44 protein-coding genes and 2 pseudogenes (1 of these 46 only partly in view) are annotated in these 42519 nt (G+C 66.3%); 20 read left to right on the plus strand and 26 right to left on the minus strand.

Annotation, left to right across the window (positions count from 1 at the left end):
- Positions 1–369 carry the 3' portion of an inorganic diphosphatase gene (ppa, locus tag KVT39_RS20230; protein WP_034178734.1) on the plus strand. The gene continues 159 nt to the left of window position 1, outside the view, so 369 of the gene's 528 nt are visible here — the last part of the coding sequence; the start codon falls outside the window, past its left edge; the stop codon is at positions 367–369.
- Positions 370–424: 55 nt separating this feature from the next.
- Here the strand turns inward: ppa and KVT39_RS20235 are convergent, their stop codons facing one another.
- Together KVT39_RS20235 and KVT39_RS20240 are read right to left on the minus strand one after the other, a co-directional pair.
- Positions 425–1348 carry a GIY-YIG nuclease family protein gene (locus KVT39_RS20235; protein ID WP_217590054.1) on the minus strand — a complete coding sequence of 308 codons (924 nt, stop codon included), beginning with the start codon at positions 1346–1348 and terminating at the stop codon, positions 425–427.
- A gap of 49 nt (positions 1349–1397) precedes the next feature.
- Entirely contained in the window at positions 1398–2432 is a 1035-nt protein-coding gene (locus tag KVT39_RS20240) for an AraC family transcriptional regulator (protein ID WP_217590055.1), read from the minus strand.
- 151 nt (positions 2433–2583) lie between these two features.
- Here KVT39_RS20240 and KVT39_RS20245 point away from each other — a divergent pair, with 151 nt between their 5' ends.
- Complete coding sequence (locus tag KVT39_RS20245; RefSeq protein ID WP_217590056.1) at positions 2584–4842, plus strand: glycoside hydrolase family 3 C-terminal domain-containing protein; 2259 nt, start codon at positions 2584–2586, stop codon at positions 4840–4842.
- 99 nt (positions 4843–4941) lie between these two features.
- Here KVT39_RS20245 and KVT39_RS20250 read toward each other — a convergent pair whose 3' ends face one another.
- Positions 4942–6120: a GNAT family N-acetyltransferase gene (locus KVT39_RS20250; RefSeq protein WP_034184762.1), complete on the minus strand. Its 1179-nt coding sequence runs from the start codon at positions 6118–6120 to the stop codon at positions 4942–4944.
- A 109-nt stretch (positions 6121–6229) separates the two neighbouring features.
- On the opposite strand from KVT39_RS20250, the gene KVT39_RS20255 reads away from it, so the two are divergent.
- Entirely contained in the window at positions 6230–7936 is a 1707-nt protein-coding gene (locus KVT39_RS20255) for an NAD+ synthase (protein ID WP_217590057.1), read from the plus strand.
- 77 nt (positions 7937–8013) lie between these two features.
- A complete protein-coding gene (locus KVT39_RS20260) occupies positions 8014–8352 on the plus strand; it encodes a P-II family nitrogen regulator (RefSeq protein ID WP_006398637.1) in 339 nt (112 codons plus the stop codon).
- Between the two features lie 140 nt (positions 8353–8492).
- Here the strand turns inward: KVT39_RS20260 and KVT39_RS20265 are convergent, their stop codons facing one another.
- Both KVT39_RS20265 and KVT39_RS20270 read right to left on the minus strand, forming a co-directional pair.
- The gene (locus tag KVT39_RS20265) at positions 8493–9578 is read right to left on the minus strand and encodes a porin (RefSeq protein WP_105392929.1); all 1086 of its coding nucleotides are present in this window, start codon (positions 9576–9578) and stop codon (positions 8493–8495) included.
- Between the two features lie 557 nt (positions 9579–10135).
- Positions 10136–11062 carry a LysR family transcriptional regulator gene (locus KVT39_RS20270; RefSeq protein WP_034184915.1) on the minus strand — a complete coding sequence of 309 codons (927 nt, stop codon included), beginning with the start codon at positions 11060–11062 and terminating at the stop codon, positions 10136–10138.
- 133 nt (positions 11063–11195) lie between these two features.
- Here KVT39_RS20270 and KVT39_RS20275 point away from each other — a divergent pair, with 133 nt between their 5' ends.
- Positions 11196–11693 (plus strand): GNAT family N-acetyltransferase, encoded by a 498-nt coding sequence (locus tag KVT39_RS20275; RefSeq protein ID WP_034184763.1) that lies wholly within the window; start codon positions 11196–11198, stop codon positions 11691–11693.
- Positions 11694–11747: 54 nt separating this feature from the next.
- On the opposite strand, the gene KVT39_RS20280 is transcribed toward KVT39_RS20275, so the two are convergent.
- From KVT39_RS20280 to KVT39_RS20295, 4 genes are all read right to left on the minus strand, one after another.
- On the minus strand, positions 11748–12527 hold the full coding sequence (locus KVT39_RS20280; protein WP_034184764.1) for an ABC transporter ATP-binding protein: 780 nt from the start codon (positions 12525–12527) through the stop codon (positions 11748–11750).
- Positions 12528–12545: 18 nt separating this feature from the next.
- Entirely contained in the window at positions 12546–13259 is a 714-nt protein-coding gene (locus KVT39_RS20285) for an ABC transporter permease (protein WP_034184765.1), read from the minus strand.
- The gene (locus KVT39_RS20290; protein WP_217590058.1) at positions 13256–13945 is read right to left on the minus strand and encodes an ABC transporter permease; all 690 of its coding nucleotides are present in this window, start codon (positions 13943–13945) and stop codon (positions 13256–13258) included. The genes KVT39_RS20285 and KVT39_RS20290 overlap by 4 nt, the downstream gene beginning before the upstream one ends.
- Before the next feature lie 229 nt (positions 13946–14174).
- Entirely contained in the window at positions 14175–14957 is a 783-nt protein-coding gene (locus tag KVT39_RS20295; protein WP_034184916.1) for an ABC transporter substrate-binding protein, read from the minus strand.
- A 372-nt stretch (positions 14958–15329) separates the two neighbouring features.
- Between KVT39_RS20295 and KVT39_RS20300 the strand changes: the two genes are divergently transcribed.
- Positions 15330–16025, plus strand: coding sequence for a pirin family protein (locus tag KVT39_RS20300; RefSeq protein ID WP_217590059.1), 696 nt, complete (start codon positions 15330–15332; stop codon positions 16023–16025).
- A gap of 70 nt (positions 16026–16095) precedes the next feature.
- On the opposite strand, the gene KVT39_RS20305 is transcribed toward KVT39_RS20300, so the two are convergent.
- Complete coding sequence (locus KVT39_RS20305) at positions 16096–16650, minus strand: Spy/CpxP family protein refolding chaperone (RefSeq protein ID WP_175749799.1); 555 nt, start codon at positions 16648–16650, stop codon at positions 16096–16098.
- A gap of 224 nt (positions 16651–16874) precedes the next feature.
- Here KVT39_RS20305 and KVT39_RS20310 point away from each other — a divergent pair, with 224 nt between their 5' ends.
- Together KVT39_RS20310 and KVT39_RS20315 are read left to right on the plus strand one after the other, a co-directional pair.
- Positions 16875–17600 carry a response regulator gene (locus tag KVT39_RS20310; protein WP_009693256.1) on the plus strand — a complete coding sequence of 242 codons (726 nt, stop codon included), beginning with the start codon at positions 16875–16877 and terminating at the stop codon, positions 17598–17600.
- Positions 17584–18900 (plus strand): ATP-binding protein, encoded by a 1317-nt coding sequence (locus tag KVT39_RS20315; protein WP_105392925.1) that lies wholly within the window; start codon positions 17584–17586, stop codon positions 18898–18900. The genes KVT39_RS20310 and KVT39_RS20315 overlap by 17 nt, the downstream gene beginning before the upstream one ends.
- Positions 18901–18942: 42 nt before the next feature.
- Here KVT39_RS20315 and KVT39_RS20320 read toward each other — a convergent pair whose 3' ends face one another.
- Positions 18943–19209: a hypothetical protein gene (locus KVT39_RS20320; protein ID WP_011545926.1), complete on the minus strand. Its 267-nt coding sequence runs from the start codon at positions 19207–19209 to the stop codon at positions 18943–18945.
- A 531-nt stretch (positions 19210–19740) separates the two neighbouring features.
- Between KVT39_RS20320 and KVT39_RS20325 the strand changes: the two genes are divergently transcribed.
- A complete protein-coding gene (locus KVT39_RS20325) occupies positions 19741–21498 on the plus strand; it encodes an ABC transporter permease subunit (RefSeq protein WP_034184770.1) in 1758 nt (585 codons plus the stop codon).
- 22 nt (positions 21499–21520) lie between these two features.
- On the plus strand, positions 21521–22858 hold the full coding sequence (locus KVT39_RS20330; RefSeq protein WP_034184771.1) for an AAA-associated domain-containing protein: 1338 nt from the start codon (positions 21521–21523) through the stop codon (positions 22856–22858).
- A gap of 75 nt (positions 22859–22933) precedes the next feature.
- On the opposite strand, the gene KVT39_RS20335 is transcribed toward KVT39_RS20330, so the two are convergent.
- Complete coding sequence (locus KVT39_RS20335; RefSeq protein ID WP_175749798.1) at positions 22934–23428, minus strand: hypothetical protein; 495 nt, start codon at positions 23426–23428, stop codon at positions 22934–22936.
- The gene (locus KVT39_RS20340) at positions 23425–23976 is read right to left on the minus strand and encodes a hypothetical protein (protein ID WP_051983857.1); all 552 of its coding nucleotides are present in this window, start codon (positions 23974–23976) and stop codon (positions 23425–23427) included. The genes KVT39_RS20335 and KVT39_RS20340 overlap by 4 nt, the downstream gene beginning before the upstream one ends.
- 285 nt (positions 23977–24261) lie before the next feature.
- On the opposite strand from KVT39_RS20340, the gene KVT39_RS20345 reads away from it, so the two are divergent.
- The 3 genes from KVT39_RS20345 to KVT39_RS20355 all read left to right on the plus strand — a co-directional run bounded on the left by KVT39_RS20345 (position 24262) and on the right by KVT39_RS20355 (position 26605).
- The gene (locus tag KVT39_RS20345; protein WP_105393780.1) at positions 24262–24459 is read left to right on the plus strand and encodes a hypothetical protein; all 198 of its coding nucleotides are present in this window, start codon (positions 24262–24264) and stop codon (positions 24457–24459) included.
- A gap of 135 nt (positions 24460–24594) precedes the next feature.
- On the plus strand, positions 24595–26016 hold the full coding sequence (otsA, locus tag KVT39_RS20350; RefSeq protein WP_175749797.1) for an alpha,alpha-trehalose-phosphate synthase (UDP-forming): 1422 nt from the start codon (positions 24595–24597) through the stop codon (positions 26014–26016).
- Entirely contained in the window at positions 26009–26605 is a 597-nt protein-coding gene (locus tag KVT39_RS20355) for an AAA family ATPase (RefSeq protein ID WP_034184776.1), read from the plus strand. Before otsA ends, KVT39_RS20355 begins: the two co-directional genes overlap by 8 nt.
- Positions 26606–26642: 37 nt before the next feature.
- Here KVT39_RS20355 and KVT39_RS20360 read toward each other — a convergent pair whose 3' ends face one another.
- Positions 26643–28010: an MFS transporter gene (locus tag KVT39_RS20360; protein ID WP_034184777.1), complete on the minus strand. Its 1368-nt coding sequence runs from the start codon at positions 28008–28010 to the stop codon at positions 26643–26645.
- Between the two features lie 185 nt (positions 28011–28195).
- Positions 28196–28576, minus strand: a complete 381-nt coding sequence (locus tag KVT39_RS20365) for a DUF5594 family protein (protein WP_034184778.1) — start codon at positions 28574–28576, stop codon at positions 28196–28198.
- A 117-nt stretch (positions 28577–28693) separates the two neighbouring features.
- On the opposite strand from KVT39_RS20365, the gene KVT39_RS20370 reads away from it, so the two are divergent.
- A complete protein-coding gene (locus KVT39_RS20370) occupies positions 28694–29095 on the plus strand; it encodes a hypothetical protein (protein ID WP_034184779.1) in 402 nt (133 codons plus the stop codon).
- Between the two features lie 182 nt (positions 29096–29277).
- Here the strand turns inward: KVT39_RS20370 and KVT39_RS20375 are convergent, their stop codons facing one another.
- On the minus strand, positions 29278–29652 hold the full coding sequence (locus KVT39_RS20375; RefSeq protein ID WP_034184780.1) for a hypothetical protein: 375 nt from the start codon (positions 29650–29652) through the stop codon (positions 29278–29280).
- A gap of 143 nt (positions 29653–29795) precedes the next feature.
- On the opposite strand from KVT39_RS20375, the gene eco reads away from it, so the two are divergent.
- A complete protein-coding gene (gene eco, locus KVT39_RS20380) occupies positions 29796–30296 on the plus strand; it encodes a serine protease inhibitor ecotin (RefSeq protein ID WP_034184781.1) in 501 nt (166 codons plus the stop codon).
- A 33-nt stretch (positions 30297–30329) separates the two neighbouring features.
- On the opposite strand, the gene KVT39_RS20385 is transcribed toward eco, so the two are convergent.
- The gene (locus tag KVT39_RS20385; protein ID WP_217590060.1) at positions 30330–30944 is read right to left on the minus strand and encodes a TetR/AcrR family transcriptional regulator; all 615 of its coding nucleotides are present in this window, start codon (positions 30942–30944) and stop codon (positions 30330–30332) included.
- 115 nt (positions 30945–31059) lie between these two features.
- Between KVT39_RS20385 and KVT39_RS20390 the strand changes: the two genes are divergently transcribed.
- Entirely contained in the window at positions 31060–31800 is a 741-nt protein-coding gene (locus KVT39_RS20390; protein WP_217590061.1) for an SDR family NAD(P)-dependent oxidoreductase, read from the plus strand.
- 43 nt (positions 31801–31843) lie between these two features.
- Here the strand turns inward: KVT39_RS20390 and KVT39_RS20395 are convergent, their stop codons facing one another.
- A complete protein-coding gene (locus KVT39_RS20395) occupies positions 31844–32371 on the minus strand; it encodes a hypothetical protein (RefSeq protein WP_254640565.1) in 528 nt (175 codons plus the stop codon).
- 306 nt (positions 32372–32677) lie between these two features.
- Between KVT39_RS20395 and KVT39_RS20400 the strand changes: the two genes are divergently transcribed.
- Positions 32678–33793 (plus strand): right-handed parallel beta-helix repeat-containing protein, encoded by a 1116-nt coding sequence (locus KVT39_RS20400; RefSeq protein ID WP_217590062.1) that lies wholly within the window; start codon positions 32678–32680, stop codon positions 33791–33793.
- A 320-nt stretch (positions 33794–34113) separates the two neighbouring features.
- On the opposite strand, the gene KVT39_RS20405 is transcribed toward KVT39_RS20400, so the two are convergent.
- Positions 34114–34572 (minus strand): hypothetical protein, encoded by a 459-nt coding sequence (locus KVT39_RS20405; protein WP_217590063.1) that lies wholly within the window; start codon positions 34570–34572, stop codon positions 34114–34116.
- Positions 34573–34624: 52 nt separating this feature from the next.
- Positions 34625–35047, minus strand: a complete 423-nt coding sequence (locus tag KVT39_RS20410; protein WP_217590064.1) for a hypothetical protein — start codon at positions 35045–35047, stop codon at positions 34625–34627.
- 119 nt (positions 35048–35166) lie between these two features.
- Here KVT39_RS20410 and KVT39_RS20415 point away from each other — a divergent pair, with 119 nt between their 5' ends.
- Entirely contained in the window at positions 35167–35541 is a 375-nt protein-coding gene (locus KVT39_RS20415) for a helix-turn-helix domain-containing protein (RefSeq protein ID WP_254640566.1), read from the plus strand.
- Positions 35542–36499: 958 nt separating this feature from the next.
- On the opposite strand, the pseudogene KVT39_RS20420 reads toward KVT39_RS20415, so the two are convergent.
- The 6 genes and pseudogenes from KVT39_RS20420 to KVT39_RS20445 all read right to left on the minus strand — a co-directional run.
- Positions 36500–36948 (minus strand): annotated as a pseudogene (locus tag KVT39_RS20420) (IS5 family transposase); the annotation flags it as partial.
- A gap of 446 nt (positions 36949–37394) precedes the next feature.
- Positions 37395–37691, minus strand: a complete 297-nt coding sequence (locus KVT39_RS20425; protein ID WP_217590065.1) for a fimbria/pilus outer membrane usher protein — start codon at positions 37689–37691, stop codon at positions 37395–37397.
- Positions 37692–37728: 37 nt separating this feature from the next.
- Complete coding sequence (locus tag KVT39_RS20430; RefSeq protein ID WP_217590066.1) at positions 37729–38376, minus strand: hypothetical protein; 648 nt, start codon at positions 38374–38376, stop codon at positions 37729–37731.
- A gap of 10 nt (positions 38377–38386) precedes the next feature.
- Positions 38387–38908, minus strand: a pseudogene (locus tag KVT39_RS20435) (molecular chaperone); the annotation flags it as partial.
- A gap of 33 nt (positions 38909–38941) precedes the next feature.
- Complete coding sequence (locus tag KVT39_RS20440; RefSeq protein ID WP_217590068.1) at positions 38942–39103, minus strand: hypothetical protein; 162 nt, start codon at positions 39101–39103, stop codon at positions 38942–38944.
- Positions 39104–39122: 19 nt separating this feature from the next.
- Entirely contained in the window at positions 39123–39701 is a 579-nt protein-coding gene (locus tag KVT39_RS20445) for a spore coat U domain-containing protein (protein ID WP_217590069.1), read from the minus strand.
- Between the two features lie 579 nt (positions 39702–40280).
- On the opposite strand from KVT39_RS20445, the gene KVT39_RS20450 reads away from it, so the two are divergent.
- Entirely contained in the window at positions 40281–41252 is a 972-nt protein-coding gene (locus tag KVT39_RS20450) for a threonine/serine dehydratase (RefSeq protein ID WP_368858931.1), read from the plus strand.
- Positions 41249–42193 carry an ornithine cyclodeaminase family protein gene (locus KVT39_RS20455; protein WP_217590071.1) on the plus strand — a complete coding sequence of 315 codons (945 nt, stop codon included), beginning with the start codon at positions 41249–41251 and terminating at the stop codon, positions 42191–42193. The genes KVT39_RS20450 and KVT39_RS20455 overlap by 4 nt, the downstream gene beginning before the upstream one ends.
- Positions 42194–42519 lie beyond the last annotated feature (326 nt).

Below are 42519 nucleotides of genomic sequence, written 5' to 3' on the forward strand. Positions count from 1 at the left end.
GTGAACTACGGCTACATCCCGCAGACGCTGTCGGGCGACGGCGATCCGGTCGACGTGCTGGTGATCACGCCGTTCCCGCTGCTGGCCGGCTCGATCGTGCGTTCGCGCGTGCTCGGCATGCTGCAGATGACCGACGAGTCGGGCGTCGACGCGAAGCTGGTCGCGGTGCCGCACGACAAGATCTGCCCGATGACGGCGAACCTGAAGTCGATCGACGACGTGCCCGAGTACCTGAAGGACCAGATCAAGCACTTCTTCGAGCAATACAAGGCGCTCGAGAAGGGCAAGTGGGTGAAGGTCGAAGGCTGGGCCGGCATCGAAGCCGCGCACAAGGAAATCACCGACGGCGCCGCGAACTACAAGAAGTAAGCGGCGCGCCGGCCGACGGCCGGTTCGTGTGAAACGCAAAACCGCGCGTGTCTCCTCAGGAGGCCGCGCGGTTTTGTTTTGCGCGCGCGGTTTTCTTGCGTGCGGAAGGGGAGGCGGGCGGGGCGGTGGTCAACGCGTCCTTCGCGCCCGTCGTGCGTTTGGCGCGTCGAGGCGCAACGGAGACCACGGTGGCTTCTTCGGCGGATTTCGTGGCCGACGGACGGCGGCGAACCGGTGCGGGGCCGGTGGTGTCGCGTCCGTTCGTGACGGGCTTGCCGTTGGTTGCCGGAGCTTTTCTTTTCGACGATGAGGACGCGGCCTGTTGGCCTTTTTTCGACGACGTGCCGCGCGACGAGGTCTTTTTCACGACCGCATCGCCGTCGGTCTTCGCGTTCTTCGCGACCGGCGCGGCTTTTGCCGCCTTTGGAGCATTGGCGGCTTGTCGGGTCTTCGCGGTTTTCGCAGACTTGATGGCTTTCTCGGCTTTCTCGGCTTTCTCGGCTTTCTCGGCTTTCTCGGCTTTCTCGGCTTTCTCGGCTTTCTCGGCTTTTCCGGCTTTTCCGTTTTTTCCGGTCTTCGCGGCAGGCCGCTCAATTTCAGCCGTCTTCGTCGCGCTATCGACGGTCTCCGCTTTTGCCTTCACCTTCTTCCGCCCGCGCGCACCCGCCTTCAACCCGGCAGCCTCACCATTTCCGTCGACCGTCACACCAACCGGCAGCACCGATTCCAGCGTCCGCAACCCGGCCGCCAGCTCGCGCTTCTGCGTGGGCGTGAGCCGCTTCACCCAGTATTCGGCGCGCGACGCGCTCGACCGGTCGGGCAGCGGAAACGACGCGAGCACCGCGCGCGGCTTGCGCGAGCGCGTGTAGCGCGCGCCCTTGCCGGCGGCATGCTCGTCGAAGCGCGCGGCGACGTCGGTCGTGATGCCCGTGTAGACGCTGTCGTCGGCGCATTCGATCAGATACAGAAACCAGGACATGGCGGGGCGGCGGGATGCGAAGCCGCCAGTGTCTCAGAAAAGTTGCGCGTCATCGCAGTCCGTCGCCGTGCCCGTCGCGAAAGCGGCTCGGCGCCGCGCCGAGTTCGCGCGTGAAGAAGCGCGTGAACGCGCTCGTCGAACGGAAGCCGACGCGCACGCCGATCTCGCCGATCGGCAATTGCGTATTCAGCAGCAGGTCGCGCGCCTCGCAGAGCCGTGCCTGCGCGACGAGCGCGTGGAAGCCGACGGCTTCGCGATGCAGCCGCCGGCGCAGCGTCCAGCGCGACATCGCGAAGCGCGTGCACACGTGCTGCATCAGCGTGTCGGCCGGCACGTCGGCGTCGTCGGAGGTACGCAGCCAGTCGCGCACGCATTGCTCGACGGACGAGCCGAACGTCGAGCGCACGCGAACCCGGTCGCGCGCGGCGTCGGCCGCATGACGCTGGATGCCGGCGAGCGGCGCATTGTAGCGCTCGAACGGCGTGTCGAAGTGCGCAGAGCGCAGCACGATGCGGTTGTGCGCGGCGTCGAACGACACCGGCGCGCCGAGCATGTCGCGCAGCGCGGCCGCGGGCGCGAACGCACGGCCGGCGAATTCCGCGTCGTCGACGCGCACGTGCGGATCGTACAGGCGCGCGAGCGCCGCGAGGATCGCGAGGTTCGCGAGCGCACTGCCCGCGTGCCGGCCGTCTCCTTCGTTCACGTATTCGAGCGCGATCGCATCGCCGTTCTCGTGCGCGAAGACCCAGTCGACGTTGCCGATCAGCTCGCGATAGTGCAGGTAACCGTGCAGCGCGTCGCGCAGCGTCGCCGCATTGCACGTGACGCCCGCGAGCTCCGGGAACGGCACGAGCCACGGCACGGCCTGAGGCGGCGAGCGGTGCCAGGACAGCGGCCATCCGCTCGTCAGCCGCATCGCGGCGACGTGCCGGTCGCCCGCGATGCGGCGCGTGTCGTCGGCGAGTTCGGCCGGCCCGATGCCGAGCGCCTCGTAAAGCGGAGCAACGTCGATGCCGTTCGCGCGCGCGTCTTCGCACAGCCAGCGGTAGATCCGGATGGATACCGATTTCTGTCGCAACTCCATGTCTGTCTCCCTGTCGTCATGCCGTTCGGGTTTGTCCCCGCTGCGAGAGGTCAACGCATGCTCCTGCCGGTCAAGCGTGGTGACCGGTCGATTTTTAGACTCGGACGCTGGAGTGTGGCGACAAGTACAACAGATCGATTCAGGAGGATCAATGAAAACTTCGCTGTTCCGGTGTTCGACGATCGCGTCCGCGTGCGCGCTCACGGTGCTGCTCGCGTCGTGCGGCGGCGACGACATTCAGCCGGGCCCCGTCGCGCCGGCCGACCCCGATGCCGCTGCCGACCAGCGCGCGGCCTCGCTCGTCGCGCAACTGACGACCGACGAGAAGCTGCAGCTCGTGCACGGCACGGGCCTGCCCGCACTCGACCTGGGCGGGCCGTTTCCGGCCGATGCGCTGAACGGCGCGAGCTACATCCCGGGCGTGCCGCGGCTCGGCATCCCGGGCGTCAGCAGCGCCGATTCGGCGGGCGGCGTGAACGTGAAGAATGCGCGCGTGACCGCGCTGCCCGCGCCGGTCGCGCTCGCGGCGACATGGGATCCGGCGCTCGCGGGCACCTACGGCACGCGCATCGCGCTCGAACTGCGCGCGCTCGGTTTCGCGGAAGGGCTCGGCGGCGGCGTGAACCTCGCGCGCGAGCCGCGCAACGGCCGCACGTTCGAATACATGGGCGAGGATCCGGTGCTCGCGGGCACGCTGAGCGCCGCGCGCACGAACGCGACGCAGGCGCAGAAGGTGATCGCGACGATCAAGCACTTCGCGTTCAACGACCAGGAAACCAACCGGATGACGATCGATTCGGTCGTCGACGAGCGGACCATGCGCGAGGCCGAGCTGCTCGCGTTCGAGATCGGCGTGAAGGACGGCCAGCCGGGCAACGTCATGTGCTCGTACAACAAGCTGAACGGCGTGTATGCGTGCGAGAACCCGTATCTGCTGACGACGGTGCTGAAGAACGAGTGGGGCTTCAAGGGCGTCGTGCAGTCGGACTGGGGCGCGACGCATTCGACGGTCGCGGCCGTACAGGCGGGGCTCGACGAGGAACAGCCGGGCGCGGCCGACGACAACAACGCGCCGCTCGGCTCGTTCTTCAACACGAAGCTGCGTGCGGCGCTGCAGGCCGGCAGCGTATCGGTCGCGCGCCTGAACGACATGGTGCAGCGCAAGCTGCGCACGCTGATCCGCATCGGCGTGATGGACGCGCCGCCGAAGCCGGGCGGTGCGATCGACGAAGCCGCCGGCAACGCCGATGCGCTCGCGATCGCGCGACAGTCCGCGGTGCTGCTGAAGAATGCGGCCGTGCCCGGCGATGCGCAGCCCGTGCTGCCGCTGGCGGCCGGCGTGCTCAAGTCGGTCGTCGTGATCGGCGGCCATGCGGACGCGGGCGTGCTGTCGGGCGGCGGCTCGGGCGCGGTGCCGGCGATCGACGGCAATGCGGTGACGACCTGCCAGCAGCCGGCCGACACGCTGTTCGGAGGCTGTGCGACCTGGTACAAGTCCGCGCCGCTCGCGGCGATCCGCGCGAAGGCGCCGAACGCGTCGGTCAGCTATCTCGACGGGACCGATGCGAACGCCGCCGCGAACGCGGCCGCGCAGGCCGATGTCGCGATCGTGTTCGCGACGCAATGGCAGACGGAAGGGCTCGACCTGGCGAGCCTGTCGCTGCCCGATGCGAAGGCCGATCCGTACAACCAGCAGTACGACCAGAACGCGCTGATCGCCGCGGTCGCGGCGAAGGCGAAGCGCACGATCGTCGTGCTCGAGAACGGCAGCCCCGTGCTGATGCCGTGGCTCGCGAACGTACACGGCGTGCTCGACGCATGGTATCCGGGCGTGCAGGGCGGCCAGGCGATCGCGGACCTGCTGTTCGGCGATGCGAACCCGTCGGGCCGGCTGCCGCTGACGTTCCCGAAGCAGGAGGCCGACCTGCCTCAGCCGACGATCGACCCGTCGGGCCGGCAATCGGTCTATGCGGAAGGGCTCGCGTACGGCTACCGCTGGTTCGACGCGAAGGCGATCGAGCCGCTGTTCCCGTTCGGCTATGGGCTGTCGTACACGACGTATGCCCTTGCCGGGATGACCGCGCAGGCCGATGCATCGGGCAACGTGACGGTTGGCGTGACGGTGACGAACACGGGCGCGCGGGCCGGTACGCAAACGGTGCAGATCTACGCGGCGTTGCCCGCATCGCTCGGCGAACCGCCGAAGCGGCTCGTCGGCTGGACCAAGGTCGCGCTGCAGCCGGGCGAGTCGCGCGCGCTCAGCATTGCGGTTCCGTCGCAGCGTTTCGCGACCTGGGACGTGAACACGCATGCATGGCGGGTAAGCGCGGGCAGCTATACGCTCACGGCCGCCGCGTCGTCGCGCGATCCGCAGGCGCTGTCGCAGGCGGTGTCGCTCGCGGCGCGCTGACCGGCCGCGTCATGCGCGGGGCAGACCCGGAGCATCGCTCCGGCCGGCCCCGCGCCGAATGTGCCCGATGCAGACCGGCGGCGCACGCGCCGACTCGCGCTACTCGGCGCCGCGCCGGAACGGATCGTGCTCGCGCAGCTCGTCGACGTACGCGTGAATCTGCTCGGTCTCGCGTTCGAGAAAGCGCGCGACCGCATCCGAGAACGCCGGGTGCGCGAGCCAGTGCGCGGAGTGCGTGACGGTCGGCAGGAAACCGCGCGCGAGCTTGTGCTCGCCTTGCGCACCGCCTTCGAACGTATCGAGCCCGGCCTCGATGCAGAATTCGAGCAGCTGGTAGTAGGCCGTTTCGAAATGCAGGCAGGGCACGTGCTCGAGCGCGCCCCAGTAGCGGCCGTACAGCGTGCCGCCGCCGTGCTCGCCGCGCCGGTAGATGGCGAGCGCGCTCGCGATCGGCTGGCCGTCGGCTTCCGCGATCACGAGCAGCAGGTTCTCGGGCATTGTCGCGCCGATCGTGCGGAAGAAGTCGAGGTTCAGGTACGGGCTCGAATAGTGTTCGCGGTAGGTCTGCCGGTAGCAGCGCGAGAAGAAGCGCCAGTCGGCATCGCTGATCCGGTCGCCGGTCAGCCGCCGGAACGTCACGCCCGCATCGTGCACCTTGCGCCGTTCCGCGCGGATGTTCTTGCGCTTCTTCTGCTCGAGCGTGGCGAGGAAATCGTCGAAGTGGCGGTAGCCGTCGTTGATCCAATGGAACTGCACGCCTTCGCGCAGCATCATCCCCATCGATTCGAGGAGCCGCGCTTCGTCGCCGGTCGGGAACAGCACGTGCAGCGACGACACGTCGCTCTGCTCGGCGAATGCGAGCAGCGTGGCCGCGAGCCGGCGGCGCGCATCGTCGTCGGCCGCGAGCAGGCGCGTGCCCTGCACCGGCGTGAACGGCACCGCGCACAGCAGTTTCGGGTAGTAGGGCAGGTCGTTGCGCTGGTACGCGTCGGCCCACGCCCAGTCGAACACGTATTCGCCGTACGAATGCTGCTTCGCGTACACGGGCGCGGCGGCAACGAGGCGGCCGGTGCCCGCATCGGTCAGCGTGACGAAATGCGGCGACCAGCCGGTATCGTCGACCGCGCAGCGCGCGACGTGCAGTGCGTCGAGGAATTCGTGGCGCAGGAACGGCGTCGGCTGCGCGTCGCGCGCGAGCAGCGCGTTCCACTCTTCGGCCGGCACCTCCGCGGGGGACGACAGGATGCCCGTGCGATAATCGATGCGTTCGTGTTTCAAGCGTGAATCCGTACCGTTGGATGTTGCCGGATGCGTGCCGTCGTGGCCCGCGTCCGGGACGATTTCGTCAGCCGTTCAGGGCGCGCCGCCGGGCTGCGCCGATCCCGTCATGAAGACCCGACTCGCTCTCGCCCAGATCAACGTCACCGTCGGCGATTTCGCCGGCAACGTCGCGCGCATCGTCGCAGCCGCGCGCGCCGCGCACAACGATGGTGCGCAATTGATGGTCGCGCCCGAACTCGCGCTGTCCGGCTATCCGCCGGAAGACCTGCTGCTGCGGCCCGCGTTCTACGCGGCGGCGGCCGCCGCGCTCGACTCGCTCGCCGACGCGCTGAAGCCGTTCGACGGGCTTGCGGTGCTGGTCGGCCATCCGATGCGCGGCGTGGGCGGCGATCCGATCGCGCCAGCCGTCGATGGTAATGCAAACCGCCCGATCGAGCGCGGCGTGCCGCCCACCGACACCTTCAACGCGGCGTCGCTGATCGTCGGCGGCGAGATCGTCGGCACCTACCGCAAGCAGGATCTGCCCAACGCCGAGGTGTTCGACGAGAAGCGCTATTTCGCGACGGACGCCGAGCCGCTCGTGTTCGAGCTGAACGGCGTGAAATACGGCGTGATCATCTGCGAGGACGCGTGGCACGCGTCGGCCGCGCAGATCGCGAAGGCGGCCGGCGCGCAGGTGCTGCTGATCCCGAACGGCTCGCCGTACCACATGAACAAGGAAGCGGTGCGCATCGAGATCCTGCGCGCGCGGATTCGCGAGACCGGGCTGCCGATGGTGTACGTGAACCTCGTCGGCGGCCAGGACGAGCTCGTGTTCGACGGCGGCTCGTTCGTGCTCGACGCGCAAGGCGCGCTCGTCGCGAAGATGCCGCAGTTCGACGAAGGGCACGCGATCGTCGAATTCGACGGCGCGCAGCCGCTGCCCGGCGCGATCGCGCCCGAGCTATCGACGGACGCGCAGGTATACCGCGCGCTCGTGACCGGCGTGCGCGACTACATCGGCAAGAACGGGTTTCCCGGTGTGCTCGTCGGGCTGTCGGGCGGCGTCGATTCCGCGCTGGTGCTGGCCGTCGCATGCGATGCGCTCGGGCCCGAACGCGTGCGCGCGGTGATGATGCCGTCGCGCTTCACGGCCGACATCTCGACCACCGATGCGGCGGAGATGGCGCGGCGCGTCGGCGTGCGCTACGACGAGATCGCGATCGCGCCGATGTTCGACGCATTCCGCGCGTCGCTCGCTGGCGAGTTCGCGGGCCTCGCGGAAGATGCGACCGAGGAGAACATCCAGGCGCGCATTCGCGGCACGCTGCTGATGGCGCTGTCGAACAAGTTCGGCTCGATCGTGCTGACGACCGGCAACAAGAGCGAGATGGCGGTCGGCTACTGCACGCTGTACGGCGACATGGCCGGCGGTTTCGCGGTGATCAAGGATATCGCGAAGACGCTCGTGTACCGGCTCTGCCGCTATCGCAACGAAACGGCCGACTACGTGCTGCGCAACGTGATCCCCGAGCGGATCCTGACGCGCGCGCCGTCGGCCGAGCTGCGCGAGAACCAGACCGACCAGGACAGCCTGCCGCCGTACGACGTACTCGACGCGATCATGCGGATGTACATGGAAGAAGACCGGCCGCTCGCCGAGATCGTCGCGGCCGGTTATGCGCAGGCCGACGTCGAACGCGTGACGCGGCTCATCAAGATCAACGAATACAAGCGCCGCCAGGCGCCGATCGGCATCCGCGTCACGCATCGCGCATTCGGGCGCGACTGGCGCTACCCGATCACGTCACGCTTTACCGAGCGTCTCGACTGACCCGTGCGCGGCTTACCGCACGGCTTACAATCGGGATCGCGCTTTTTCATCCAAACGAGCATTGAGGGACAACCATCATGAAACGCATTACAGCCATCATCAAGCCGTTCAAGCTGGACGAAGTCCGCGAAGCGCTCGCCGAAGTGGGTCTCACGGGCCTGACCGTGACGGAAGTGAAGGGCTTCGGCCGCCAGAAGGGGCATACCGAGCTGTATCGCGGCGCCGAATATGTGGTCGACTTCCTGCCGAAGATGAAGATCGAGGTGGTCGTCGCGGAAGCGCAGGTCGACCAGGTGATCGACGCGGTGATCGGCGCGGCGCGCACCGGCAAGATCGGCGACGGCAAGATCTTCGTGTCGGACGTCGAACGCGTGATCCGCATCCGTACCGGCGAAGAGAACGAAGCGGCCGTCTGAGCACCGTATTCGTCGGTGGGCCGTGCGAAACCGGCCCGCCAATAAAAAACGGTGCGATACCCGGTTGGGTACCGCACCGATACGCGCCTCTCGCAGCAGCGTGGAAAGTGTTGTCGAATCGTTCTTTGGACGGCGCCTGATCAGAACAGGTGCTGGATGCCGGCGTAGACGCCGGTCTGGCTGCCGCCCGGATGCGGGTTGCCGGTCGACACGGCCGTGCCCGCGCCGTTCGCGTTCAGGCCGAAGTTGGCCGTCGAGCTGTTGCGCACCGTCGCGACCTGCACGTCGAACAGCGTGCGCTTCGAGATGTTGTACGAACCGCCGACCGTGTAGATGTTCGCGTTGCCGCCGCCGTGGTTCGCGTTCACGTGATACACGGCCGCGATCAGCGCCGCTGCCGGCGTGGCCTGCCACGTCACGCCACCCCAGATCTGCTGGGTGCCGGTGATACCGTTGTTGACGGCCGGGCCGCCGCTGCCGTCCGCGTGCGACGACTGGTAGGCGGCCTGCAGCTTGAACTGGCCGAGGAACACGTTCGCGCCCGCGAAGTATTCACGCGAGTAGTTGAACACGTCCGAGAAGCGGCCGTTGCTGTCGCGCGTTTCGTCGTAGATGCCGCGCAACTGGAACAGCGAGTTCGTGTAGGTGATCTGCGCGCCGGCTGCACGGCCCGGCTGGCCGGCCGTCGTGTTGCCGTTGAAGCTGGTCGAGTTCGAGAACGCGAACTGGCCGTAGAAGTCGAAGCCGTAGAACTGCGGCGACTGGTACGACACGTTGTTGCTGGTCTTGTTCCAGTTGCGGCCGCGCACGAGCGATGCCGACGACCAGCTCGACTGGCCCAGCGGATCGAAGTCCCACACGCCGTTCGCGATCGCGAGTTCACGACCGAACAGCAGCGTACCGTAGCGGTCGTTCGAGATGCCGACCGTCGCGAAACGATCCCAGATCGAGCCGGACGTGCCGAGACCGCCGTTCATCGTGTTGAACGCGCCTTCGAGGTGGAACAGGACCTTGTTGCCGCCGCCGATGTCCTCGCTACCCTTCAAGCCCCACAGGCTCGTGCCCCAGTCGCCGCTTTCCGCGCGCACTTGGTGGCCGTTTTGCAGGCCGTTCAAGTACTCGATGCCGGCATCCAGACGGCCATACAGCGTGACGCTGCTCTGCGCGTGCGCCGTCACCACCCCAGCAGCCATCAGCGCGGCCGCGACCAAAGCTTTCTTCATCATCTCCTCCATACCCTGTCAAAAAGTCAACCCAGACTGCACGAGATGCCCGGAGCGCGAGCGCCGGGCAAAAGCGGGATAACCAGGGAGACCTCGTGCAGGGCCGGTAAGCACGGCACGCGGGCAAGCAGACGGAAAACCGTTGAGCGGTCCCGCGCAGCCGGGTCGGCCTGCGGGGTCTCCTTGTATTGTCGTGAAGCTAAACTACATTTCACGAACTTCGTTTTGCTACTTTGGTTACTAATTTAGCAAAAATACAATTTTGTGGCGATGGAAATCGTTGTTTGACTAACACCTGTCGCCAATTTGCCATGCAACACAGTGCGCAACAGGTGCCATAAGGGTTCGCAATTACCGGAAAACCCTTGTCCCGCAAGGGAGACATGAATTCCGCGTACATGGGTCAAGGATTGCCACTATTGACGTTGCAGGGGCGCGGGCGTAAGCGCGAAAGACGTGAAATTGGTAAGTATTTCGTAATGAATCGGCGGCCGCCGGATGCCGCTGTCCCATGCCTGCAACGCCCGCCGCATAAGGCGTGCGGCCGCGGCGTATCGAGTTCAGCCGGGGCCCGGCCGTGCGTCGAGCAGCTGCGCGCGAATCCAGCGGTGCGCATCGGTGCGCGCATGCTTCGCGTGCGAGTAGACCTTCACCGTGTAGCGCGGGATCTCGAACGGCGCGGGGAAGATGCGGATCGGCGCCGCGTGCCGCAGCGCCTGCGCGGCGCGGTTCGGCACGGTCATCAGGAGTGCGGATTCCGCGATCACGAACGGCGCGGCGAGCACGGTCGGCAACTGCACGGCGACCTGCCGCGCGAGGCCGAGCCGGTCGAGCACGTAGTCGACGACGCCGCGCGCTTCGTTCCACGGCGTGACGACCACGTGGCGGGCCGCCAGGTACTGGTCGAGCGTCAGCCGCCGGCGGATGTCCGGATGCGCGGCGCTTGCGATCACGACGTAGTCGTCGGAGAACCAGTCGAAATCCTCGATGCCCGGCGCGTCGGCCGTCGATTCCTCGTGGTAGCCGAGCGCGAAATCGATACGGCCGGCCGCCAGCTCGTCGACGGAAATCTTCCGGTCGGAATGCACGACGCGGATCCGCAGCCGCGGCGCGACGTGCTGGATGCGCGCGAGGAACGCCGGCAGCACCGCGAACGCCGTGTAGTCGGTCGCGGCGAACACGAACGTGCGGTCGCTTTGCGCGGGATCGAAGCGGCGCGCGCGGGCGAGCCCCTTCGACATCGCGTCGAGCGCGTCGCCGGCCCACGTGGCGATGTCGTCGGCGCGCACGGTCGGCTGCATCTCGTTGCCGAGTCGCACGAACAGCGCGTCGCCGATCGCGTCGCGCAACCGCGCGAGCGCGTGGCTCAGCGCGGACGGGCTCATTGCAAGCTCGTGCGCGGCCGCGGCGACCGATCGGTGGCGGTACAGCGCGTCGAACGCGAGCAGCAGGTTCAGGTCGAGACGACGCAGGTCGGGATGCATCATGTTCAGGTCCGGATGAAGAAACTGCACTTCCTGCAGGCACGGCGCGAACGTAGCATGACGGTCTGATCGGCGCCAGCGCGCTTGCGCGGCGTCGCTTTCCGTTTCAAGTCCGGGCCGGAGGAGGGCTCAACCCGTGCAAATCGACATCCGTACCGCCACCGTCGCCGACGTGCCGCTGATCCTGCGCTTCATTACCGAGCTGGCCGTCTACGAGAAGGCGGAGCACGAAGTGATCGCGACGCCCGCGTCGCTCGAGCGCAGCCTGTTCGGCGAAGGATCGCCGGCGCGCGCGCTGATGTGCGAGGTCGACGGCGAGCCGGCCGGCTTCGCCGTGTATTTCTTCTCGTACTCGACCTGGCTTGCCCGGCAGGGGCTGTATCTCGAGGATCTGTACGTGTCGCCGCGTTTTCGCGGCGCGGGCGCCGGGTTGCGGCTGCTGAAGGCGCTCGCGCGGATCGCGGTCGAATCGGGCTGCGGGCGGTTCGAATGGAGCGTGCTTGACTGGAACGAGCCGGCGATCCGTTTCTACGAGAGCGTCGGCGCCGCGCCGCAGAGCGAATGGGTGCGTTACCGGCTCGCGGGCGACGAACTGCGCGCGTTCGCCGACGGCGCGCCGGTGAGCGCCGCGTAAACGCAAAACGGGCGCCCCGCGAGGCGCCCGTTCGCACGTCGTGCGTTGCGTACGTTACTTGAGGCTGCCCGACAGGAACCCGCGCAGGCGTTCGCTCTTCGGGTTGGCAAACACCTCGGCCGGCACGCCTTCTTCCTCGACGCGGCCCTGGTGCAGGAACATCACGTGGTTCGACACGTTGCGCGCAAAGCCCATCTCGTGCGTGACGACGATCATCGTGCGGCCTTCCTCGGCGAGCTTCTGCATCACCTTCAGCACTTCGCCCACCAGCTCCGGGTCGAGCGCCGACGTCGGCTCGTCGAACAGCATCACGTCCGGATGCATCGCCAGCGCGCGCGCGATCGCGACGCGCTGCTGCTGGCCGCCCGACAGGTGCGACGGATACTGCTTCTCGACGCGCGGCGCGAGGCCGACCTTCTCGAGATACGCGCGCGCACGATCCTCGGCTTCCTTCTTCGGGATGCCGAGCACGTTCACGGGCGCTTCCATCACGTTCTCGAGCACGTTCATGTGCGACCAGAGATTGAAGTGCTGGAACACCATCGACAGCTTGGTACGCACGCGCTGCAACTGCTTCGGATCGGCTGCGCGCAGCGCGCCGGCCTTGTCGAGGGCGGTGCGCACTTCCTCGCCGTCGACGAAGATGCGGCCGGCGTTCGGCTGTTCGAGGAAGTTGATGCAGCGGAGCATCGTGCTCTTGCCGGAGCCGGACGAGCCGATCACGCTGATCACGTCGCCGGCGTTCGCCTTCAGCGACACGCCCTTGAGCACCTCGTTGCTGCCGTAGCGTTTGTGGAGATCGTCGACGAAAAGCTTCTGGGTCTGGGAATTCATCAATAGTCCTGCGGAAACTTACTTGCCTTGCGGGCGCAGATACGCGAGCCAGCGGCGCTCGGCCTGGCGGAACAGCCACACGAGCGCGAACGAGATCACGAGGTAGAGCAGGGCGGCGATGCCGAACGCATGGAACGACATGTAGGTAGCCGAGTTCACGTCGCGGGCGATCTTCAGGATGTCCGGCACGGTCGCGGTGAACGCCACCGTCGTCGCGTGCAGCATCAGGATCACTTCGTTGCTGTACAGCGGCAGCGCGCGGCGCAGCGCCGACGGCAGGATCACGCGGCGATACATCGTGAACGGCGTCATCCCGTACGCACGCGCGGCTTCGATCTCGCCGTACGACGTCGCCTTGATCGCACCCGCGAAGATCTCGGTGGTGTATGCGCAGGTGTTCAGCGTGAACGCGAGCAGCGTGCAGTGCATCCCGTCGCGGAAGAACGCGTCGAGCATCGGCGTGCCGCGCACGGCCTGCAGGCTGTAGAGGCCCGTGTAGCAGAGCAGCAGCTGCACGTAGAGCGGCGTGCCGCGGAACACGTACGTGTAGAGCCACACGGCGCTCGACAGCCACTTCCTCTTCGACACGCGCGCGACCGCGAGCGGCACCGACAGGCAGAAGCCGAGGCCGATCGACACGACCAGCAGCCACAGCGTGATCGCGACGCCGGTGATGCGATAGCCGTCGGTGTACAGATAGTTGCGCCAGTATTCTTGGATGAGTTCGATCATAGGTCAGCCTTGCGGACACCGGTCGAGTAGCGCTTTTCGAGCCACATCAGCACGAAGTTCGAGATCGTCGTGATGGCGAGGTAGACCGCTCCCGCGATCAGCGTGAAGAAGAAGAACCGCAGCGTGCCCTTGCCGGCGTCCTGCGACGCCTTCACGACGTCGGCCAGGCCGATGATCGACACGAGCGCGGTCGACTTCACGAGCACCTGCCAGTTGTTGCCGATGCCCGGCAGCGCGAAGCGCATCATCTGCGGGAACATGATCCGCGTGAACACCTGCCAGTTCGTCATCCCGTACGCGCTGCCGGCCTCGAGCTGGCCGCGCGGCACCGACAGGAACGCGCCGCGGAACGTCTCGGTGAAGTACGCGCCGTAGATGAAGCCGAGCACGAGCACGCCGGCGAGGAACGGGTCGATGTCGATCTGGTCCCAGCCGAGCGCGTCGGTCGCGATGTTCAGCCAGATCTGCAGGCTGTAGAACAGCAGCAGCATCAGCACGAGGTCGGGCACGCCGCGGATCAGCGTCGTGTAGACGGTGCCGATGCCGAGCGTCACGCGGTTGCGCGACAGCTTCGCGCCCGCGCCGAGCAGACCCAGCAGGAACGACAGCGCAAGCGAAAGCACCGCCAGTTTGACGGTTTGCCAGGTGCCTGCGAGGATCAGCGGGCCGTAACCTTGTAGAAACATATGTGGTCCCTGGTGTGGTCCCTGAGGGCGCACGCGGTGCGCCGCGAAAGACGCGCCCGCCAAGCTGCGCGGAACGCCCCGTGCGTATCATGACCGTCCGCCCCGGCAACGGTGCCGGGCCAGCCCGTCGCGCGAGCGGCGGGCAAGGGGGCGGGCGGCGCGTGGTTGACTGCCTGTACTGCCCGGATGCAGGGTCGCCCCCGCATCCGTTGCTTCTTTTTGTCCGCGCTCAGCGTGCCGAAGCCGAATAGACGCTGAACGAGAAGTACTTGTGCGACAGCCGGTCGTACGTGCCGTCCTTGTGCATGTCGGCCAGCGCAGTGTTGATCTTGAGCTTCAGGTCCGTATCTTCCTTGCGCAGGCCGATCGCGGTGCCGTCGCCGATCGTTTTCGGATCCTTCACTTCCGGTCCGGCGAATGCGAAGCCCTTGCCGCGCGGCGTGCGCAGGAAGCCGTAGTCGGCCTGCAGTTCGTCCTGCAGCGTCGCGTCGAGGCGGCCCGAGCCGAGATCGGTATAGACCTGGTCCTGATTCTGGTAAGGAATGACCGTCACGCCCTGCGGTTCCCAGTACGCCTTCGCGTAGGTTTCCTGCGTCGAGCCCTGCTCGACGCCGACGCGCTTGCCTTTCAGCGACGCGACCGTCGGCAGCAGCGGCGAGCCGGTCTTTGCGATCATCCGCGCCGGTGCGTCGTACACCTTGTCGGAGAAGTCGATCTGTTCGCGGCGCTTGTCCGTGACGGTCAGCGACGACACGATGACGTCGTACTTCTTCGCCTTCAGCGCCGGGATGATCCCGTCGAGGTCCTGCGCCACCCACACGCATTTCACGTTGATCCGCTTGCAGATCTCCTTGGTGAGATCGACGTCGAAACCGACGATCTCGCCGCTCGGAGCGGTCGACTCGAACGGCGGGTAGCTGGCATCGACGCCGATCCGCACGGTCTTCCACTCCTTCGCGAAGGCGCTGCCCGCCACGAGGGCGAGGGCGGCGCACAGGGCGGCCTTCTTCATTTCCATCCTTCTGTTGCTGACTTTCCGGGGCGCTCGCGGCCGGTCGGACCGGGCGCCGCGGCGTATTCTAGACGGCCAAAATTCGCCGATCGGCGTTCTGGCGATGGCGGCCGCCGGACGGGCGAACGCCAAAAGGGCGGTATTTTACCCGAACGCGATAACCGGAAAACGGCAATCCGGCGCGATAGATCGATTCTTCGATTCTGCGATTCGGCTGTTGCGGCAATCGCGGTATTCGCAACGAATATTTCGGCAATTGAATGTGCGGGTGCAACGATGCGGTGCGCGGGCGGCGGATTGTGGCGCCATCGGCGCGCCCCTACAGTGGAGGTAAACCCGCAAAGAGACCCCGCCTCCCGGAGTGCCCGCCCCATGTTCGAGATCCGTCGCGCCGCCGATCGCGACCAGCGCAGCCACGGCTGGCACGAATCCCATCTCAGCTTTCCCGACGCCGCCGGTCGTGGCGCCGCGCCGGCGTTCGGCGCGCTGCGCGAACTGAGCGAGGAGTGCATCGCGCCGACCCGCGGCTTCGGCATGCGTCCGTACCGCGATGCGGAAATCGTCACCTACGTGCTCGACGGCGCGCTCGCGTACCGCGACAGCCTGGGCAGCGGCGCGATCGTCCGCGCGGGCGGCGTGCAGCGCACGAGCGCCGGCACGGGCATCCTGCTGAGCGAAACCAATGCGTCGCGCGACCAGCCGCTGCGCCTGCTGCGGATCCGGCTCGCGCCAGCCGGGACGGGCGGCCGGCCCGGCTATGCGCACGCGCGCTTCGCCGACAGCGAGAAACGCGGCCGGCTGCGGCTCGTCGCGTCGCCGGACGGCGACGACGGCTCGCTGCCGGTGCGCGCGGATGCGCGAATCTTCGCGGGATGGATCGACGGGGACGAGCGGGCGGCGTTCGACGTGCCGGCCGGCCGCCGCGTTTATGCGCATGTGGCGCGCGGCGAGGTGGAGATCAACGGCCGCGCGCTGGCGGCGGGCGATGGCGCGGGCATCGGCGGCGTGGACGCGGTCACGTTCGCGCGCGGCCGGGCGGCCGAGGTGCTGCTGTTCGACGTTGCGTGAAACGAAAAAAGGGGACGCGGGCCGGTGCCCGCGTCCCCTTCGGCGCCGCTCCGCGGAGCGGCTTGCCGGCTTACTGCGCCGGCGCCGGCGCCGATGCGCCCTTGGCCGCACGATGCTGTTCCCAGCGCTCCTTCATCTTCTCGTGGCGCTGCTGCATCTGCGCGTACTGCTGCTTGAGCGCCGTGCTGACCGTGGTCTTCTGCTGGTCGTTCAGCCCGTTGTAGAACGCGAGCCACGCGGCGGACGTCTGTTCGCGCAGTTGCGCGTTCTGCTGTTCGGCCTGCTGGCGCGCGGCGTGCATCGCGTTCAGGTCGAGGATCGGCTGGTTCTGCTGCGCCTTGAACTGCTCGCGCATCTGCTCGTGGCTCTTGCGCATCGCATCACGGTTCTGCTTCATCGTGTTGACGGCCGTCTGCCATTGCTGTTCCTGCGACGCGTTGAGCTTCAGCTGGTCGTGCAGTTTCATGATCGCGCCGAACGGGCCGCCGTCGTGCCCGTGCATCTGGTGCATGCCGGGGCCGCCCGGCGGCGGCATGTCGGTGGGCGGCGCGGCATGCGCGGTGCCGAATGCGAGGGCGAGCACGGTGGCGGCCGCGATGGCCACGCGGGAAGTCTTCTTATACATTTCAGAAACTCCTTGTATCCAGAGGGTCCGGCGATGCGATACGGGGAAAGCCGCGTAACGCATCCGGTAAGACGCAGGTTAGCGATGCCGGCCCCGGCCGGTGTTACGTGGGGCGGCGGCCCGGTTACCGCGCATTACAGTTCCCTTGCGCCGTAACCCGCAGTAACCCTTTCATCCCTTTGTTTCGTTCTTCGACTCCGCCCTCGCGCGGTAAACTTCGAGCCATGACTACCCAGATCCTCATCGTCGACGACGACCAAGAACTCCGAGACCTGCTGCGCGACTATCTCGTGCGCCAGGGAATGGAAGTGTCCGTGCTGCACGACGCGGCGACGCTCGAGAAGCGTCTCGAGCGCGAGCGGCCCGACCTGATCGTGCTGGACCTGATGATGCCGGGCGTGGACGGCCTGACCGCGCTGCGCCAGTTGCGCGCGGCCGGCGACGACATTCCCGTGATCATGCTGACCGCGCGTGCGGACGACGTCGACCGCATCGTCGGGCTCGAACTCGGCGCCGACGACTACCTCGGCAAGCCGTTCAACCCGCGCGAGCTGCTCGCGCGCGTGCAGGCCGTGCTGCGCCGCCGTCGCGCGACGCCGTCGGCGGCCGCGCCCGAACAGCGCGAACCGTTCGCGTTCGGCCGCTTCGTGCTCGACTTCCAGGCGCGCACGCTGTCGGTCGACGGCAAGCCGGCGACGCTGTCGAGCAGTGAATTCGCGCTGCTGAAGATCTTCGTGAACCATGCGCTGCGCACGCTCACGCGCGAGCGGCTGCTCGAGCTGCTGCACGGGCCCGAGTACGACGGCACCGACCGCGGCATCGACGTCCAGGTGTGGCGCCTGCGCCGCATCCTCGAAACTGATCCGTCGACGCCGCGCTTCATCCAGACGGTCCGCGGGCGCGGCTACGTGTTCGTGCCCGACGGCGAGGCCCATGCGCAAACCCATTGATTCGCTGTTCGGGCGGCTCGCGCTGCTCGTCGTTGGCGTCCTGCTCCTGTCGCACTTCGCGTGGTTTTTCGCGATGCGGCTCGAGCGCAACCAGATGCAGACGCGCTACGCGGTCGAGGAGGCCGCGTTCCTGGTCGACGCGGTGCGCCAGCACGTCGAGCGCACGCCCGACCAGCCGTTGCCGTCGCGCGTGCGGCTCGTGACGCCGGACAGCGCCGACGTGCCGAACGGCGATCTGTCGAACCTGCCGGCGGCGCTCAAGCGGTTCCGCGACGATGTCAGCGAGCGGATGCCGCCCGGTACGCGCGTCGAGATCGGCGCGCCGGGCCATCCGCCGGTGCTGTGGGTCAAGGAGCCGACCGACCGCAACTGGATCGTGGTGCCCGTGCAGCCGCTGCGTCCGCCGCGCTCGCTGGACCGGATGCTGCTATGGCTCGGCACGATCTTCTCGGCCGGCGTGATCGCCGCGCTGTTCGCGGCCTGGCAGCTGCAGCAGCCGCTGCGCTCGCTCGCGCGCGCGGTCGCGCGCTTCGGTCGCGGGCAGCCGGTGCCGCCGCTGCGCGAGCGCGGCCCGCGCGAGCTGCGCCAGCTGACGCATGGCTTCAACCAGATGGTCGAGCAGGTGTCGCAGGCCGACAACGACCGCGCGGTGATGCTGGCGGGCGTCGCGCACGACCTGCGCACGCCGCTTGCGCGGATGCGCCTGCGCGCGGAAATGATGGACGACGCGCGCTTGCGCGACGGCGTCGTGCGCGACGTCGACTCGATGTCGCACATCGTCGACCAGTTTCTGGTGTTTGCGCACGGCGGGTCCGATCGCAGCGAGCCGGTGCCTGTCGACCAGGCGTGCGAGCGGATCGCACGCAGCTATCGCGCGGTCGCGCCGAACGCGCCGACGGTCCAGACGCGGCTCGACGCCGATCCGGGCTTCCGGCTGCCGACGGCGACGCTCGACCGGATCCTGTCGAACCTGCTGGACAACGCGCATGCGTACGGCGCACCGCCCGTATTCGTCGAGACGGCGCGCACGCCGACCGGCTATGTGCTGGCGGTCAGCGACAGCGGCGGCGGGATTGCGCCGCGCGACCTCGCGGTCGCGACGCGGCCGTTCGTGCGGCTCGACCCCGCGCGCGGCGGCAACGGCCACAGCGGGCTCGGGCTCGCGATCGTCGAGCGGCTCGTGCTCAGGCTGGGCGGGGCGTGCGACATCGGCAACCGCCCCGAAGGCGGCCTGCGCGTCGCGATGACGTTCCCGTTCGAGGTCGTGCCGAAGGACGAACCCCACGCACAGGCCGCGTAAGCGGCTGCGGCGCCTGCCCGGGCCGGCAAGCGCCGCGCGGCATCATTCGCCGAACAGCGTGCCGAGGGTCTCGGCCGCGTTGCTGTCGATCGTGTTGTAGGTCACGGTGGTGGCCTCGAAGATGTAGACGGTCGTATAGCGGCCGAGGCGCTCCAGGATTTCCTCCTGCAGCGATTCCGGCACGACGTTCATGTTTAGGTACCACGCCGTCGACGACAGCCGCGTCTGGAACGACCCATACTCCTGCATCAGTTCGTAGAACGCGTCGGCATCCTGATCGCGGCAGACGATCACCAAGTTTCCTGCCATTCCCTTCCTCCCGCTCGTCGATCGATCCCCGGGGTCTGTTTACCTATGGAGCGCGCATGCGTTGCCACGAGAACGGCCGCAACAGACCCCGGGGGCTAGCCCCGATCATACCCGCTTCGGCTCGTCCGGCTGTTGATGCCCGGCACGGTTTGCACCCGCGTGCCGCTGGCGGGTTCACGGCCGGCCCGGATCACGGCATAATTCGGGCCTGCATGCCGGCCGAAGGACTGCGGCCGGGCTGCTCCGTACCGTGCACCCGCCGTCCGCCCGCGCGCCGGGCACGATCCGTGCGCCGCCTGCGCGGCGGGCGCCGTCGCGCCGTCCCCGGACGGTTGTACCTGAAATACAGGTTGGTGTAGTGTCGTGCCGTCGCGGGCCGACTCGACCGCGACCGCGCGGGGCGCAGCTTGCACGCACGGCGCATTGCGCCCGCGCGAGATCGTCAGTCAATCGAATTACCGCGCCCGTGCGCTTTGCCATGAATCAACATCGACTGCCGGCTTCGTTCGGCCTTACCGGGGAGGGCGCCTGATGGACGTCGGATTCTTCAATCCGAACCGGACCGCCAACGCGTCCGCGTGGCGCGTTCTGCCGAACCGGTGGGACTTCATCGCGTTTCCGCTGATCATCTGCCTGATCGCGATGGCGGTCGTCGGCTTCCACGAAACGATGGCGCCGATCGGCGTGCTGCAGACGCAGAAGATCTCGCTCGATCCGTCGAACCTGCCCGAATACGCGTTGCGCACCACGCTGCGGATGCTGGCCGCGATGGTCGCGGCGCTCGTGTTTACGCTCGTCTACGGTACGCTCGCGGCCAAGAGCCGCCGCGCGGGCATGGTGCTGATCCCGATCCTCGACATCCTGCAGTCGGTGCCGGTGCTCGGGTTCATCTCGTTTACGGTCACGTTCTTCCTCGCGCTGTTCCCGAGCCGGGTGCTCGGCGCGGAGCTTGCGGCGATCTTCGCGATCTTCACGAGCCAGGCGTGGAACATGACGTTCAGCTTCTACCAGTCGCTGCGCACGGTGCCGCGCGATCTCGACGAAGTGTCGCGGGGCTTCCACCTGACTTCCTGGCAGCGCTTCTGGAAGCTCGAGGTGCCGTTCTCGATGCCGGGCCTGATCTGGAACATGATGATGTCGATGTCGGGCGGCTGGTTCTTCGTCGTCGCGTCGGAGGCGATCACCGTCGGCAACCAGACGATCACGCTGCCGGGGATCGGTGCGTATCTCGCGCAGGCCATCTCGGACAAGAACTTCGGCGCGATCGGCTGGGTGATCTTGACGATGACGGTCGTGATCCTCGCCTATGACCAGTTCCTGTTCCGCCCGCTCGTCGCGTGGGCCGACAAGTTCCGGATGGAGAACACGAGCTCGGGCAATGCGCCGGAGTCCTGGCTGCTCGACCTCGTGCGCCGCACGCGCCTGATCCATCAACTGCTCGTGCCGGCCGGCTGGTTCTTCGCCAAGGCGGCGCGGATTCCGCTGCGCCTGCCGCTGTCGGGCGCGATGCGCTTCACGCTGCCGCGCGTCGAGAAGAAGGCGTCGCGCACGGTCGACATCGCATGGGCGACCCTCGTGCTGATCGGCACGGCCTATATCGTGTGGCGGGTCGTCAGTTTCGTTTCGACCGGCGTGACGATGGCCGAGGTCGGTCACGTGCTCATGCTCGGGCTCATCACGCTGCTGCGCGTGGTCGTGCTGATCGCGGTCGCGTCCGTGATCTGGGTGCCGATCGGCGTGTGGGTCGGGCTGCGCCCGAGGCTGGCCGAGAAGCTGCAGCCGCTCGCGCAGTTCCTTGCCGCGTTCCCGGCCAACCTGCTGTTCCCGGTGTTCGTGATCGTGATCGCGCGCTTCCACCTGAACCCCGACATCTGGCTGTCGCCGCTGATCGTGCTCGGCACGCAGTGGTATATCCTGTTCAACGTGATCGCCGGCGCAACGTCCTACCCGAACGACTATCGCGAAGCGGCGACGAACTTCCGCATCCGCGGCTGGCAGTGGTGGCGGCAGGCGATCCTGCCCGGCATCTTCCCGTACTACGTGACCGGCGCGATCACCGCATCGGGCGGCGCGTGGAACGCGAGCATCGTGTCGGAAGCCGTGCAGTGGGGCAACACCAAGATCGAGGCGCACGGCCTCGGCGCGTACATCGCGCAAACGACCGCCGCCGGCGACTTTCCGAAGATCATCCTGGGCATCGCCGTGATGTCCCTGTTCGTCACCCTGTTCAACCGTCTGCTGTGGCGTCCGCTGTATGCCTTCGCCGAAGCGAAGCTGCGGCTCGACTGAGACCGATTGAGAGCGAAACGCGATGCACAATCCGAATGCTGTAAACGCCCCCGTCCAGACGTCCCAGCCGCCGCGCCTCGGCGAGGAAATCCTGCGCGTCGATCACGTCTGCCGCGGTTTCAACAAGACGCAGGGCGAACTGCTCGTGCTCGACGACGCGAACCTGTCGCTGCGCGAAGGCGAGATCGTCGGGCTGCTCGGCCGTTCGGGCTCGGGCAAGTCGACGCTGCTGCGAATCATCGCCGGGCTGATCGAGCCGACCGGCGGTGAAGTGACCTACCTCGGCCAGCCGCTGCGCGGCCCGGCCGAAGGCGTCGCGATGGTGTTCCAGACCTTCGCGCTGTTCCCGTGGCTGACCGTGCTGCAGAACGTGGAGGCCGGCCTCGAGGCGCTCGGCGTCGGCGCGCGCGAGCGGCGCGAGCGCGCGCTGGCCGCGATCGACCTGATCGGTCTCGACGGTTTCGAGAACGCGTACCCGCGCGAGCTGTCGGGCGGCATGCGCCAGCGCGTCGGTTTTGCGCGCGCGCTCGTCGTCGATCCGACGATCCTGCTGATGGACGAACCGTTCTCGGCGCTCGACGTGCTGACCGCTGAAACGCTGCGTACCGACCTGCTCGACCTGTGGACGCAGGGCCGGATGCCGATCAAGTCGGTGCTGATCGTCACGCACAACATCGAGGAAGCCGTGTTCATGTGCGACCGGATTCTCGTGCTGTCGTCGAATCCGGGCCGCGTGATCGCCGAGATCAAGGTGCCGTTCAAGCACCCGCGCAACCGGCTCGATCCGGCGTTCCGCAAGCTCGTCGACGATATCTACGCGAAGATGACGGCCCGCCAGACCGGCGAGGCGACGAAGAAGGGGCTCGAGCTCGGCAGCTGGCTGCCGCAGGTGTCGACCAACCTGATGGCCGGCCTGATCGAAACGCTCGCGATGGCGCCGTACCACGGCCGCGCGGACATGCCGGAAATCGCGCGCACGCTGCATCTGGAAGTCGACGATCTGTTTCCGATCGCCGAAGTGCTGCAGTACCTCGGTTTCGCGGACGTGCGGGAAGGCGACGTGTTCCTGACGCCGCCGGGGCGCGTGTTCGCGGAATTCGGCACGCAGGAGCGCAAGCTGATGTTCGCGGATCACCTGCTGAAGCACGTGCCGCTGGCCGCACGGATCAAGAAGGTGCTGAACGAGCGCCCGGGCCATCGTGCGCCGCGTGTGCGCTTCGAGCAGGAGCTCGAGGATTCCCTGTCGGACGGCGCGGCCGAGGAAACGCTCGACGCGGTGATCGACTGGGGCCGTTACGGCGAGATCTTCTCGTACAACGATCAGACCGAGATCTTCAGCCTCGAGGACGTCGAGTCCTGATCGATCGTGCCGGGCCGTGCGGCCCGGCAGCCGCGTGCGCCGCGCCGCATGCATCACGCGCGGCGCATCGCCCAGTTACTGCAAATTGCCCCAGCGGTCGACGGCCGGTTCGGCCGACGCCCACTTCCAGTGCGTGCCTTGCTGGCACGCATTCGCGAAATACCAGTCGGCCTTGTCGCCGTCCTTCACCGAGAACGCGAATTCCTTGCACAGCGCGAGCGCCGACGAGTACGCGCGCGTGACGCGCACTTCGCCTTCGCCGTTTTCCAGCGGCAGCGTGTTCTTCACCTTCCACGGTTTCACTTCGCCGACGGCCAGGCTGCCGGCCGCCTTCGCGATCGCGTCCTGCTGGTTCTGATGGAGCTGCTTCATCGTGCGGTTGACGGCCTCGTCGGTCGCGGCCTGCACGGCAATCCCGACGCCGACGCCGACCGCCGGGTTCGCGGTGACGAGGCCCGTCGCCGCGCCGGCGAGCGCGCCGCTCGCCGCGCCGACCGACCCGCAGCCCGACAGCGTGGCCGCCGCCGCGCAAAGCGCGCCGATCGCCGCGATACGGATCGCGACGCTCATTGCAGCGCGCCCCAGCGTTCGGTTGCCGGTTCGGCCGACGCCCATTTCCACACGGGGCCGTCGCGGCAGATGGTGGCGACATAGAACGCCGATTGCGCAGCCTTGTCGGCCTTCGCGGGCGTGTCGACCGCGAACACGATTTCCTTGCAGTCGAGCGGACCGACGCTGATCGTCCGGCTGACCGTCACGCGGCCCTGCTCGTCGTCCTCGATCGGGAACGAGTGGTGCGTCGACCACGGTGCGACGCCGCCCACGTCGAGCGGGCCGGCCGCCTTCGCGATCTGTTCCTGCGTATAGCGGTGCGCGACGCGCTGCGAGTACTGGACGCCCGCACGCGCGCCGGCCACGGCGCCGAGGCCGATGCCCGTCGCGACGGCGGCGTTGTTGGTGACCTTGGAAGCGATCGCGGCGCCCGCGATACCGGCACCGGCTGTCGCGCCTTCGCTGTACAGCGAGTTGCAGCCGGACAGCAGTGCAGCCGTGGCGAGTGCGGCCAGCACGACGCGCGCCGGCATGGCCCGGCGCGACAATTCGAAACGAGTGTTCATCCCTGAATGCAAGTCCTGTCTGGGTGAGCGGCGACGCATGCGCGCCCCATGCCGCGTCATTGTTTCGCAATTGTCATAGGAAAAATGCAAAGCTTTGACAAATCGCCGGACGGCATGCCGCGCGTGCGCGCGGCGCTATTTTCGGACAGGTGGCTGACGAGGGGTCGAAACGTTACAAATTGAAGGTAATTGTTACCTTGGCGCGCAAGGAACCGACCTAGACTGTTTTGTTATGGAATGTTTCTACGACGGCTTCGAGCCGCACCGCATATGAGACACCCAGCCATGCGCCGTTCGAAACGGTTTTCGCACCGGCCACCCGACGCGGGAGCAGACCAACCGCGTCCGCACACCGACGCACCATCCGCACCGCCTGCCGGCGCGCCCGGCGAGACGCCGTCCGACGGCGATCACAACCAGGGCGGCGCCCGCCCGGAAGGGCTCGACTATCAACGCGACCTCGGCCAGGAGCAGGACGCTTGATCCCGTCGTCGCATTCCGCTGCCGCATTTCATTGCATTTCTCGGAACTGAATCGCCGCGCGGCCGCCTTCGGGCAGCCGCGTCCGCCTTGGCGCGCGCGCCGCGCCAGCCAATCGAATCGAGGAGGGGAAGCCGCATGAGCAGATTGATCGTGGTATCGAACCGTGTCGCCGCCGGCGAGGACACGCGCCCGAGCGCGGGCGGCCTCGCCGTCGGCGTGATGGACGCGCTGAAGGAAACGGGCGGCGTCTGGTTCGGCTGGAACGGCGAGATCGTCGGTGCACCGGACGCCGAGCCCGCGATCCAGCGGGACGGCAACGTGACCTACGCGACGGTCGGGCTGACCCGGCGTGACTACGACCAGTACTACCGCGGCTTCTCGAACGCGACGCTGTGGCCGGTGTTCCATTACCGCGGCGATCTTGCGCGCTTCGACCGGCAGGAGTACGCAGGGTATCTGCGCGTGAACGCGATGCTCGCGAAGCAGCTCGCCGCGCTGCTGCGGCCCGACGACCTGATCTGGGTACACGACTACCATCTGCTGCCGTTCGCGCATTTCCTGCGCGAGCTCGGCGTGAAGAACCCGATCGGCTTCTTCCTGCACATCCCGTTTCCGTCGCCCGACATGCTGCGCCTCGTGCCGCCGCACGAGGAACTCGTGAAGTTCATGTGCGCGTACGACGTCGCGGGCTTCCAGACCGATGCCGACAAGCAGGCGTTCACCGATTACATCGAGCGGCGCGGCATAGGCGCGGCGAGCGACGACGGGATGCTGCACGCGCACGGCCGCGTCGTGAAGGTCGCCGCCTATCCGATCGGCGTGCATCCGGACGCGATTGCGCAGGCGGCCGTCCAGTACGGCGCGCGTAAGCCGGTGAAGATGCTGCGCGAGGCGCTCGACGGCCGCAAGCTCGTGATGAGCGTCGACCGCCTCGATTATTCGAAGGGGCTCGTCGAGCGCTTCCAGTCGTTCGAGCGGATGCTCGCGAACGCGCCGGGCTGGCAGGGGCGCGTGTCGCTCGTGCAGATCGCTCCACCGACGCGTTCCGACGTGCAGACCTACCAGGACATCCGCGAAACGCTCGAAGGCGAAGCCGGACGCATCAACGGCCGTTTTTCGCAGCTCGACTGGACGCCGATCCAGTACCTGAACCGCAAGTACGAGCGCAACCTGCTGATGGCGTTCTTCCGGATGTCGCAGGTCGGCTACGTGACGCCGCTGCGCGACGGGATGAATCTCGTCGCGAAGGAGTACGTCGCGTCGCAGGATCCGGCCGATCCGGGCGTGCTCGTGCTGTCGGAGTTCGCGGGTGCGGCGGCCGAGCTGACCGGCGCGCTTCTCGTCAATCCGTACGACCTGTCGCAGATGGCCGAGGCGCTCGAGCGCGCGCTGTCGATGCCGCTCGCGGAGCGCCAGGCGCGTCACGAGGAGAACCTCGCGCGGCTGCGGGAGAACGACCTGTCGGTCTGGCGCGATACGTTCGTCGCCGACTTGCGCAGTGTCGCGGCGGCCGTATCGGTCACGCAGCGCGCGGGCCGGCGGGTCGCGCATGCGTGAGTTCGCGCAGGGAGCCGGGGCCGAGCGCGAAGACGCTACCGACGACGCCACCGGCCGTTTCTTCGTTGTGACGGGCGGCCCGGGCTCGGGCAAGAGCACGTTGCTCGACGCGCTCGAGCGCGCCGGTTTCGCGCGCTCGCAGGAGGCCGGGCGAGGCGTGATCCGCGACCAGGTGGCCGTCGACGGCCACGCGCTGCCGTGGCGCGACCCGGCCGCGTTCGCCGAGCTGATGCTGAGCTGGGAGATGCGCTCGTACCATCTCGCGCGGCATGCGCGCGGGCCCGTGTTCTTCGACCGCGGCGTGCCGGACGTGGTCGGCTATTTGCGGCTGACGGGGCTGGCCGTGCCCGCGCACGCGGAAGCCGCGGCGCGTCGTTTCCGTTATCACCGGCGCGTGTTCATCGCGCCGCCCTGGCCGGACATCTATGCGCAGGACACCGAGCGCCGGCAGGATTTCGCGGAAGCCGTGCGCACCTACGACGCGATGGTCGATTGCTATACGTCGTACGGGTACCGGCTGATCGAGTTGCCGCGCGTGAGCGTGAAGGCGCGCGTGCGCTTCGTGATGGACGCGCTCGACGCCGCCTGACGCGCGGGGGCGCCTGTGGGGGCGGCGCGCGTTGGTGTCAGGCCGCCGCGTCCGGCCGCGGCGACGCGATGCGCAGCATGCTCACGACTGCGGCCACCGCCGCGAAGGCCGTGGCGACATAGAGCGCGACCGTCGGCCCGCGATCGGGCGCGAGCCCGAAAATCAGCGCGACGAGCGCGGCGCCGAGCGTCTGGCCCGTCAGTCGCGCGGTGCTCAGCATGCCGCCGGCGCCGCCGCTGCGCTCGCGCGGCGCCGACGACAGCATCGCGCGGTTGTTCGGCGACTGGAACAATCCGAAGCCTGCGCCGCACAGCGCCATCCGCCACACGATGTCGACGGTGCCCGGGTGCGCGCCGATCGTCGCGAGCGACAGCAGCCCGGCCGCGAACAGCGCGAGCCCGATCCCGCCGAGGATGCCGGCCGAATAGCGGTCCGACAGCACGCCCGCGAGCGGCGCGGCGAACACGATCACGAGCGGCCACGGCGTCATGTACAGGCCGGTCTCGACCTGCGAGAAGCCGAGCGAATTCTGCAGCCAGAACGGCAGCGCGACGAACGCGAGCATCTGCGACGTGAACGACGCCGTCGACGTATAGACCGACAGCGCGAACATCGGGATGCGCATCAGGTCGACGGGCAAAAGCGGCGCCGGCTGCGACAGTTGGCGTTTCACGAAGAAGTAGCCGACGACGAACGCGACGATCAGCTCGGCCGCGACGTACACATGGCGTTCGCCGTGGCCGAGCCCGTCGACGGCCGTGATCAGCAGGCCGAACACGCACGCGTTCATCAGCGCGCTCGGAAAATCGTACGGCGCGTCGTGCAGCGGGTTGGCCGGCAGCGCGCGCAGGCTGCCGAGTACCGCGGCGATGCCGATCGGCACGTTGACCGCGAACAGCCACGGCCACGACGCGAACGACAGGATCGCGGACGCGACCGTCGGCCCGATCGCCGACGACAGCGCGACCACCATCGCATTGATCGACAACCCGCGCCCGAGCATCGACGACGGGTAGATCATCCGCACGAGCGCCGCGTTGACGCTCATGATGCCGGCCGCACCGAAGCCCTGGATCACGCGCATCACGGCCAGCATCGGCAGCGAGCCGGCGAGCGCGCAGCCGAGCGACGCCGCGGTGAACAGCGCGAGCCCGGCGATGTAGATGCGGCGATAGCCGATGCGCTCGCCGAGCGACGCGAGCGGCAGCAGCGTGATCGTGACCGCGAGCTGGTACGCGTTGACGATCCAGATCGACGCGGCGTCGGATGCGTGCAGGTCGCGCGCGATGGTCGGCAGTGCGACGTTCGCGATCGCGCCGTCGAGCACGGCGAGCGTGATGCCCAGTGCGACGCAGACGATCGCCCAGTAGCGTTGCGGAAGCGGCAGGCCGGTATCGGCGTTCATGGCGGGAGCGAAAGCGTGGTTGTCCGCGCGCCCGGTTGCCGGTTGCGTGCGCAACCATGCGAAAGGGCGGAGGCGGCGATGAACGGCCCGGCCCGCGCGGCTGCGCCGGACCGGGGCCGGTCGAGTGTATCACCGGGCCGCATTGCGCGACGCCGGCGCGCGCGGCTGCCGGCCGGCGCGGGCACTCAGCCTTCGAAGTCGAGGCCGCCGAGCCGCACGAGCGGGTCGGCCTGCGTGCGCGACGCGAGATCGATGTCGCGCGCGCCCTGCCACGCGCCCAGCTTTTTCGGCAGCGCGGCCAGGTAGTGCTCGAAGCGCTGCGGGCCGTCCGGCTCCATCAGCCGCTCGATTTCATCGGTGTCCCAGGTCAGCTCGAGATTCAGCGGATGCACGAAGCCGCTCACATGCTCGTGCGGCGCGCTGCGGATTTGTACGCGCGTCGGGTGCCCGTGCCCGCCGTACGGGACGACGTCGGTCAGCACGTGATCGGTGAAGAAGGCGGCGATTGCCTGCGCGATGCGCGGCGCGAATTCGGTATCGAAACGGCGGGCGGTTTCGGGCTGCATGAAGGCGTCTCCTGTGTGCCGAAAATCGTAGCACGGCGGCGATGCGATTCGGTGTGCGTGATACGCGTAATGGCGCGTTACCACTTGCTGCATCTATTACGGCCGCGTGCCGCCACAATGCATCGCATCCAGTACCACTTCGCGTGGGAGTCCATCATGAAAAAGATTGCCGCAGTGTGTGTCCTCGCCGGTTCGCTCGCCGTGGCGGGCCCGGCGTCAGCGCATGGCCGCGACGGCGGCGCCGTCATCGGCGCGTTGATCGGCGGCGCGGTGCTGGGCGCGATCGTGACGTCCGCGATGAATCCGCCCGTCGCGTACCAGGCGCCCGTCTACCAGGCACCGGCCTATCAGCCGCCGACGTACTATCAGGCGCCTGCGTACCAGCAGCCTGCCTATCCGACCTACCAGCAGGCGGAGTATCAGGACGACGGCCCGAACTATTGCTACGACCGCTACCAGCGCGCGTATGTGTGCGGTGCGCCGGTGTCGCGCGGCTATGCGCAGCCGGCCGGGTGGTAAGCGGGCACGCATGTGGCGTGCGGGCAGGGCGGCGCGGGATTGCTGATATCGCCTGACTTCCGGTACGCCTGACGACAAAAGGCCCTCGCGGTGATGCGAGGGCCTTGGTTTTTTTACGGCCGTCTATCGGCTTGTAGCAACCACGGGCGGGCCGTGCGTGGATACAAACGGTTGCAATTGCGTCAGTGGCGATGACCGCCGCCGTTGCCCTGGCCGCGCCCGCCGCCGCCGTCGTTCCAGTCGGCGCGGCGTCCGTCGCCGCGGCCCCAGCCGCCGTGACGGGCGCGCTCGCCGCGGTCGCGATCCCAGCCGCCGCGGTCGTGATCCCAGCCTCGGCGGTCGCGATCCCAGTCGCGGCGTCCGCGGTCCCAGTCGCGCCCGCCGCCACCGCCCCAGATGTTGACCGTGCCGTACACGGGCGACGGCGCGTAGGCCGGGCCGTACGCGTAGCCCGGATCGGAATAGTAGGTCGATCCGTAGCCGTATCCGGCGTCCGGCCCGACGACGCAGCCGGCCAGCAGGGCGGTGACGCCGGCGGCAGCAATGAGCTTCAGCATGATGATCTCCGTTGGTTTCCGTATAAGTACCGCGCACGGGGATTGCCGGCTGTTTGCAATTGTGTCGTGAAATTACAGCGCCGTAAGGTCTTGCGACGAAAGTGTTAGCATCCGGAGCTCATTTGATTTTCAGGAGCACATCGATGAAATTCGCGATCCGGGCCGCGCTGGCCGCTTTCTGCGTTACGACTGCCGCCGCGTGCGTGGCTGGCCCCGCATCGACGGCCGCCGTGCCGGCCGAGTCGATCAAGATGTTTCCGCAAGCAGCGGCCGGCCAGCAGCGCGCCGTGATCGCGCTGCCCGCGCTCGAGAACGAGGGCGATGCGCGCGTCGAGCTGATGATCGGCAAGACGCTGCAGACCGACTGCAACCAGCAGTGGTTCGGCGGCGAGCTGACCGCCGAGGACGTGAAGGGCTGGGGTTATACGTACTACCGGCTCACCGACGTGAAGGGGCCGGCGTCGACGCTGATGGCGTGCCCGGGCCAGGCGCCGCAGCAACGGTTCGTGCAGGTGCGCGGCGACGGCCAACTGCTGCGCTACAACAGCCGCCTGCCGCTCGTCGTGTATGTGCCGGACGGCTTCGAGGTGCGCTATCGCGTGTGGCATGCGTCGAAGGATGTGCAGCACGCGGCGAAGCAGTAACGTAGCGGCTCGCGCGGCTTCGGCGTCCTGCGGCTAGACGCCGCTCGCGCCGACGAGCGCCGGCCACGCGGCCAGCGCGGCCTGCGCGATCGCCTCCAGATCGCGACGGCTCGCACCGTCGCGCGCCTGGATCGACATCCCCTGTTGAACCGTCACGTAGTACCGCGCGATTGAGTCGAGGTTCGCGTGCGCCGCGATCTCGCCGGTCGCGACACCTTGCCTGAGGCGCTCGCGCAACGCTTCGACCGTGCTTTCGCGCATCGCGATCAGCGTTTGCCGGACGGTGTCGGAACGCTCGGCCGGGTGCAGTGCCGACAGCACGATCAGGCAGCCGGCCGGCTTCGAGCGCCGCGTGAACACGCGCGCGGTATCCATCAGGTAGTTCCGCATGGCGTCGTGCGCGCTGCCGGCCTGTTCGACGCCGTCCCAGATTTCCCGTCCCTCCGTTGCGCGGTAGTGCTCGAGCGCCTGCCGGAACAACGCTTCCTTGCTGCCGAACGCCGCATACAGGCTCGGTGACGCAATGCCCATCGCGGCCGTCAGGTCCGCCATCGACGCACCCTCGTAGCCGAGCCGCCAGAACACCGCCATTGCGCGATCCAGCGCCGCTTCCTTGTCGAAGCTTCTCGGTCGGCCCCGTTCAGCCATTGCATCCATCCCTTCGTCGATATCTGTATCGATCGATAAAATAATTCAATTGACAGCGCCGCGCAACGTGCCACATTCTGTGTCGACCGTTACATAAATAAGGAAAGGAACGAACATGAATCGACTTCAGGGCAAGCGTGCACTGATCACGGGCGGCAGCCGCGGCATTGGTGCGGCCATCGCGAAACGGCTGGCGGCCGATGGCGCGGACGTCGCGATCACTTACGAAAAATCTGCCGAGCGGGCGCAGGCCGTCGTCGCCGGTATCGAGGCGCTGGGTCGGCGCGCCGTCGCGATCCAGGCTGACAGTGCCGATCCGGTGGCGGTGCGCAACGCGGTCGATCGTGCCGCGGAGGCGTTCGGCGGTCTCGACATCCTCGTGAACAACGCGGGGATCTTCCGCGCAGGCGCGCTGGACGACCTCACGCTCGACGATATCGACGCGACGCTGAACGTGAACGTGCGCGCGGTGATCGTCGCGTCGCAGGCGGCGGCGCGGCATCTCGGGGAGGGTGGGCGCATCGTGTCGACCGGCAGTTGCCTCGCGACGCGCGTGCCCGATGCGGGGATGAGCCTCTATGCGGCGAGCAAGGCCGCGCTGATCGGCTGGACGCAGGGGCTCGCGCGCGATTTCGGGCCGCGCGGCATCACGGTCAACATCGTGCATCCGGGGTCGACGGATACCGACATGAATCCGGCCGACGGCGAACATGCCGGTGCGCAGCGTTCGCGGATGGCGATTCCGCAGTACGGCAAGGCTGATGACGTGGCGGCGCTCGTTGCGTTCGTCGTCGGGCCGGAAGGGCGGTCGATCAACGGGACCGGGTTGACGATCGATGGCGGCGCGAACGCGTAAATGCCGATGCCCGGCGTGATTTGGCCGGGCAGCGTTGCGTTCGTTATCGGCAGCCGAGCCGTTGATGCTCGGTTTCCAGGTCGGCCCGCTTGTCGTAAGCGCGCAGTTCGTTGCGCGGCTTGCCGTCCGGGCCGATTCCGCGCACGATTTTCTGGCCGCGGTCGGGTGCATGCGTTACAGCGTCGATGCCGGCGGCCAGTTCCCGGCAGCGTGCGTCGGGGGACGCGCTTTCCGGGCGCGGCGCTGCCGCGCCGGTGACGTTGGCGATGCCCGGGCTGACATAGCGCTGCTTCGCGTGCGCGGTGCCGGATGCGGTGCCGGTATCGGCGGCGTTCGCCGTGCCGGTCAGGGTCGAAAGCGCGGCCAGTGCCGCGATCGTTCGAATCATGGTCGGGTCCTTGGGTCCGTTGTACATGCAAAGGTTCGGGATTCTACGCAATGCCCGATGCGTGTCCGTGGCGATCGGGCAAAGTGCGATCGCATGTCGCATGTCATCGAAATGAATCGGAGAGGATCGCCGACGGTTTGTGCGTGAGGCGCACAGCGCGGCGGGTCGGGCGAAGGAGTTCATTTACAAAAACGCCGGGCGTACTTACGATGAGGCCACCTCGGGCTCGCAAGAAATCGTATGCGTACAGTCGATCGAGTGATGCTTGCCGCGCTTTGCCTTGGCGTCACTGCATGCGGCGGCGGCGACAATGCTGCGCCGGCAACGCAGACGGTTGCGAGTACACCTACATCCGCCGCTGAGCCTGCCAGCGCGGCATCCGGTACGACGCCTTCATCGACGAATCCCACCAGCCCGGCGCCGACGGCCAGTCCGGCCGGCGCGACGCTTTCGCCCACCCCTGGCGCAAATCCTGTTCTCGTCGCTGACGTGACGGTCTTTCCGGCCGCCGACGGCAGCGATCAGGCCGACGCGCTGCAAAAGGCATTCGACAGCCTGAAGGCCGGCCAGCGCCTGGCCATCGCGCCGGGCCGCTACGTCGTCGGGCATTCGCTCGCGGTGACCGTGCCCCGGGTGGTGATTTCCGGATACGGCGCGACGCTGGCCGCCACGAATCCGGCCGACCAGACGATCGTGATGAGCGGCGCCGGCTCGACGCTCGTGGGCGTGACGCTGGCCGGTACCGGCACGACGCGGCTCACGACGCCGGCTTCGACCAAGGTCGAGGTGACGGGGGCGGGCGTCCAGGTGCTTCGCGTGACGATCGACGGCGGCGCCAGTGGCGGAATCTTCGTGTTCGGCGGCAGCGGCGTTGCGATCGTCGGCAATACGGTTCGTGCGACGCTCGCCGACGGCATCCACACGACCTACGGTTCGACCAACGTGCTCGTGCAGAACAATACGGTGACCGGCACCGGCGACGACCTGATCGCCGTCGTCAGCTATGTCGGCGACGGCCGCGTCAACAGCAATGTGCTGATCGACCATAACGCGGTGTCCGGCAACGCATGGGGGCGCGGCATTTCGGTGGTCGGCGGCCAGGCCGTGACGATCTCGAACAATACGGTCGACGGCGTGCAGAAGGCGGCGGGGATTCTGGTTGCACAGGAGGACAGCTGGAAGACCTACGGCGTGTCGAACGTGGTGATCACCGGCAATGTCGTGGCCAACATCCAGAATTCGAATGTGAACAACGGGTTGCAGCCGACGCAGCAGGCGGCGATCGAACTCGACACGTGGACGGGAACGGTCACGGACGTCGCGGTGACCGGCAACCGTGTATCGGGGGCCGGTTATGCGGGTTTCCGGGCGTATGGAAACGTGTGCTCGTTCAGCGTGACGGGCAATACGTTCTCGTCGATCGCCGGCTCGCCGGTGTCGCTGCTGTCGAGTGGTTGTGCGGCGAGCCAGATCGTCGTCGACGCGAACCGACTGGGCGACGGCAGTGTGCTGGCACGGCCGTCAGGGGCGTCGGCGACGGGGGCGTTTACCGTGACGGGGGCGGATGCGAGTCTTATGCCGCAGGTGCGGACGGGGGTGATGTGAGGAGCGGGGGACGGGGTGCGGTCGCCTGACGGCGTTCTGCGTGCGCGGTTCCGGCAGGTCGGGTCCGACGGCAAGTCGTAAACAGGGGCGCGTGCGGGAAATTTTCTGGTCCCCCGACAGAATCCATGCTGGTCCGCCGGTTATGGGAATAGCCGGCAACCTTTGAAGAAATACCCCCAAAAATACCCCCAGGGGTGATCTGTAGAGGGGTTCGGGCAGGACGATGCTCGGCACATTCTGCCGTTGGCCCAAATCCGCCTCGTCGCGACGCAAGATGCCGCGGGCATATTGCGGCCCAAATCTGCTCATCTGTCGACATGCTATTCATTGCTGGTCCCGACTGAGACGCACAGAAGAGGCATTGACCTGCCGCCGGTTCGGGCGTCGGCAGGTTCGAGTCGAAGGAGAAAGTCGAAGTAACGTTCCGAGAGTTTGCCGAGTTGCTCTTGCACTGCACCGAGTTTAATCAGGCATTGGGCGTCCCAGTTCATACCCACCACGAGCTCGCTCGTTTCGCAGTTCCACTCGCTCAGTAGAATCGCAGCGGCCCGAGCATTTTCTTCGGCGAACCGCTCGATGCGCTGCTCGATGTAGCGCACATCGTCGCGCATCAGCGTGCCGGAGATGCGCAGCGAGACGGTGTTTGCTACTTCATCGTACCTTAGATACACCGTCGCGATACCGCCCAGATGTCGAGACACCCGATCAAGCTGTTCGTCTTCCAGATCGTCTTGGACAGGCAGAGCACCCGACAAGACGTAGCGTGCTGGTTCTTCCATGATGAATCTCCGCTGGTTCGCCCACTTGATCTGCACAATCGGCGCTGAGAAGTCAGTTTTGTCTCGCGTCTTCACGATCTGGTAGATCCGGGTTCTTGAATTTGTTGAGAATCCAGGCTTGACGTTGCAGAAAGGCTTCTAGTTGTACGTGTTCGTCGGCCAGTTCCTCAAGCAGTTCGACATGGTGAGCGAGTCCGACTGGCAGGAACGACAGTTCCCCGAAGCGCACGCGGCGAAGCACCGCCCCGGTACACGTCCATTTCTGGGAGAATTCCTCGAGTGCATCTTCGACCGATGACACCTCCTGGTCCGAGAGTGCGCCGCGGATGCGGATCAAAAAGGAATGGGTGACCGCATCGGTCGCGTAGTAGACGTCAGCAGGTTCCGCAACACTCTCAGCGAATTGCTGAGCATGGAAGTGTCGAAAGTTCTCGAGAACGGACAGGGCGCCGCGAATTTCGTAAGTGAAAGACATAGAATCTACTCCAGCAAAGGACTGCTGTTTTTCGGGGCGTATGCAGTCGAATTTTCCTGCACGCGCGACAACGTCGAGGCTCGATCGTGTACTTATCACGCTAGTCAACAAAAACGTATATGTCAACTGATAATCCACGTTTGGATAACTTTGCGCTGCGTCTGAAGCAGGAGCGACGACGCCTGCGTATGACACAGGACGAATTGGGCAACTCTGGCGGCGTTCGAAAACAGGCGCAGTCCAACTATGAGAAGGGTTTGCGGTACCCGGACGCCAACTACCTGGTTGGAATTGCAGAGGCCGGGGTTGATGTTCAGTATCTGCTGACTGGCCAAACGTCCAATCCTGCGACGCTCCGGCTTGCCAATGAGGAGGAGCGACTTCTCGCAGGCTTCAGAGAATTGAAGAGTCGGGAGAAGAGGGGCGTGCTGGCGCTGGTCGACGCGATTAACGGATCCGTGTCGGGGGAGTCGGACGGCACTGAGGACAATTGATCGCAACGTGATGATGTAGCTGGCCGAGGCGGGCGAATATGGGGACACCTCCCTGACAGTAACTTGTCGGCGGTCGAACCGCACGCATCGTTCGCTGCCGATTCGGCGCGACTTCGTGCCGCAGCCGCCGCTACACCTGCGCAATCAACATGTACGTGGGATCCAAACGCTCTCAGTTGCCGTCATGGTGAGTCGGCGGCGTATATGCTGCCCATACCGACAATTGAGCCTCACCGCTTCGACCTATCAATGGTGCGCGTAGAGTTCCATGTGCATGGCGCCCAAAACCGGCGCAAGCCTATCCTGCGCGCTACTTTGTTTTTATCTATTTGTTTCCGCCGTTCGCTAATCCCGCGAGTGCGATGCTTTGTGCTGCACAGAAAAGCGGAGGTCGCCTGCAAGAAAGCCGAGTCCGTTCGAACGAGAAACCTGCACGTCTGGCGCAACAAAGTGAACTGACTGCGGCGAAGAGGACACGTATGTCGTGTGTGCAGGTTCGATGCGGTCCGTTGATCACTCCGCGCAGAGAACTCGAACGGTGGGAACGATGCGGTGCATGCAGGCCGATCACATGTTGCGCACGAAAGACGACTAGCCGCGAGCGCGAAAATATCGGGGCGAGCGCAAATCAAGCAAGCCGGTATCGACGTAGAAAGACAGAAAAACTGCGCGGATTGAATCCAATCTATCGAGAAGAAACTAATCGATTGTTCTCCACAAGATTGCACACGTCTAATTTCAAGCGTGGCTCGTCTTCTTGGTACTTGATTGAACCCTCGATCGGCTGCGCGACGTCGATGCACATGGTCGCGCGCATTGAGGCGCTTACTGCAATCGCACGATGGCGCAAAAAAAAAATTCGGTACCGTGTGATTCCTGCCTGTTCTTGCGTGTTCTGATGCTTTGAATTCGGCCTGTTTCCGGGTATTGACGGGCATCATTCTGCTTAGAGACGGTTTCATAAAGACTGCCGAGTCCGCTGCAAGGTGTTCCAGCAGATCAAGCAGCAGCCGAGTTTGAGGAACGCGCCGTGAATCTCAGCACGGCGCTCGAAACGAATACGGAGGCGACGGAAGTGATGCAGCCAGGCATGCCTGCGTTCAACAACCAAGCGATACTTGCCAAGGCCGCTGCCATGTTCGGTACGGCGCTTGGCGATCGCCGGCTCGATACCACGATCGCGCAACGCTCGTCGATGCCGCTCGGAGTCGCAAACCAACATCGGCGTAGACCACACGCGGCCTTCTCAGTGGATGGCCTCGCAATCCGCGAATCGGGGGGATTACCGAATCGCGTCGATCAGAGACAGCAATTGCGTGACGTCGTTGACATTTGCGCCGGTCAGGATCGCGGCGAGCGGCGTGCCGTTGGCGTTGGTGACGATATGGTGCTTGGAATCGGGTACCGCTCACTTCCCGTTGGAACGTACAGCCTGATCGCGCTCGGAGCGGTGTCACGGTCGACTCCCGCATATGCGACGACCACGGAGCCGAACCGCCCCAGCGACAGGCCAAACGCTGGCGTTGAGCCGCAACCGTGGAACCGGGTCGCCGTTCGTTGCCGCGACGTCCCGGAAGTCGTGGCCGGCCACCGAGACAGAGGTGCCAAAGCTGAACACTGTGCCGAGGCGCTGGACACCGGGAAAGCTGCGTGCCGGTGCGCCCGGAACTGGTGCTGGCCGCTGCGGCGGCGTTGAGCACGGCGAGATTGCCGACATTCACTACGAGGCCGCCGCCCGCCATGAACGTTCCCGCGGTGCCCACGGCGCTGGCTTCGACGGTCACCGCCGTGGACAGGCCGCGACGCCAGGTCGCGGTGGCCGAAAAGTTGCCGTAGTCGTTGCTGAGCAGGCCCTAGTTGCGTCGCACTGCGCCCGCTTGCATGGAGAAGGCATGCAGACCCGGGGCAAGCGGCGCCGAGCTGGCATAGAAGGGCAGCGTTGCGACCAACTGCTGGCCCAGCGCGTTAGTCAGCGTCATCGAAATCGTCCCGGCCTCCGTCACCATCGGCAGTTGCGGGATCTCGAAGGGCCCCGCCTCGACTTGCCGCGAGAACACCCTGGTACCGTTGGCCAGCACGTCCACCGTGGAGGGGACGGCGGCAGAGCCGCTCACCATAGGCAACGGAAAGGTCACGAGATCGGGCCGCATTCTGAAGTCTAAGGTGACCAGTGCCCCCCGAGGCGAACTAGGTGCGTCCAGCCGAGGCCACCCGTGAGGAAGTCGCCCAAGCGATAGCGGAGCATCTTATCGGGGTCCAACATCGTATAGGTCGAATCCAGGCGTATCGCCGACGCCGTACCGGGGCCGCCCGGACCTCCGCCGGCATAGGCCAGCAGTCCCGAGCTGACGCCCCCCAGCGCGAGAACGCCCGCAGGTCGAGCAGCCCGCTGGCGACATTCCGGCGATCGGTGCCGGTGCCGCTGATGTCATAGTTGAGCATTGCACCCGTGCCGCTCGTGACTGCCCCACCGCCGCCGGAGTTCCCTTCGGGATGCAGCAGCGCTGGCAGCGGGCGGTCATTGGCAGCGGTGACGTACAGCGTCTGGCTCGTCTGATCGATGCGCCAGGTCAACCCAGGCAGGTCGGACAAGGCTATCGGACCGTCAGGCACCGACGCGAGGGAATCGGGCACCCGGAAGCTGAGGTCGTGCAGTTCTCCTCGCCGTGCCATCAGCGCGCCGTCGCACAGCGTGAATTCGCCGATCTTGCCGGTGGAATGACCATTGACCTGCACCGCCAGCAGCAGTGTCCGCTCGGCGGCTTCGGTCGGTCGCGGCATGATGGCCAGCACGAGTATGACGATCGTCGCACGGCACAGGCGCATGACGGCCACGCGCGGGCGATCAGGGACCCGCAACGATAGACACCGGCTGGTCGACGATACCGCCGGTGTCCGCGTGCGCGGTAAGGCACACCGTTCCACCTGGTACCGGCAGGCGGGCCTGCGCGACAATGCGCCAACGGCAGGTGGCGCCGGCGAGAACGTACGGCGATACGTTAGCCTCGGTCTGCAGCCCGCTGCCCTCGCTGGTCGTGAGCGCGATGTCGCGGATCGCTTCGTGGCGACCACCGTCATTGAACGCCACGAGCCAGGCCTGCCCGGTATCGCGCTCGATGTGAAATTGCACATGCGGGGCCACCCGGATCGCCAGCTCGGCCAAGACCGGAATGGACAGGCGCAGCGCGATGCGCACAGTCCCCGGCGCGGCTGGCGGCGGGATCTGGTCGAGCAGGAGGCGGTAGGTGGCCTCACGTCCCTGCGGCGGCAGGCGGAGCACCAGGCGCACGATATGGGTGGCCCTCGGCGCGATCGTGGCGAGCGGCGGACTCGCCGGCACCTCATCGGAACTCGTGAGCTGGTCGTTGCCATCAGGCTGATTCCAGGCGAAGGCGCGGACCTAGACGCCGGTCTCGCTGTCGCCCTGGTTGATGACCGTCAGGGCGGTGGCCATCCGTCCCGCTGCCATCTGAATGGTGACGGGCAGCACCGTCAGCGACTGCGCGCTGACGGCGCCCTGGCAGAAGAGCGATGAACGTCGCGACGCGCGCGACCGCTCCATATAGCTTTGCCGCCATCAGTCAATAGGTGACGGTGGCGGTGATCGTATCGGTGTACGCCCCTGGCGCGACAAACTGGCCCGCCGCCACCCGGCCATAGACGGTCAGTGTCTGGGCGCTGCCTGAGCCAGTGCCGGCCACGGTATCGGTGCCGACCGTATTGCCCCAGTTGGTGGTCCGCCCGGCATCCTGGAACAGCGAGTAGGGCAGGCTGGCGCCAGTGATGCTCATCGCGCGGCTGGTCACCGTCGCGCCGGGCGTCAGCCCGGCATCGAGGCCGACGTTATACGGCGTAGTGTTGCTGCAGGTGATCGTGAGAGTGGAGGTGGCGTCCGTCTGCGTGCCCGCGTAGGCGCCGAAGGTCAGCGGGGTGGCCGAGATCTGGCAGGTAGCGTCAACCGGCGCAGTGACGGCCATCGTGCCGGTAGTGGTGGCGGCCGGCAGATTGAACGCCAAAGTCCCCAGAAGGCCAACGCCGACGACAAATAGTTTGTTGTGACTGCGCCCCCGCACGATGCGGGCAGCCCCCCGGTCTGACAGGATGCGGCTGCCATTCCGACGGGAACGTGACGAAGACGCCATGCGACGCAACAGTTTCATGGTGATACCTCCCAGTAATACGTGTGGGAAACGGTCATGACAGGTCGCTGGCAATCCGCCGATACGGCGTGCCCGATCCATCGGAAGAGCCTTGATTGTTTCAACGTAATCTTCTGCTCTTTAAACAGAAGATTAGTGCATTTACTGCGACGCATAAGTGTTTATTCATATCAATCGTTCGGATGTGATTGCCGTATCCACACGCAAGAACCCCGCGGGAAAAGACCGTTGGAATGCACCTTTCTGAATAATTATTTCGGTTTGCGAGGCGAGTGGGATGTGTTATTCCGCATAAGTGCTCGCTTGTGTATTGCGCGTCAAGATTATTTACGCTGATCGAGGTCAAGCGATACTGGCGACGTGAAGCATTTGCTTCCGTACGATGCTTGTATGGGTGTCAATGCGTGTATGTCCGCATTAAATGAGACGGCTCGCTTCCTAGAATTAATAGGCTATCCATAATGGACGGATATCTCGGTGATTTCATATTCGTCGCCAAATTGCACAAGGGTGTCGGTCCATCCGATGCGAACTGACCCGATGTGCCCGACCGCCGCAGGGCGAAACAAGGGGGAACCCGTGACGAACGATTTATTCGCGAGGATCGAGGACGCACATCGCGCGATGCGTCCGCTGGTCGCGGTGACACCGCTTTTGTACAGCCCCGTGCTGTCGAATTCGACCGGTTGCGAAGTCTATTTGAAGTGTGAGCATCTACAGCGCACGGGGTCGTTCAAGTTTCGCGGCGCATGGAACAAGATGCGGTTGCTCGATCCATTGGCACGTCGCAATGGTGTGTTGACGGTATCGAGCGGAAATCATGGACAGGGCGTCGCCCTCGCCGGCAAACTCGCCGGCGTACCTGTGACAGTTTATGCGGCCAGCACGGCGTCGCCGCTCAAGCTCGACGCGATCCGGGCATTCGGTGCGAACGTTGTCACGATCGACGACACGGCGCTAGGTGTCGAACTTGAAGCCCGTCGTCAGGCGGAACTCAAGCAGATTACATTCATATCGCCGTACAACGATATCGACGTCATCGCCGGGCAGGGAACCATCGGTCTCGAACTCGACGAGCAGGCCCGTGAGGCCGGAATGGACCTTTCCGCTATTTTCGTTTCCGTGGGCGGTGGAGGGCTGATATCGGGTGTCGGCACCGCCGTCCGGACATTGCATCCGTCGACGGAGATTGTGGGCTGCTGGCCGGCAAATTCGGCGGCTCTTTACCACTCGCTGAAAGCGGGCAGGATCGTCGAATCCGAAGAGTCCGACACGATTTCTGATGGCACATCGGGCGGCATTGAGCCGGATACCGTGACGTTCGACATCAGTCGGAAAATCATCACGGGAACCGAACTGGTGACCGAAGAGGAAATCAAGGCGGCGATGCGGCTCATTGCGCAAACCGACGGCTGGATGGTCGAGGGCGCCGCGGGCGTCGCGCTGGCGGCGATGCTCAAGCGTGCGCCGGAATATCAGGGACGGGCGGTTGCCGTCGTGATCTGCGGCCGGAACATCATGCTGGATAAATTCATCGAGGCGGTGCGATGAGAATCTGGACCAAGGATGAAATCGTTGCGCGTTTTGACATGGAACGTGCGGTGCGAATGGTCGAGCAAGGTTTTATCGCTTACTCGCGGGGTGGGGCGCAGGTGCCGCCAATCCAGCATTTTCAGTTTGCTTCGGTCAATGGCGAGTGCTGTATCAAGTCGGCGTATGTCGACGGCACCGCGACATTTGCGGTCAAGGCATCTTCCGGGTTTTACAACAATCCAGAGATGGGACTGCCGAGCAACAGCGGGCTGGTCATGCTGTTTTCGGCGACGACGGGCGAACCCCTCGCATTGCTGCAGGACGAAGGCTGGCTGACTTGCGTGCGCACCGCGATCGCGGGACAACTAGCGGCGCGTCTTCTCGCACCGCACCAGGTTGGCGGCATCGGGATCATTGGCGCGGGCGTCCAAGCCCGCTTGCAACTGGAGTATCTGAAACCAGTTACGGTGTGCCGCGAGGTGCACGTGTGGGAACGGAATCGGGAGCGCAGTTTGCAATTTGCCGCCGACATGTCGGCGCAGGGGTTTTCCGTGCAGGTTCATTCCACGGCCGAGGACGTGGCGCGAAATGCGAACCTGATCGTCACGGTGACACCTTCACGCGAAGCGCTGCTTCAAGCAGAGTGGATTCGCGATGGCACCCACATCACGGCCGTGGGAGCCGACGCTGTTGGGAAGCAGGAGCTCGATCCGCGCATCGCTGCCCGGGCGGGTGCCGTCGTGGTCGACTCCATCGCACAGTGCAGTCAGTATGGCGAAGTTTCCCACGCGTTATCTGCGCGGCTCATTCACACGGATAAGTTGGTGGAAATAGGGGTCCTGCTTGCCGAAAAGCGTCGGGGCCGCAACGACGCCGATCGGGCGCAGATCACCCTGGCGGATTTGACTGGCGTCGCGGTGCAGGATGCGCAGATTGCGGCGAGCGTGGTCAGTCGATAGACGGAGCGGAGATAGCGGCGCGTCGGCCGCAGACGGACGGGCAGGTGACGTTGCCATCGGGAACCGATCGTGTTGTTAGCCGGGCCGCCCGTGAGGACGTATCGATTGCGGTCGCGTATTGGTATCTGGTTCGGGCACTGAGCCGTGACGCGTCGTCTCGCCGGTTGAGGCTGGCTCCGCGTCGCAGGGTAGGTCGGACGCGGAGCGCAGCTTGATGTCGGGCGCTTACGGTGCTGAATTAGCCTGGTCGCATCACACGGAATGCGCGTGAGTGGATTTGGCGCTGTCTTCGATCCACCACCAGTTAACCGCGACATTGAGCCCAT

Source organism: Burkholderia sp. GbtcB21 (assembly GCF_019091065.1).
In the GTDB taxonomy this organism is placed as follows: domain Bacteria; phylum Pseudomonadota; class Gammaproteobacteria; order Burkholderiales; family Burkholderiaceae; genus Burkholderia; species Burkholderia pyrrocinia_C.

Coding starts and splice junctions, on each gene's coding strand:
- KVT39_RS20235 (WP_217590054.1), bottom strand. CDS start 1,348: ATGTCCTGGTTTCTGTATCTGATCGAATGCGCCGACGACAGCGTCTAC.
- KVT39_RS20240 (WP_217590055.1), bottom strand. CDS start 2,432: ATGGAGTTGCGACAGAAATCGGTATCCATCCGGATCTACCGCTGGCTG.
- KVT39_RS20245 (WP_217590056.1), top strand. CDS start 2,584: ATGAAAACTTCGCTGTTCCGGTGTTCGACGATCGCGTCCGCGTGCGCG.
- KVT39_RS20255 (WP_217590057.1), top strand. CDS start 6,230: ATGAAGACCCGACTCGCTCTCGCCCAGATCAACGTCACCGTCGGCGAT.
- KVT39_RS20260 (WP_006398637.1), top strand. CDS start 8,014: ATGAAACGCATTACAGCCATCATCAAGCCGTTCAAGCTGGACGAAGTC.
- KVT39_RS20265 (WP_105392929.1), bottom strand. CDS start 9,578: ATGATGAAGAAAGCTTTGGTCGCGGCCGCGCTGATGGCTGCTGGGGTG.
- KVT39_RS20270 (WP_034184915.1), bottom strand. CDS start 11,062: ATGATGCATCCCGACCTGCGTCGTCTCGACCTGAACCTGCTGCTCGCG.
- KVT39_RS20280 (WP_034184764.1), bottom strand. CDS start 12,527: ATGAATTCCCAGACCCAGAAGCTTTTCGTCGACGATCTCCACAAACGC.
- KVT39_RS20285 (WP_034184765.1), bottom strand. CDS start 13,259: ATGATCGAACTCATCCAAGAATACTGGCGCAACTATCTGTACACCGAC.
- KVT39_RS20290 (WP_217590058.1), bottom strand. CDS start 13,945: ATGTTTCTACAAGGTTACGGCCCGCTGATCCTCGCAGGCACCTGGCAA.
- KVT39_RS20295 (WP_034184916.1), bottom strand. CDS start 14,957: ATGAAGAAGGCCGCCCTGTGCGCCGCCCTCGCCCTCGTGGCGGGCAGC.
- KVT39_RS20300 (WP_217590059.1), top strand. CDS start 15,330: ATGTTCGAGATCCGTCGCGCCGCCGATCGCGACCAGCGCAGCCACGGC.
- KVT39_RS20305 (WP_175749799.1), bottom strand. CDS start 16,650: ATGTATAAGAAGACTTCCCGCGTGGCCATCGCGGCCGCCACCGTGCTC.
- KVT39_RS20310 (WP_009693256.1), top strand. CDS start 16,875: ATGACTACCCAGATCCTCATCGTCGACGACGACCAAGAACTCCGAGAC.
- KVT39_RS20315 (WP_105392925.1), top strand. CDS start 17,584: ATGCGCAAACCCATTGATTCGCTGTTCGGGCGGCTCGCGCTGCTCGTC.
- KVT39_RS20320 (WP_011545926.1), bottom strand. CDS start 19,209: ATGGCAGGAAACTTGGTGATCGTCTGCCGCGATCAGGATGCCGACGCG.
- KVT39_RS20325 (WP_034184770.1), top strand. CDS start 19,741: ATGGACGTCGGATTCTTCAATCCGAACCGGACCGCCAACGCGTCCGCG.
- KVT39_RS20330 (WP_034184771.1), top strand. CDS start 21,521: ATGCACAATCCGAATGCTGTAAACGCCCCCGTCCAGACGTCCCAGCCG.
- KVT39_RS20335 (WP_175749798.1), bottom strand. CDS start 23,428: ATGAGCGTCGCGATCCGTATCGCGGCGATCGGCGCGCTTTGCGCGGCG.
- KVT39_RS20340 (WP_051983857.1), bottom strand. CDS start 23,976: ATGAACACTCGTTTCGAATTGTCGCGCCGGGCCATGCCGGCGCGCGTC.
- KVT39_RS20345 (WP_105393780.1), top strand. CDS start 24,262: ATGCGCCGTTCGAAACGGTTTTCGCACCGGCCACCCGACGCGGGAGCA.
- otsA (WP_175749797.1), top strand. CDS start 24,595: ATGAGCAGATTGATCGTGGTATCGAACCGTGTCGCCGCCGGCGAGGAC.
- KVT39_RS20355 (WP_034184776.1), top strand. CDS start 26,009: ATGCGTGAGTTCGCGCAGGGAGCCGGGGCCGAGCGCGAAGACGCTACC.
- KVT39_RS20360 (WP_034184777.1), bottom strand. CDS start 28,010: ATGAACGCCGATACCGGCCTGCCGCTTCCGCAACGCTACTGGGCGATC.
- KVT39_RS20365 (WP_034184778.1), bottom strand. CDS start 28,576: ATGCAGCCCGAAACCGCCCGCCGTTTCGATACCGAATTCGCGCCGCGC.
- KVT39_RS20370 (WP_034184779.1), top strand. CDS start 28,694: ATGCATCGCATCCAGTACCACTTCGCGTGGGAGTCCATCATGAAAAAG.
- KVT39_RS20375 (WP_034184780.1), bottom strand. CDS start 29,652: ATGCTGAAGCTCATTGCTGCCGCCGGCGTCACCGCCCTGCTGGCCGGC.
- eco (WP_034184781.1), top strand. CDS start 29,796: ATGAAATTCGCGATCCGGGCCGCGCTGGCCGCTTTCTGCGTTACGACT.
- KVT39_RS20385 (WP_217590060.1), bottom strand. CDS start 30,944: ATGGCTGAACGGGGCCGACCGAGAAGCTTCGACAAGGAAGCGGCGCTG.
- KVT39_RS20390 (WP_217590061.1), top strand. CDS start 31,060: ATGAATCGACTTCAGGGCAAGCGTGCACTGATCACGGGCGGCAGCCGC.
- KVT39_RS20395 (WP_254640565.1), bottom strand. CDS start 32,371: ATGAACTCCTTCGCCCGACCCGCCGCGCTGTGCGCCTCACGCACAAAC.
- KVT39_RS20405 (WP_217590063.1), bottom strand. CDS start 34,572: ATGGAAGAACCAGCACGCTACGTCTTGTCGGGTGCTCTGCCTGTCCAA.
- KVT39_RS20410 (WP_217590064.1), bottom strand. CDS start 35,047: ATGTCTTTCACTTACGAAATTCGCGGCGCCCTGTCCGTTCTCGAGAAC.
- KVT39_RS20415 (WP_254640566.1), top strand. CDS start 35,167: ATGTCAACTGATAATCCACGTTTGGATAACTTTGCGCTGCGTCTGAAG.
- KVT39_RS20425 (WP_217590065.1), bottom strand. CDS start 37,691: ATGCGGCCCGATCTCGTGACCTTTCCGTTGCCTATGGTGAGCGGCTCT.
- KVT39_RS20440 (WP_217590068.1), bottom strand. CDS start 39,103: ATGGAGCGGTCGCGCGCGTCGCGACGTTCATCGCTCTTCTGCCAGGGC.
- KVT39_RS20445 (WP_217590069.1), bottom strand. CDS start 39,701: ATGAAACTGTTGCGTCGCATGGCGTCTTCGTCACGTTCCCGTCGGAAT.
- KVT39_RS20455 (WP_217590071.1), top strand. CDS start 41,249: ATGAGAATCTGGACCAAGGATGAAATCGTTGCGCGTTTTGACATGGAA.